The sequence below is a fragment of the Cupriavidus basilensis OR16 genome (assembly GCF_000243095.1).
Lineage (GTDB): Bacteria > Pseudomonadota > Gammaproteobacteria > Burkholderiales > Burkholderiaceae > Cupriavidus > Cupriavidus basilensis_D.
In genome coordinates this window covers 1-45,059 of sequence record NZ_AHJE01000014.1, presented here as the reverse complement: position 1 = coordinate 45,059, position 45,059 = coordinate 1, and the positions used below count along the sequence as shown (strand labels likewise).

Here is a 45,059-nt window from a genome sequence, read left to right as displayed (position 1 = left end):
TGTTTGTTAAAGAACTTACCGCGGTTCGCTTTGCTTACCGCGTCGCTGCGTTTGCTGCAGCAGAGAAACGAGATTATGAAGCGTGATCATCGTTTCGTCAACAGGTTTTTTTCCTTCAGCTCGCTGCGCCGTGCGCGCCGCCAACCACCCCTGCCAACCTCGCAACCCTTGTCCCGTCTGCTTTGCAGCGGTCTTTCGTGGTGCGAGGGGGCGAATAATAGGACGCCCCCTCGGTCCTGGCAAGCCTTTTCTGAAATGATCCTAATATTGGCATAAAAGCGCCTCAAGAGACTCATCTAGAGTAGTCCGCACCATGGCAATCGGCAGCGCTAGCCGGCAGCCACCTGGCTGCGGCAAACTATGGACGCCGAACGGACCGGGCGGCACCGGACGAAGCCCGCCGACGGGTCCTCGGCTCACTCTATATATAGGGAGAAACTTGCATGACCATTCGCATCGTGAAGCTGGGCTCGCCCCGCCTGCCCGACGAGGGAATCCGCATCGGCACCGTGCGCCGGCCGCCACGCGGCGTGCCGAAATCCGAGTTCGCCACGCGGGACTACTACGATGTGTGGTTTCCGAACCTCTCGCCCTCTACCGAACTGGTTGCGCAGGCCTTGGGGATACAGGCCGAAGGAGATGACAAGGCGTGGCGGGCATTCGAGCGGCACTTCCGCGCGGAGATGGCGCGCCCGGAAGCCAGCAGGACGCTGGATCTGCTGGCCGCGATGTCGCAGCAAACGAATTTCTCGATTGGCTGCTATTGCGAACACGAGCAGAGATGCCACCGCTCTATATTGCGCTCCCTGCTGGCGGCCCGCGGAGCCGCACTATCTTAGGCTGATGCCGTCAGACCGCCTTTTGGTCGCGCATGCAATGGCGACGGAACAAGGAACGCAGGCTCGGCCAACGAATGGGCAGGAGCGGCGTGCGATGGCGTACCACATCGCGCTCGGCATAGTGGGCCAGCAGTTGCTCGCCAACCGACTGCCGGAAATAGGCGGGCGTCGGGTAGTCCATGGTCAATCCCTATTGTGATTCATCAGGATTGACAGTATACCGATTTTTGGTGCGATGCGTCATACCGGGGCACGCAAACGCCCCACCCTGGGGCAGTGCGCATCTTGTTGAATGCCCTGGAACATCAATAGAATCAACGGCAAGCTACACAATTGCCGCGTCGGAAGCAGACTGGGTTCGGTATAGGATCACTTTCGTATATCGAATACTATCTACCAACGCTCAGGAACCCACTGCCCCGACCTCCGCCATATCTTCAGCTGCCTTGGCGGCGCTATAGACGTGCCGCGTCGCCAGCAGCGCGGCCAGATCCGCATCGCCGGCAATGACTGCCTGCAGGATCTGTGCATGCTCTTCCCAGTTCTGCCGTGCGCGCGTGACGTTGGCCGGCGCGAACAGCAAGCCCGTGCGCTCCCTGAGCGTGCGCACCATATCCTGCAGCACGCTATTGGCTGCGATATTGCCCAGCACCTCATGAAAGCGTGTATTCAGTTCGATGAAGCGCTCCGAGCGTCCGCTCGCGGCGGCCTCGGTGCCCTGGCGCAGCACTTCGTTGAGTTCTGCAATCAGGGCAGGGTCACGGCGCTGGGCGGCCAGCTTGGCGTTAAGGCCCTCCAGCGTGGCACGCACTTCCACCATTTCCTTGGCGATGTTCGGCGACAGCGTTGCCACCGATGCGCCCCGCCGGGGCTCGATGCGCACCAGGCCTTCGGCGGCTAGCGCGCGCAGCGCTTCCCGCACGGGGATGCGCGACACACCCAGTTCAGTGGAGAGCTTGTTTTCGACCAGGCGCTCGCCTTGGCTGTACTGCCCGCCGAGGATGCGCTCGCGCAACGTATCGGTCACCAGGGCAAACAATGGGGAGTGCTGGGCGCCAAGGCTGGCGCCAGCGGAATCCGAACCAGAGAGAGCGTGTTCGGTACCAGGGGCGTCGGACATAGGTTCTGGCTTGGCTCAGCAAAGGGATCAGGGATCGCGGCGCAGGCCCGCAAGGTGAACGGGCAAGGCGGCCGCGGCAGTATTGTCCACATTGTATACCGGCGCACTGCGGATTTTTGCGCGACACACCTTGCCAGTGCCAAGGCCCACGCCATGGCCCGGCCCGACGGCCCAGGCTCAACGCGGCATCCTTGGGCCGGGGGCGTGGCCCGGCAGGCTATGATGCGTAGCCTCTCCCAAACCCCGCCTCCCACTCGCCGATGGCTCTCAACCTGGTCTGGCTATCCTTCTTCCTGATCGCCTTCGTCGTCGCCTGCATTCGCGTGGCGACAGGCGATACCGCGGTGTTTCCGGCGATGCTGGCTAGCCTGTTCGACAACGCACGCACCGCGTTCGAGATTTCGCTTGGCCTGGCGGGCGTCATGAGTCTATGGCTGGGCATCATGCGCATTGGCGAACGCGCCGGCGTGGTCGACGTATTCGCACGTGTGGTCAACCCGCTATTGCGCCACTTCTTCCCTGGCGTTCCGCAGGGTCACCCGGCCCAGGGCGCGATGATGATGAATGTGTCAGCCAATATGCTGGGGTTGGATAATGCAGCAACGCCGCTTGGGCTTAACGCCATGCGGGAGCTGCAGTCGCTCAATCCTCGCGCTGACACCGCCAGCAATGCGCAAATCATGTTCATCGTGCTGAACACGGCTGGCTTGACACTGATCCCGACCTCGGTGATCGCCATGCGGCAAGCGATCGCGGTCAAGCAAGGCCTGGTCGGATTCAATGCCGCGGACATCTTCCTTCCGACCCTGCTCGCCACTTGCGTGTCCTGCGTCGCCGGCTTGCTGGCAGTGGCCTGGACGCAGCGGCTCAGCCTGCTCAAGCCAGCCGTGCTGGCCGCCTTCGGGCTGCTGGCGGCGGCTGTCGGCGGGCTCTTCCTCTGGCTGCGGCACGCGCCCCCGGAACAGGTAAGCGCCACCACCGCCCTGGCCGGCAGCGGCTTCATCCTGACGCTGGTCGTGGTCTTCCTGATTTGCGGCGCCGTGCGCGGCATCAACGTCTACGATGCCTTCATCGACGGCGCCAAGGAGGGCTTTGGGGTCGCGGTGCAGATCATTCCTTATCTGGTGGCGATCCTGGTGGCGATCGGGCTGTTTCGGGTGACCGGGTGCATGGATGTCCTGATGCACGGCCTTGCAGCCGCTTTTGCCTGGCTGGGCCTGGACACCGCCTTCGTTCCCGCACTACCGGTCGGGTTGATGAAAATCCTGTCGGGCGCGGGCGCCCGCGGCCTGATGATCGACGTCATGAGCACCTATGGGGTCGACTCCTTCCAGGGCAAGCTCGCCGCGATCATCCAGGGCTCGACTGAAACCACCTTCTATGTGCTCGCCGTGTACTTCGGCAGCGTCAATATCCGCAACACACGGCATGCGCTTGCCTGTGCCCTGTTCGCCGATCTTGTCGGCTTGTGCGCGGCGGTCGGCATCGCCTACCTGTTTTTCCGCTGAAACGGAGACGCCATGCGGCGCGAAAACCGATGAATCACCGCCAAACAGTCGACGAAAACAAGAGAAAACGAGAGGAGAACCCGTCTTCCAATGCACTAGGTCACCACCTTGTTGCTTACAAACAACATGTTTGTGAAGCCAGACACGCTTGGCCTAGATGCCGCTTGGTGCGACGCAACAAATCATATATAGTGGAGTCTGTCTCCTCCACCACCTCGGTGGATTCCAGCCCGCGCACGAAACTGCGCGGGTTTTTTTTGCCCGCTTTTTGCCGGCCACTACGGCGTGCCCTTGCTACAGCGGCGCATGGCAGGGCTCGCCGCCGATCCGGCCCGGCGCACCAAAGCCGCTCAGCCACTGCACCATGAAGAGGCCAGGCCGCACCGCTCCGGCGTAAAACGTGGATTTTCGCGTGAAATGTTGCGACGCAACATCCGATCCCGTAGAGTCGGCCTGTCCCTTGCGCCTGGCAGGGCGGATCGCCGCCTCGCAGCGCCCCACGCTTCTTGCCGACATGATTTGCGCGCTACGCCTGCCCCGCCCCGATGCCTCGATGTTGCAAAGAGGCCTGGTCTACGCCTTCTCGTTCCTGGTTCTGGCCGGCACGGGATGGCTCACCGGGGAAGCGGGCTATCTCTGGGCGGCAACCGCTTCGATCTGGACCTGCCTGGCCGACCGCCGCGGCACTGCCTCCGAACGGCTGGCGGCGCTAGGCTCCGTCGGTATCGGTGGTGCGGCCGCATGTGCCCTGGGCACCGCAGCGGCCGTGACGCCGTGGGCGGCGCTGGCCGTGGTGCTTATCGCCGGGCTGGCAGCCGGGCTGGCCGAAACCCGCGGCCCCGTACCCGCGCTTTCGGCCAAGCTGCTCTATGTGGTGCTGATTGCCTCCTGCCTGCAACCGACCGACGATGCGGAGTTGGCCGTGCGTGTACTTGCCCGCAGCCAGGAGTTCCTGATCGGCGGGATCTTCGCCTGCGTCGTGAGCCTGACCCTGATCCGGTCCGAGCGCGACACCCGGCCGCGCGCGGAGATACTGGCGGTGTTCGATGCGTTGCTACGCTTTGCTTCGGACCTGGCTGCCGACGCCCCCGTAGGCGATGCGACGGTCTTCAAGCGCGACATCCGTGAGCGGATCGAGGCCGCGCATCAGGCCATCAACATGCGGCGCAGCCTGCGGGATCCGCTTGGGCTGATGCACTATGCCTATATGGTGAGCTTGGCCGATGCCATGTTCGCCCTGCTGATCGTTGCCGCCGAACTGCGCAGCCGCGCCGACGACGCTGGCACCAGAACCGGCGACATGGACGGCGCCGAGCACCTGCCGCTTCACCATTTGCTGCGTTGCGTCACCGATGTCCGGGATCAGGTTTGCGAGGGGCTGGTGCATCATGCGCCCGATTTGCCGTCGCTATGCGCGGCGCTGGCCGGCGAACTACGCCGCCTGCACGCGCCGCTGCCGAATGCCGGGGCGCCGCCGTTGTACCAAGCTGCGCTGGGCGCACTGGCCCGGTTTCCGGCCTTCGGCGACTGGCGCCGTGCGTACCGTTGGCCGCGGCGCCCCCTGCGCCGGACGTGGCAGCGCTGGCGCGCCGTGGTTGCGGAGCACACTGCCCGCGACGCCCGCGTGACCCGCCATGCGGTGCGCCTGGCGCTGGCCGGCAGCCTGAGCCTGATGCCGGCACAGTTCTGGAAGGTCGATCATGGATACTGGGTGGCGGTCACCGTCATCATGGTGCTTAGCCCCCAACTGCAAACCACGCGGAAAATCTCGTTCCTGCGTTTCGCGGGCTCCCTGGCCGGCGCGCTGCTAGCCTGCGCCATCGGCCTGTCCCACCCACCGGCACCACTTGCGCTGGCGATCAGCGCGGCATGCCTTGCAGCCGCCTATACCTTTCGGCTCGCCGGCAGTCCTGGCGTTTTCGCCATGTGCCTGACGCCGGCAGTGATCCTGTTTTCGTGGGTTGGGGCGCCAACGGCGGACAGCAGCCACTTTGCCGCGCTACGGGGCATCGACACAGCACTTGGCTGCCTGATCGCCCTGGCCAGCTACTATGTGCTGGCCCCGCGCGCCGAGCTGTCGCGGGTGTATCGCCATAGCCTTGACGCCTTGGCAGCGAACGCCGCGTACCTGCGCGCGGCGTTCGCCGGCGCCGGCGCATTCACGACCTCGCCCACCCGCTCGCCCGCGCCAACGCAGACGCGGCTGGAAGCCTTGCGCGTGGCGGCCGGGCGCACATCGAGCCGGGCCGATCAAACCTTGCAACAGGGCGTGGCGGAGCTCGCGCCGGAGCTGGCCCGGGAGTATGCCCAACTGCACCTGACCTTGAGGCGCATGGCGGCGCTGGCTGGCTTGGTGCGCGCCGGGCTTGAGGCCGAGCCGGGCAGCAGCCGGCCGGAACCGGCCACGCTGGCAGTGCTGCAGGGTCTCGCCGCGCAGTTGTCCGAGCTGGCGGCAAACCCCGGCGCGGGCGTGACTTCGCGCGCAGGCCAGATCCTGGCCGACGCCGCCACGCCGCTGGACCAGTTCCTGGTTGAACAGGCCAGCTTCGCCTCGGCCCAGGTCAACGCCGTCCACGCAGCCGTGGCCGCAGTGCACCGGCTCGCGGGCGGTCAGGCCAAACCCGACAGCCCGCATTTGCCATACCCGGGTTGATGATGGTCAAGCCGCCGCACGCTACGCGCATCGCGCATGGAACCATCACCTAGAATGGTTCCATCCCTCAGTGACCGGTGTGAGGCACGCCATGCCCGAAATATCCTTTCCCCGCAGCGTTCCCACCTACTGTGCGGCTAGCCTGACGCTCTCCTGCCCCGCGACCGTCAACGGGCAACCCACCTTGTATTCGATCACGGCCGAGGCGCTCGAGACACATTTCGGCGCCTGCTCTCCACGCGAGGAGGACCTGGTGCGGGCATTCACCAGCCACCGGCAGCGCATCGAACGCATTGCCGAAGGCCTGTTCGAGCTCACCCAGGCACGTGAGATCCTGTTACGTAGCGGGCACATTCGCTTCGCAGGCTGAAGGCTCAGCCCTCTGCCGCCTGGCCCCGCACCAGCAGCACCGGCACGCTAGCCTGCCGGATCACGGACTCAGCCACGCTGCCCAAGACCAGCCTGCGCACGCCACGCCGGCCATGCGTTCCGATCACGATGAGGTCGGCGCCCCAATCGGCGGCAGCCTCGTTCACCGCGCCGGCAATGTCGCCCCCCACGGCTTGCTGGGTGACCAGCCGCGTTTCATGGCGCACGCCTTGCCCGCTCAGCCGTTGCGCGGCAGCCGCCAGCGCGCGTTCGCCACTCTCAGCCAGGGCTTGCTGAACGGGTGTCGGGTCGTAGTACGCGACATCGAACATAAGCTGGCCGTTGTCCACGACATATACGGCGAGGACTTGCGCGTCCCCGGTGCCCGCTATACGGATGGCTTCGGCCAGCGCCAGGTCGGAGGTTGCGCTGCCGTCCACTGCCACCACGATCTTCTTATAAGCCGCATTTGTCATTGCCATTTTCTCCAGAGGAACCACGGATAGTGACGGAAGCGTCATTGCATTCCGCCGAATTCGATACTACTCGCCACCGCGCGACGCGGGCGTTCCGCGCGCGCCTGGCGTGCCCGAGTCCACGATCACGAGATAGCGTCCTGGCCGGGCTACCGGCGCGCGTCCCGGTGCCAAGACCCAAAGCGAGTCACCGCGCTGCACGGCCGCCAGGTAGTCGGCGTCCAGCAGCCCATAGTGGTCAAGGAGGCGATTCAGGGTGGCGGGGATCCGCACGCACCCCTTGGAGGCCGGGTGGCCCAGCCGAGCTTCGAGCCGGTCCGGATCGGTGGCATGCATCTGCAAGCGCATCTGGCTCTCCCCGCCCTTGCCCCAGCCGCGTTGGGCATCGACCCAACCAAAGTCATAGATGCGCATCCCGCTGACGCCGTAGCCGCGTATGCCGTTCTCGTTGTAGGTACCCTCGGCGCGGAAATCCATGTTGTCCATGCTGTGGCTGAATACGCCGGTCGGGGTAATGAAATGATCGAAAGTGCCTGGCTTGCCTGTCGAGACGGGCGCGGCGCCCACCCACTGCCACGGTGCATCATCGGCAGGCCGCGCGAACAGCATGGCGGCTTGGACGCGCGGGTTGCGATCGACCAGCACAGCCCAGTCGCCTGCGTCAGACTCGTGCCCGTCCGCCTGTAGCGCGGACGCCAGCAAACCGGCATACCGCGTGGCGATGGGCGCCGGAAGGTTGAGGTGGCGCTGCACCTGTTGCAAGAACGCCTGCCGGACCATGCTGAGTTCGTTGGCGATTGCGAGTGATGACTGGAGCGCCACCAGCGCCACCAGCGTCGATGGCGCCAGACGTCTGACGCGTGCGAGCCAGCGCCAAAAACCCTTGACGCGGGCCCGCTCAGGGCGAGCACACGGCATGATTGCCTCCTTCAAACAGGCGTTGCGGCTATACGCCATGGTTGACGTTTACGCGGCGCGGCGCCTTGTGCAGGATCAAGTCCGACGCACGGGAGCGCGCCGTCGTCGCCGCGCCGAAATGGCGGACGGTCTATCTATATAGACCGCAAAGGCACCGACTATTTCCGTTGGGTAGGCCAGACGCCGCTTCCCGGGGACGAACGATCGCCAGCGCACCAAGCGTTGCGGCTCAGCCGCCGCGTTTCGTGCCTTAGTCAGGTCGCATCCATATACAATCACGGCCATGCAATACATCCATGTCGTCAACGGCGACGTAGCGGGCACCACGCTACGGCAAGCCCTCGCCCAGGCCGCCAGGCCCGACCCGGTCGTCGTGCTTCGCGACGACCTCGCCGTCGGGCCGCTGGCTGACGTCGACAACAGCGGGCTCATCCGCTCCGGTTTCTGGCAGCGCGTGGCGCCGCACAGCGACATCGACTTCGCCGCCGAAATGCAACAGGCGCTCGACCAGCTTCACAGCCTGCGCAAGGACGAGCTGGAAGTCGCCATCTGGCATGGCCAGAGCGCGTCCGACCAGTTGATGCTGCGCCGCGTGGTATTTCACCTGTACCAATCACCCCAGCGCATCAATGAAGTGGCCATGGACTTGCGCGAGCTGGAAGCGCCCGCGCGCGGCAACCTGGCCGCCATCGGCATGTATCCCGCGGCCCGCCTGGCACGGCGCTTCTCTACCATCGCCCCGGTCTCGGTCCTGCGCCTGGGCCGCCTGGGCTATGAGTGGCAGCAAAACGTCAAGGAAAACGCCGACGTCCGCTTGTGGAAGGGCAATACGCTGGTGCCCGCGGCTTACCGCACGGTCGATGAAGTGATCCTGGAACGCGCCCCGCTGGAATGGGCGCCAGCCGCGCAAGTGGTGGGCGGCGTGATGGGCGCCATCGAAGGCCTGCTGGCCAGCGACTGGTTCGTGTTCTGGCGCTGCCGCGAGCTGATTGGCGCCGGCCAGCTGGTGCTGCGGGGCAATGCCGAATCCCTGCAGACCTGCGAGCTGCGCCGCAACCTGTCCGCCAGCGGCGAGTAAAAAGAAAAAACGAAGGTCTCCATGGCCCGTACCAAGGCACCCGATTTCGAGGCGCAGCGCGAGCAGATCCTGGACCTGGCTGCCGCGGCCTTTGCCGCCAGCAGCTACCCCAGCACCTCGATGGCCGACCTGGCCGCCGCCTGCGGCACCTCCAAGGCCCGGCTGTACCACTACTACGAGAGCAAGGAAGCGATCCTGTTCGACCTGCTCGACCGCTACACGCGCCGGCTGATGCTGATCGTGACCGAGGTCGAGGCGGAGGCGGAACGCCAGGGACGCAGCGAGCTGGATAGCTTCTCCAACCTGATCCGAGCCTTCCTGGCGGAGTACGAGACCTCGCAGACCCGGCACGTAGCCCTGATCAATGACGTCAAGTTCCTCGCCGAGGAGCAGCGCGACCAGATCCTCAAGCGCGAGCGCGACGTGGTGGCCGCCTTCTCCCGCCAATTGCGCCGGGCCTATCCCGAGCGTGTCACGCGCGACAACCAGGCCGCGCTGACGATGACGGTGTTCGGCATGATCAACTGGACCTTCACCTGGCTCAAGCCAGGCGGCAAGCTGTCGTACGCGGAGTTCGCCGAGATGGTGATCGATCTGCTGGCGGGCGGTCTGCCGGGCACCAGCGCCGAGCCTGTGGCGCGCCTGCGCGGCGCCGAATAAATCACATTGATTACCCATGCCGGCGCCCTTGCGGCGCCGGCGGGACACCTCAGGACCAGTCCTCCTCTTCCCGCTGGCGGCGTTGATCGCGGTCCTGCCGGAACATCTCCTGCAGCTCGTCGCGCGCCTGGCGCGCCAGCGACACCAGCTTTTTCTGGTCTGTGTAATGCGGGTAGAAGCGCTCGATCGCCGCGATGTTATGCCGGCGGAACCGCAGCGCAACCGAGCGTGCCTGCACGGGATCGTAGCCTAGCCCTTCCAGCACGCGACGGCCCAGCAATAGCGAACCCTCGAACACCTCGCGCTCGAACAGATGCACGCCGCGATCCTTGAGCTGGTAGATGTGCGACACATGGCGCGCCCGTGCGTAGATCTGCAGGTGCGGGAAGCGTGCCCGCACGCTGTCGATCAGCGCGCGGATTCGAGCAGGTCCATGCGCGTGGCGTCGCCGTAGAACACCTTGAAATCGTACTGACGCAGGAACTCGATCTGGTCGGGGTCGTGATCCAGCACGGTCACGCCGATCCCTTGCGCATAGAGCAGGCGGCCGATGATCTGGCCAAAGCGGCCGAAGCCGGCGATCAGCACGGGGTTGTCCTGCGGCGCGATCACGTCGTCCGGGCGCCGCGTCAGGCGGGCCAGCCGGGGCGCCACCAGGCGGTCGAAGGCCAGCAGGAGCAACGGCGTGGCCACCATCGACAGGGCCACCACCAGCACCAGCAGCGCCTCGGTGCGCGGCGGCAGCAAGCCGGCGCCGCCCGCCACGCCGAACACCACGAAGGCAAACTCGCCGCCCTGTGAAATCAGCAGCGCGAACAGCAGCCACTGGCCGCGCGCGATGCCAAAGCGCGGCGCCAGCAGGGCCAGCACCACGGTCTTGAGCAGCACGAAGCCAATCACCAGCGCCACCACCTGCCCCGGCGCCTGCATCAGCACGCCAAAGTCGATCGACATGCCAACCGCCATGAAGAACAGGCCCAGCAGCAGGCCCTTGAAGGGCTCAAGGTCGGCCTCCAGCGCATGGCGGTACTCCGAGTCCGCCAGCAGCACGCCGGCCAGGAAGGTGCCCAGCGCCATCGACAATCCCACCGCGTCCATCATCAGCGCGATACCCACCACGAGCAATAGCGCGAAGGCGGTAAACATCTCGCGCATGTCGGTGCGCGCGATAAAGCGTAGCGCGGGGCGGACCAGATAGCGCCCGCCCACCACCACGGCGCCGATCACCCCGACCGCCTTGGCCGCCCCGAGCCAGCCCGCGGCACCGGTGGCGCCGGCATCCGCGCCGCCAGCGGCCAGCAGCGGCAACAGCGCGATCATCGGAATCGCGGCGATATCCTGGAACAGCAGGATGCCGAAGCTGGCGCCACCCGCCGGCGTGCCAAAGAGATTGCGCTCGGTCAGCGTCGCCAGCGCGATCGCGGTCGACGACAGCGCCAGCCCCAGGCCCGCCACCAGCGCGACCTGCCACGATGCCCCGACCAGCGCAGCAACGCCGCCGAGCAGGATTGCGCAGGCCGCCATCTGGGCACCACCATAGCCAAAGATCACGCGGCGCAGTTCCCACAGCTTCTTGGGCTCCAGCTCCAGGCCGATCACGAACATCATCAGCACCACGCCGAACTCGGAAAAATGCAGGATGGATTCGACGTTGGTCACCAGCCGCAGGGCCCACGGGCCGATCGCCACGCCGGCCAGCAGGTAGCCAAGCACCGCGCCCAGCCCAAAGCGGCGCGCCACCGGCACCGCCACCACCGCGGCGACCAGGAAGACCACCAGGGCCACCAGGAAATCGTGTTGTTCCATGGCGCGCTCCTCAGCTTGCGGCGGCGTTAGCGGCAACGCCACGGGCGACGTCAGCGATACCGCCCAGCACGCCGGTGACCCGGTCGATATGATCGGCCAGTGCCTGGGCGTCAGCCTGGTTGGCATCGTGCAGCACCAGCGGCGACAGCCAGTTCATGCCGCACAGCGCGGCGGTCTGCGCCAGCGGCAGCATGTATTCCTCGAGGCTGTGGCCATGCGTGCCGTCGGGCCCGTAGGAGTCGGCGTGGCCACCGGTGCTGGCCACCACCATCAAGGACTTGCCGCGCAGCGCCGTGCCCCCGGGGCCGTAAGCCCAGCCGCTCTCCAGCACTTCGTCCACCCACAGCTTGAGCAGTGCCGGCATGCTGTACCACTGCACCGGGAACTGCAGCACCAGCGTGCCGGCCCGCGCGAGCGCGCGCTGCTCCGCGACCACGTCGATGTCATAGTCGGTATAGCTGGAGTAGAGATCGTGCACGGTCACGCCGGGCAGGCTCTCCAGTGCGGCTGCCAGCGGACGATTGACACGCGACAGGTGCGGCCTGGGGTGGGCGTAGATAACGAGAATCGGGGGCTCGGCCTTGGGGTCCACGAAAAATCCTGAAAAAACGGCTTGCGCGGCTGCGGCCGCGCGGCCGAAATGGGGTGTTTAAATCACGGGATAGCGTGAATAGCCGGGGCTGCCTCGTGCCAAGGCAGGGCCAATCCAGCTCCCCAACCTGGGAAAAGCAAATATGCGGCGTTGCAGCAAACCCACACCACTGGGCGGATGGCGCCCCTCATTCATCACATAACCTATTGATTTAAATAGATTTAGTTGGGATTTACAAAATCGAACAAGGTTGGTGCAACCCTCACCTTACGTGGGGCTGACAAATCCACTACAATACTTTTTGCAATGCAGCAAGATGGTGTTTGCCCTTGTACCTTGGCCAGATGGTCGAAAGTGCATGGACGAACACCCGCCGAGTGCTATTTTCATACCTGATTACGTCGCAAGGAAAACAAAGTGAATCCGCTCGAACTGAGCAAGGCCGTCGGGGCCGTATCCGACGAAGATCTCCGCCGTGCAGCCGCAGCCGCGCAGGCCTCGCAGCGCCCCACCACCCTGGTGCGCGAGCTGGCTGCGCATCATCGCTCGCGCCTGCTCAAGCATTTTCTCGCCCTGGGCGAGGAAGATCGCCTGCTCCGTTTTGGCCAGTCGGTTGGCGACCATGTGATCGAAGCCTACGTCGACAGCATCGATTTCGACCACGACACCGTGTTCGGCGTGTACGACGAGCACCTGGAACTGATCGGCGTGGGACACTTTGCCAACCTGCGCGACAACACGCAGGGCCGCGTTGCCGAGTTCGGCGTTTCTGTGTCGCAGAGCGCGCGTGGCCGTGGTATCGGCAGCTCGCTGTTCGAGCGCGCGGCCATGCACGGCCGCAACAGCAATGTGCGCACCCTGTACATGCACTGCCTGTCGCGCAACGCCGCCATGATGCACATCGCCAAGAAAGCCGGCATGAAGGTGCAGTATGCGTACGGCGAAGCCGATGCCTACCTTGAGTTGCCGCCTGCCGATACCGTCAGCCGCCTGACCGAGGCGCTCGACGAACAGGTTGCCGACTTCGATTACATGGTGCGCCGCAACCTGCGCGATGCGCGCCGCTTCGGCCTGCGTTTCTGGCGCTCGATGGTGCCGCAAAAGCACACCGCCTAAGCGAAGCCCGCCAGCAGCCTATCCATGGCGCGCCCACCCGGCGCGCCATTTTCTTTGGTGCCGGTGATTGCGGACTGCCGCTGGACCCTCAGCTCCCCGGCACCGGCAAGGCCGTGGTGTCCTTGATGCATTCGAGCGCGAAGCTCGAGCGCACGTCGATGACCGCGGGATGGGCCAGCAAGTGGTCCTTCATGAAGCGTGCGAAATGCTCCATGTCTTCCACGTAGACCTTGAGCAGCAGGTCCATCTCGCCGGTCATGGCGTGGCAGGCGGCCACTTCCGGCCAGATCTCGATGGCAGCGCGGAACAAGTCCAGCGGCGCCTTGCCCTTGGGCGCGCCGCCGTGCTTCTCCAGCCGTACGTTGATATAGGCCAGCAGCCCCAGCCCGATCCGGCCAGGTTCCAGCAGCGCCGCGTACTGGCGAATCACGCCCACCTCCTCCAGCCGGCGGATGCGCCGCAGGCAGGGGCTGGGCGACAGGTTCACGCGCTCGGCCACTTCCAGGTTGGTCAGCCTCCCGTTGGTCTGCAGCACCTCCAGGATCTTCCTGTCGATCTTGTCCAGCTCCACCTTGCTCACGATATTGTTGCTCCGCAATATGTTTGTCGGCAATTTTTTTGCGCAAATTTAGCAAACCGTGCACAAGTACGCAATTTTTTGTGGTGCCCCGTCTCCTCGAGCGTCTTTTGAGCCTGCTCGATCGCCTTCCGGGTGCAAGATGTGCCGAAGCGCACAGCCCGTGCACAGGAACAGGGCATCCGAGACCGCCATGGCAAGCGCGCCCCGATCGCGCTCGACGTTCCGGCCCTCAGGGGCGTGGGCTATCCGGCGGGTCGAGCGTTCGGAAGGCAAGGATGGTGCCAACAGCGGCCAGCCACAGAGCAAAAAAAAGCGCGGCCGGCAACGGTCGCGCTTTTTTCATCTGCCCACGGCGTGGCGCGCCGTGGATCCTGCCTCAATCAGTCACCGCGCTCAGTCACCGCTGCTCGACGGCGCTGCCGGGTTAGGCTGGCCATTGCGGGGCATCTGGTCGAAGTGCTTGGCCAGATGCGGCATCCCGGCTTGCACCTCTGCCTTGGTCAGCGCACCGTCGCCGTTCTTGTCGGCCGCCTTGAAGCGGGCTTCGAACTCGGCCTGCATCTCGGCGCGGCGCTGCTCCATCATCGTCTTGCGATAGGCAGCCAGTTCGCTCTTGTCGAGCTTGCCGTCGTGATTGGTATCGATCTTGTTGAACAGCGCATCGGCCTCCGCCTTGGAAATCATGCCGTCGCCGTCGGTATCGATCGATTTGAGCCACATGCCGCCACCATGCCCTTCCATATGGTGGCGCATGCCTGCCTGGGGCCCCGGAGCCGGCGCGGCGGGGGCTGCGGTCTGGGCGAAAGCCGTGCCGCCCATCGCCAGGAAGACCGCCGAAGCGGCCATGAAATTCCGGATCGATCGTGCCTTGAGATTGCCTTGCATGTCTTTGCTCCTTTTTCGTCTCGGTGGACTGGTAAGGATTAGAGCGCACGCCAGGCTGGAAAGTTGGTCCACCTAATACGTTGTTACGCGGCTCACAGTTAAGCGCCGCCGGCGTAAGGCGCCGAAAGTAACGGTAAATAAGATGGCGCGGCGCTGTTACAAGTCAGTCTTTGGCGGAGATGGGCTCGTTGCCGCCCGGCTGGGACGGCTGCTGCGGCAAGGACTGTGGCGGCGGTGCGGGAATGGGTGTGGCGGGCACCGGCATCGGCGTGGAGAGCGGCGCCGCTGCTCCCGCCGGCAAAGCCGGGGGGCGCCGCCGCGGGGCCGCGCGTGACGATGGCCGGGACAGGCAGTGCAATTTCCTGGCGCACGCCATTGCGCTCGATCACGATCCCGCGATCGCGGACTTCGGTCAGCCGGATCTGCGGCGAGAGGGCGGTGCCCGCGCGCACAGCCTTGGGCAGGCCGCCATCCAGCGAGACAATGGCGGCGCCGGCACCACTGCCGATATCCGCTACCACCCCGATCAACTGCACGTCGCGCACGCCAGACTGCGCGTTGCCGCCGAACAGCGTGCCGGCCGCGCCAGTCTCGACCGCCTCGGTCTGCGCCACGCGGGCCGCCTGCGGCACGGCAATGGTCTGCATCGCGCTGAAGGTCAGCGCCCAGCGGGTCGCGAGGGCGCACAGCGCAACGAACAGCACGAGCCCGGCCAGTCGTGGCAGCCAGAGGCTGGTGGGGTTGAAGCGAAGAGCGGGCCGCAGGGAGAGTTGCACGGAAGTGGGCTGGTAGGCGTCAAAGCACCAAGCCTACCAGAGCCGCATGACAGCTGTCTGCCTCCGCCAGGCCCGCGGCGCATCGGCACGCGACAGGCGCAACGGTACGTTCCGCGCCTTCCTCGCCCTCCCCGCCGTTATGCGCGGGTGAACATGCAAGCACCCGCTCGCAAAGTCGTCATGAAGTGGCGGTTATACTGTTTGATCAACTGGACCGCCGCCACGCGGATGAAACGCGGATGAATGCGGGCGCTCCGCCAGATATTCCATAAGGCTAACCATGATGCGCAGGAACGTTGCCACCCTCCCCGACCCTAGCTCCCGCCTCGGCCACCGCCGTGCCCGCGGCTTTACCCTGATCGAAATCATGGTCGTGATCGTGATCCTCGGCGTGCTGGCCGCGCTGGTGGTCCCCAAGATCATGAGCCGCCCCGACGAGGCCCGTATCGTCGCCGCGCGCCAGGATATCTCCTCGATCATGCAGGCGCTCAAGCTGTACCGCCTGGACAACAGCCGTTACCCCACCACCGAGCAAGGCCTTGCGGCACTGGTGGCCAAGCCCACCACCGAACCCGTGCCCAACAACTGGAAGGGCGGCGGTTACCTGGAAAAGCTGCCCAAGGATCCCTGGGGCCATCCATACCAGTACTTGAACCCGGGCGTGCGCGGCGAAATCGACGTGTTCAGCTTCGGCGCCGACGGCCAGGCCGGCGGCAGCGGCAACGACGCCGATATCGGCAACTGGGAATAAAGGAAACATTGTCATGATCCGGGCCGGGCGCGCAGCCATGAGCACCTGGCCACAGGAGCGGCGCCTTCACGTCCGGCGCGGCCATCGCGGCCGTGGCTTCACCTTGCTCGAACTGCTGGTGGTGATGGTGATCGCCGGCATCGTGATCTCGCTGGTCGCCGTCAATGCCGCGCCCAATGAGCGCGGCCGCGTGCTCGACGACGGGCAGCGCATTGCGCGGCTGTTCGAGCTCGCGCAGGAAGAAGCCCAACTGCGCGCCCGGCCGATCGCCTGGGAGGCCGACACGGCCGGCTGGCGTTTCCTGCAAGCCACGCCGTCTGGCTGGGCCCCGCTCGCCGGGGACGTGTTCGCGCCAACCAAATGGCGCCTGCAGCTCGACGGCGTGGCCGTCACCGAAGGCGGGCGCGGCAACGGCGGCGCCCGCCTGGTGTTCGGGCGCGAGCTGATCGAAGGCCCTCAGCATGTGGTGCTGGTGCGTGGCGGCATCCGCATCGACGTGGCCAGCGACGGTACCGGCCGCTACTTCGCCAGCACGCCATGAAGCGCCGAGGCCCCTCCCTGCCGCAGGCACGCGAGCCCGAGCGCTCGCCGGCGCGTGGCTTCACGTTGATCGAAGTGCTGGTCGCCCTGACCATCCTGGCCGTGGCGCTCACCGCCGCCATGCGCGCGATGGGATCGATGATCGAGGCGGGCTCCGCCTTGCAGACCCGTATGCTGGCCGAATGGAGCGCCGAGAACCACCTCGCCACCTTGCGCCTGTCAAAGACCTGGCCCGAGCCCGGCACGCGCGGCTACGCTTGCCCGCAGGGCGGCGTGGAGCTGTACTGCGAGGAAACCATCTCGGGCACGCCCAACCCCTCTTTCCGCCGCGTCGAGATCGCGGTCTATCCGTCAGGCGCTGACAAATCCGTGCGCCTGGCCTGGCTCGTCACCATCGTTCCCAATGAAACGCGCAACCTGCTTTAAGTGCCTTGGCCGGTCACGCCGGGCCGTGGCCATGCGCGGCTTCACGCTGCTCGAAATGCTGGTGGCCATCACTTTGCTGGCGGTGATCGCCGTGATTGCCTGGCGCGGCCTGGACGCGATGACGCGCGGCCGGGAGCGCCTGACCGACCACGATAACCGCCTCAATACGCTCAAGCTGCTATATGGCCAGTTCCAGTCCGACTGCGAGCACCTGACCAGCCCCACCCTGCTGCAGGGCAACCCGGTCGAGCTCGGCAATGGCCAGTTGCTGATGGTGCGCGACCGCCGCGACGAGGGCCGCCCCGCCCAGTGGCAGGTCGTCGTCTACCGCCTCAACGGCAACACCGTGGTACGCGCGGCCAGCCCGCCGGCGGACAACCGCAGCGCGGTGCAGGCGGCGATGATCGCGCTGCGCCAGGCGGGTGGCGGCGGCAGCCTGGCGCGGCCGCTGGTAGGCGACGCCGATAGCCTGTCTGCGCGCGTCTGGGTCGAACCCGGCGGCTGGCAGGCCGAGAACGGCCGCATCGCCGCCGCGCTGCTCAGCGGCAATGCCAGCGCCAGCGCGGTGGCCGCCTCGGGCGTAAGCGCCAGCCTGGGCGTGGCCACCACGGCGGTGCGTGCGATCGAGCTCAACCTCACTGCGCGCATGGGCGATGGCGACACGCCGCGGCGCTTCCAGAAAATCTGCATGACCGGCCTATGAGCAAACGCCCCGCTCCCCTTGTGCTGGCCGGCCGCCGCCAGCGCGGCGCCGCTGTGGTCACGGCCCTGCTGGTGGTCACGCTGGCGGTCGTGGTGGTATCCGGCATGCTGTGGCGCCAGCAGGTGCAGATCCGCTCCATCGAGAACCAGCGCCTGCTGGCCCAGGCCAGCTGGATCGAGCGCGCGGCCGTCGACTGGGCCCGCCTGATCCTGCGCGACGACCAGCGCCGCACCAGCGTGGACCAGCTGGGCGAGCCCTGGGCGGTGCCGATCGCCGAAACCCGCCTGTCGGACTTCCTCCGCCTGTCGGACTTCCTCGGCGCCGCGCTGCGCACCGACCAGGAAGGCGAGACTTCCTTCCTGTCGGGCCGCATCCTCGACGCCCAGGCCCGCTTCAACCTCTCCAACCTTGTGCTGTGGACGGCAAGCGAATCCCAAGGCCGGGTCGCCACCATCGACGCCCCCAGCCTGGCGATCTACCGCCGCCTGCTGCAGACACTGGGCCTGAACGCGTCGCTGGCCGAGCCGACCGCGCGCTACCTGGTAAGCGCCGCCGGCGCCAGCAATGGCAGCACCGGCAACCAGCGCGGGCTGCGCGCGCCCGACGACGTCAATGACCTGCTCGCCATCCCGGGCTACACGCCGGATATCGTGGCCACGCTGACGCCCTTCGTCGACGTGCTGCCCGAACGCACGCTGGTCAATGCCAATACCGCCGAGGCCGAAGTGCTGGCCGCGGTGATCGACAAGCTGCCGCTGGACCGCGCCCGCGAAGTGGTGCGCCAGCGCGACCGCGCCTACTTCAATAACATTGGTGAGCTCCAGTCGCAATTGCGTACGCTGGCGCCGCAGGCCGACCCTAACACCGCCACCAGCACGCTCGACGTACGTACCCACTATTTCCTGATCTACGGGCTGATCCGCCACGAGCGCGCGAGCCGTATGCAGGTCTCGCTGGTCTACCGCGGCGAAGTGCTGGGCAACGCCAATACCACCCGGGTGGTCTGGGTGCGCGATATCGACCGCATGCCGGAGCAGCGCTGATCCGCCCCGCCGCCGGCCTGGCCGCGGCGGCTGGCGGATTTTGGGATCATGCTGTCGGATCGCGCGGAGAGAAACGGGTTGAAACGGGTAACTTAACGGGTGACTTTGAGGTGGCCGCGAGCGCTCGGCGCGCACGTCCCGGGCGTTTGACCAGCAGTATCAGACAGATACGTATTGACGCCAATTCGTCACACAGGCAAGGTATGCTCCGGCCCGGCGGAAGTGGTAGTCCATGGGTCTTGGCTCCCGCCTGTCCTGTGCCGCCGGCAGTATCGCAGCCGGCATCAGCCTGCATGCCACGCCGGCCCGCATGCCCCCGCTATCGTTCATTGACGCCACGATTGGCGCTGTAGCAAGGATATCTTGAGCACCACCCTGTACGTCCGCCTGCCGCATCGGCCGCACGACCAGCCGCAACCCTGGCACTTCGGTGCCCTGCCGTTTGCCCTGGTCCGCACGGCCGTCGCCGACCGTAGCCGCCGGCAAGGCCCGCAGGCGGCCGGGCAGCTGTTGCGCGAAGGCCACGCCCGCATCGCCGAACTGCCTCCCGCCGAACGCCTGGTCCTGATCATGGCGGCCAGCGATGTGCTGCTGACCGGGGCCACGGTGCCGCCACTTGCACCGGCGCGGCTCAAGCTGGCGCTGCCCAACCTGGTCGAGGACGCGCTGGCCACCGACGCCCAGCCCTGCCATATCGCCGTGGGCCCGGCCCTTGACGCCCTGCCGGGCAAGGCCGCCAGCGGCTCCCGCCGGCGCTTGCTGATGGTGACGGACCGCGCCTGGCTACGCGCCGTGCTGGACGCCTTTGCCGAGCATCGCCACCGCCGCCGCCACGTGCTGCCGGCGCAGTTGTGCCTGCCCCTGCCCCTGCCTCCTGTCGCGCTGCCTACCGAGGCCAGCGCGGATGCCGCCGGCAGCCCCCGCGCCACCACAACGGCGCCGGCCGCGCTGGCGCTCGAAGCCGCCTCGCTGACCAGCGCATCGCCTCTGTTTGAAACGCAGGGCCTGCCAGCGCCAGCCGAGCTTTCGCGCTATTGGCAACTGACCGTGCGCAGCAGTGAGTACGCCGGCTACGGCCTGCTGCTCGGCTCCGAGGCGCTCGCCGCCTGGCAAGGGCTGGCCCCTACCGGCGACTGGTACGCATCAGAAGATGCCCTGGCGCAGGTGTCGCCGCCGGCTGCGCACCCGCTCGACTGGCGGGTATGGCTCGAAGGAGCGCAGGCCAGCCTGCGCGAGCCCGCGCTCGACCTGGCCCAGTTCGAATTCGCCCAGGGCCGCGCCGACCGCTGGAACCTCAAGGCTTGGCGCCTGCCGCTGGCGCTGGCCGCCGGCCTGGTGGTGGTCCAGCTGATCGGCATGAACGTCCAATGGCTGCTGCTGCGCCAGGAAGCGCAGCGCCTCGCGGCCGGGCAGGAACAGACGCTGCGCAGCGCCTTTCCGCAAATCCCCGTGGTGATCGATCCGCCACTGCAAATGCGCCGCCAGGTCGACCAGCTGCGCCTGGCGAGCGGCCGCAGCACGCCCGACGACTTCCTGCCGCTGGCCGACCGCTTCGGCCAGGCCGCGCGCCAGCTTGCGCCGGATGCGCTGCTAGCGCTCGAATACCGCGGGCACACCTTGTTCGCCACGCTGAAGCCAGGCACCGACACCAATGCGCTGCGCAGCGCGGCGCGCCAGTCCGGCCTGGCCATGGAAGCCGACAACAGCCCGCCCGACGCCTCGCGCGCCAACGCACCGGCCGGCACGCGCTGGTCAATCAAGCCCAGCCTGTGAGCGCGGACCGCCAAGTGACCCCGATGAAAGACACCGCACCCAAGCCCGGCCCCCGCGCCACCCAGCGCGGCGCGGCTGGCCGCGTGCGCGCCGCGGACCGGCTGGCGCGCCTGCGCCCGCGCGTGCCGCAGCGCTGGCAGGAACGTTTCGACGCATTCTGGTCGGCACGCAACCCGCGTGAGCAGGCCATCCTGGCCGGCGGCAGCGCCGTGCTGGCGCTGGTGATCGGCTACACCGTCCTGTGGGAACCCGCCGCCGACGGCCGCGCCAAGCTGCAGCGCAGCCTGCCGCAGCTGCGCAGCGACGCGGCAGAGATGGAAACGCTGGCGCAGGAAGCGCGCGGCCTGGCGGCCAGCCCGGCCCGCTGCGCGGCGAGGCGCTCAACCAGGCCTTGCAGGAAAGCCTCGCCCAGCACGGCCTCAAGGCCACCCGGCTCAATGGCACCGGCGACAACAGCGTGCAGGTGCAGCTCGACAAGGTGCCGTTCGGCTCCGTGGCGAGCTGGTTGCAGGATGTACGCCAGCAGCAGCGCCTCAAGGTCATCGATACCCGCATCGTCTACGTAGGCGCCACTGCCATGGTGAACGTCACCGCCACCCTGCAAGGCCCCGCGGCAAATCCGGGCGGGCGCGGCTGATGGCGCGCCTGGAAGCCCTGAAGCTCGCCCGCCGCCGCGTTGCCAGCCCCCGTGGCTGGCAACGCGTGGGCTGGCTTGCGCTTGGGTGCGTCACCGTTGCGCTGACCGTGCTGGCGGCATTTCCCGCGGCATGGATCGCCGACACCGTGGCCAGCCAGAGCCAGCGCCGTGTGCTGCTGGCCGATGCCGATGGCTCGCTGTGGAACGGCAGCGCCACCCTGGCCCTGTCGGCCGGCGCCGGTAGCGAAACCGCCACCGTGCTGCCCGGACGGCTACATTGGTCGGTGGCGTTCTGGCCGTTGCTGACCGGCTCCCTGCGCATGGTGATCAGCCACACCGAGGCCATGAGCGGCCCGGTCGGCCTGACGGTGACGCCGTTTGGCTGGACCGCCCAGGCCGGTGCCATCCGCCTGCCGGCGGCGCTGCTCGAAGGCGTCGGTGCCCCGTTCAACACCCTGCGCCCCGACGGACTGATGCGCATCGACTGGTCCGGCCTGCAAGGCCGGTTCCTTGCCCGCACCGGCGAGCCGGGCGGCGCTGCGGGCTTGACCGGCCACCTGTCCGTGCGCATCGAGCAAGTATCGTCGGCGGTCAGCCGGGTGCGCCCGCTTGGCAGCTACCGCGCCGAGATCGACTGGTCTGGCGCCGACGGCAAGCTGCAACTGACTACCCTCGCCGGGCCGCTGCACCTGCAGGGCAACGGCACCCTGGGCCGCCAGGCGCGCTTCGAGGGTACGGCCGATGCCGACCCCGATGCCGCCGCGCAATTGGTAGGCCTGTTGAGCCTGCTGGGACGACGTGAGGACAATGTGACACGGCTGCGCTTCTGACCCCGGCGGCGGTGCGAAACCTTCGCGCCGACGCCCGCAGCCCGGAACCGAATATGAAAACCCAAGCCCTTCGACCTTCGCTCAAGACCCGCTGCGCCCGCGCCACCGCGCTGCTGTGCGGCCTCTCCCTGCTGGCACCCACGCCGCTGTGGGCCCAGCAACCGAGCCAGCCGGCGGCCCAGCCAGGCCAGCCGCCCGACCTGACCCCGCGCAACCGCGACCAGGTCGTGCTCAACTTCGTCAATGCCGACCTGGAATCGGTGGTCAAGGCGGTGGGGCAGGCCACCGGCAAGAACTTCGTCATCGACCCGCGCGTGAAGGGTTCGGTGAACCTGGTGACCGAGCAGCCCGTGTCGCGCTCGCAGGCGCTGGAAACACTAGGCTCGGTGCTGCGCATGCAGGGCTACGCGATGGTCGAGAGCAACGGCTTCACCAAGGTGGTGCCGGAAGCCGACGCCAAGCTGCAGGGCTCGCCGATCGTGGTCGGCGCCGCCAGGTCGCGCGGCGACCAGGTGGTGACCCAGGTGTTCCGCCTCAACTATGAGTCGGCCAACAACCTGGTGCCGGTGCTGCGGCCGATGATCGCGCCCAACAACACCATCACCGCCTATCCGGCCAACAATACGCTGGTCATTACCGACTACGCCGAAAACCTGCAGCGCCTGGGCCGCATCATCGCCGCCATCGACGCGCCGGCCTCGGGCGAGATCGAGCTGGTGCCGCTCAAGAACGCCATCGCCAGCGATACCGCGCTGGTGCTGCAAAAGCTGCTGGACCCGGGTTCCGCCGGCGCCGCCGGCGGGGCCGTGGCAGGCGCGGACGCCAGCCTGCGCACCTCGGTCGTGGCCGAGCCGCGCAGCAATTCGCTGATGATCCGCGCGTCCAGCCGGGCACGGCTGCAGCAGGCGCGCCAGCTGATCGAGAAGCTCGACCAGCCCTATGCGCGCCCGGGCAATATCTGGGTGGTGCCGCTGAAGAACGCCGAAGCCACCAAGCTGGCGCAGACCCTGCGCGCCATTGTCGCGGCGGACAGCTCCTTCAACAGCAGCCAGCCCGGCACACCGGGCGCGACCGGCGCGGCGGGCATCGCCAGCGGCACCGGCTTGCTCAACACCTCGACGCCCAACACTGGCCAGTACACGGGCGGCAGCACCGGCAGCTCGCGCAGCGGCTCCGGATCCAGCGGCGGCAGTTCGGCCTTCGCGAACTCGTTCGCCACCAACACGTTGCCGACCACCGGCGGCATCATCCAGGCCGACCCGGCCACCAACTCGCTGATCATCACAGCCAGCGAGCCGGTCTACCGCAACCTGCGCGCGGTGATCGAAGACCTCGACATGCGCCGGGCGCAGGTCTATATCGAGTCGATGATCGTGGAAGTGTCTTCCACCCAGACCGGCCAGCTTGGCATCCAGTGGCAGGGCCTGCTCAACTCGCGCAACAGCAATACCAATGCCTTTGCCGGCACCAACTTCGGCACGGGCGGCCAAAACATCATCAACCTGACTGGCGCAGCCGCCGCCATCAACGCGGGCGGCGCCGCGGCCATTCCCAGCGTCTCGGGCCTGGTGCCTGACCTGGCCGGCCTGAACCTGGGCATCGTCAACCGGGCGATGGGCCTGGGTGCCCTGCTGCATGCGATTGGCGCCGACGGCAGTGTCAACCTGCTGTCCACGCCAAACCTGATCACGCTGGAGAACGAGGAAGCCAAGATCCTGATCGGGCAGAACATCCCGGTCACCACCGGCTCCTATGCGCAGACCGGCAGCTCCGCGTCGGTCACGCCGTTCCAGACCTTCGACCGCAAGGACGTCGGCATCACGCTGCGGGTCAAGCCGCAGATCACCGATGGCGGCCTGGTGAAGATGCAGATCTACCAGGAGTCGTCTTCCGTGGTGCAGGGCACCGCCGCCCTCACCCAGGGCCCGACCACCAATGTGCGCTCGATCGAAACCAACGTGCTGGTGGATGATGGCCAGATCATCGTGCTGGGCGGCCTGATCGAGGACACTTACGGCGACGGCGTGCAGAAGGTGCCGGGCCTGGGCGACCTGCCGTGGATCGGCGGGCTGTTCCGCTACGAGAACAAGAACCGCGGCAAGACCAACCTGCTGGTGTTCCTGCGTCCGTACGTGATGCGCACCGCCGGCGCGACGGACCGCCTGACACAAGACCGCTACGACTATATGCGCGGCCTGGCAGCAGCAGCAGCAGCAGCAGCAAAGGCAATCCCAGGCGCCGTCGGCCAACGGCACGCCGCTGCCGCCGGGCGTCAATCTCGGCAATGCCTCGGTGGACGCCGTCCGCCCGGCGAACTGAGACACGCCATGGCCACAAGCATCGCCCCCACCGCAGGGTCCGACGAGCCGCTGGAGCCGCCGTCGACCATCGCCGCGCGCCTGGTCACATACGGCTTCGCGCGCGAGGCCCGCCTGCTGATCGCGCACCAGCGCACCGACGGCCTGGAGGTGTGGGTCAGCCGTGCCACCTCGCCCGCGGCGCTGGCCGAAGTGGCGCGCGTGCACGGCCCGCTGCGCCTGCGCGTGCTGGAACCCGATGCGCTCGAGCTCGCCATGTCCGAGGCTTACAACCGCCAGGACAGCGGCAGCGCGGCGCAGGTGGTTGGCGAGGTGGAAGGCGAGGTCGATCTGTCGCGGCTGATGCAGGACATTCCGGCCGTGGAAGACCTGCTGGAGTCCGAGGACGACGCCCCCATCATCCGCATGATCAACGCGCTGCTCACGCAGGCCGCGCGCGAAGGCGCCTCCGATATCCATATCGAACCCTTCGAGTCGTCCTCCGTGGTGCGGTTCCGCGTGGACGGCACGCTGCGCGATGTGGTGCGCCCGAAGAAAGCGCTGCACGGCGCGCTGATCTCGCGCATCAAGATCATGGCGCAGCTCGACATCGCGGAAAAGCGCCTGCCGCAGGACGGCCGTATCACGCTGCGCGTGGGCGGGCGCCCGGTGGACGTGCGCGTCTCCACGCTGCCCACCGGCCATGGCGAGCGTGCAGTGCTGCGCCTGCTCGACAAGGAAGCCGGTCGCCTGGATCTCGCCAAGCTTGGCATGGCGCCGGGCACGCTGGGCGGCTTCGATCACCTGATCCGCCAGCCGCACGGCATCGTGCTGGTGACCGGGCCGACCGGCTCGGGCAAGACCACCACGCTGTACGCTGCGCTGTCGCGGCTCGATTCGCGCACCACCAACATCATGACGGTGGAAGACCCGATCGAGTACGACCTGGACGGCATCGGCCAGACCCAGGTCAACCCGCGCATCGACATGACCTTCGGCAAGGCGCTGCGCGCCATCCTGCGCCAGGACCCGGACGTGGTGATGATTGGTGAAATCCGCGACCTGGAAACCGCGCAGATCGCGGTGCAGGCCTCGCTCACCGGCCACCTGGTGCTGGCCACGCTGCACACCAACGACTCTGCCTCGGCGGTGACGCGGCTGGTCGACATGGGCATCGAGCCCTTCCTGCTGTCGTCGTCGCTGCTTGGCGTGCTGGCGCAGCGGCTGGTACGCCGGCTGTGCCAGCACTGCAAGCGCGAGGAAGTGATCGAAGTCACGCCCGAGGAAGCCGATGTGCTGCTGGCGCAAGGCAAGCCGCTGCAGCGCGTGTGGCATGCGGTGGGCTGCGACAAATGCGGCCACTCCGGCTACCAGGGGCGCATGGGCGTGTACGAACTGCTCAGCGTGGATGACGAGATCCGCACCATGATCCACCGCCAGTCGGCCGAGTCCGAGATCAAGAAGGTGGCTTTGGAGCGCGGCATGCACACCATGCGCCGCGATGCGCAGCGCTGGATCGATTCGGGCGCGACTGCGCTGGAAGAAGTCTTGCGCGTCACGCGCGACTAAGGGCGGGCCGACAGACATGCCAGCCTATCGTTACGAGGCAGTCGACGCCGCCGGCAAGACCGATCGCGGCGTCATCGAAGCCGACAGCCCCAAGCAGGCCCGCGGCCAGTTGCGCGCGCGCGGCCTGACGCCGCTCAATGTGGATCCGCTCGCAGGCGTAGGCGGCGTGCAAAAGAGCAGCACCGCCGCCTTCGTGCGCCGGCTCTCCACGCAGGAGCAGGCGCTGTTCACGCGCCAGCTCGCCAGCCTGATCGTGGCCGGCCTGCCGCTGGATGAGGCACTGGCGGCGCTGGCCGACCAGGCCGAGCGCAGCTATGTGCATGAACTGCTGGCCGGCATCCGCGCCGACGTGGTTGGCGGCAGTTCGCTCTCGGTGGCGCTGTTGCAGCATCCGCGCGATTTCCCGGATATCTACCGCGCGCTGGTTTCAGCCGGCGAGCATTCGGGCCACCTCGGCCTGGTGCTGGAAAAGCTGGCGGACTATATCGAGACGCGCAACTCGCTCACCGCCAAGATCCGGCTAGCCTTCACTTACCCGGCCATCGTCACGGTGGTGGCGTTCGCCATCGTGATCTTCCTGCTGTCCTATGTGGTGCCGCAGGTGGTGAGCGTCTTCGCCAACACCAAGCAGAAGCTGCCGACGCTGACCATCATCATGCTGGCGCTGTCGGATTTCGTGCGCAACTGGTGGTGGGCCGCGCTGGCGTTCATCGTGGCGGTGAGCCTGGGAATACGCAGCCTGCTGCGCCAGCCCGGTGTGCGCCTGGAGTGGCACCGCTGGTTGCTGACCGCGCCGCTGGTCGGCAAGCTGATCCGCGGCTACAACACCGCGCGCTTCGCCAGCACGCTCGCCATCCTGGTATCCGCCGGCGTGCCCATCCTGCGCAGCCTGCAGGCAGCCGGGGAAACGCTGACCAACGAGGCGCTCAAGGCCAATGTGGATGACGCCACCACGCGGGTGCGCGAAGGTGCCTCGCTGGCGCGCGCGCTGGCCGCGCAGAACCAGTTCCCTTCCGTACTGGTGCATCTGATCCGCTCAGGCGAAGCCACCGGCAACCTGCCGATCATGCTGGAACGCGCGGCACAGGGCGAAGGCGCGGAACTGGAGCGCCGCACGCTGTTCCTCACCAGCCTGCTCGAGCCACTGCTGATCCTCAGCATGGGCGTGGTGGTGCTGCTGATCGTGCTGGCGGTGCTGATGCCGATCATCGAGATCAACCAGTTGGTGCGGTAGTCGCGCGGCTGGCGGCGCAAGCTGCTGAAATGCAAAACGGCGCCTTGCGGCGCCGTTTTGCATCCTGACGGGTGTGGCTTATTCAGCCGCCTTCGCCGTCTTCTTCGGTGCGCGCTTGGCCGGTGCGGCGGCGGCTGCCTTCTTGGCGGCGGGCGCAGCCTTTTTGGCGGGACCAGCGGCTTTCTTGGCCGGCGCAGCAGCCTTCTTGGCGGCTACAGCCGTCTTTTTGGCCGGTGCTTCCGCTTTCTTGGCGGGCGCGTCAGCCTTTTTGGCCGGTGCGGCAGCCTTTTTGGCGGGCGCAGCGGTCTTCTTCGCACGGGCCGGTGCCTTGGCTTTGGCCTTGACTTCGACCGCGGGCTCGACCGGCTCGGCAACTTCGACCGCCTCGGCGACTTCCACAACCGGAGCGGCCTCGACGATCTCAGCGACCTCGGCAATCTCTACCGCTGCCACGACCGGCGCCACCTCGACGATCTCGATGACCTCAACGGCTTCGACAACCGGCGCCACCACGGTGGACGACGGTGCCACGAAGATCGAGCTGTCGATCGGCCACGGGATCTCGCTCAGCGTGACCTCGGGCTTGGGCGGCTTGCGGCGGCGGCCGCCGTTCGATTCGCCGTTTTCGCCAGCATCGGTGTCGTCCTGCTCATCCTCGGGCTCGGCGCCGTTGTAGGCCTGCTCCACGCGCTCCAGCACGTCCATCGGATCGACCACGAACGACGGGGCGGTTTCGCTAACAGGTGCCGGGGCTGCGAATTCGGGCACCGGCGCGGGCTGGACCGGCAGCGCGGACTGCTGTGCAGGTGCCGGCCGCGCGCCTTGCTGCTGCGGGAAAGGCTGGCGATCGCCGCCCTGGCGACCTTCGCCACGCCGCTTGTTGCGGCGATTCTCACGCCGCTCGCGGTTGTCGCGATTCTCGCGGTTCTCGCGGTTCTCACTCTGAGGGGTTTCAGCCAGGGGAATCTCGGCCTGACGGTTCTCGCCTTGACGGTTTTCGTTCTGGCGGTTCTCGCTCTGGCGGTTCTCGCCCTGGCGGTTCTCGCCCTGGCGGTTCTCGCCCTGGCGGTTCTCGCCCTGGCGGTTCTCGCCCTGGCGGTTCTCGCCCTGACGGTTCTCGCCCTGGCGGTTCTCGCCCTGACGGTTCTCGCCCTGACGGTTCTCGCCCTGACGGTTCTCGCCTTGACGGTTCTCGCCTTGACGGTTCTCGCCTTGACGGTTCTCGCCTTGACGGTTCTCGCCCTGGCGGTCGTCGCCCTGACGAGGCTCGGCTTCGCCGGACTTCGAACGGCGCTTCAGGCGCACCCACAGCGTCTTGTTGTTGTTGCCGTTGCGGGTTTCGACTTCGAACAGGCCCGTGGCAGCCACCAGCTCGGAGAGCTTGCCGTAGCCATAGTTACGCGAATCGAACTCGGGTGCCTGCTTGGCGATATGGTTGCCCATGCCGCCGAGCGTGGCCCAGCCTTCTTCGTCCGAAACCGCTTGCGAGGCGCTTTGCAGCAGGCGCACCAGGCGCGAGTCCTGGCGCAGCTCGCCGCTGTTGCGCTTGCGCGCGGGTGCGGCGGCGCCGTCAGCGCCGTCGGCTTCCGTATCGGTGTCGGCATCGCTGTCGCTGCGCAGTACGTCGGCAAAGATGAACTTGTCGCAGGCCGTGACGAAGGGCTTGGGCGTCTTGCGCTCGCCAAAGCCGTACACGGTCAGGCCCTGCTCGCGGATCCGCGAGGCCAGACGGGTGAAATCGCTGTCGCTGGAAACGATGCAGAAGCCGTCGAAGCGGCCCGTGTACAGCAGGTCCATCGCGTCGATGATCATCGCGCTGTCGGTGGCGTTCTTGCCTACCGTGTAGCGGAACTGCTGGATCGGCTGGATGGAGTGCGACAGAAGGCGCTCCTTCCAGCCAGCCAGGTTGGGCTTGGTCCAGTCGCCGTAGATGCGCTTGACGGCGGCCACGCCGTACTTGGCGACTTCGGCCAGCAGGCCTTCGACGATGGCGGGCGCCGCATTGTCGGCGTCGATCAGCACAGCCAGGGTCGCGGTGCCCTGGCGGGAGGAAATAGTCATGTTGGGGTCCTGGAGGCCGATTGACCTCGGATGGGGCGGGTTGCACCGCGGCGGCATCCCTTGGGATATGGCGCACGGTCCGCATCTGCCCGGTCATTGTGCAAACTGTTTGCAACGCAGTGTACACGCGTCGCCGTGTCCATACGGGAAAGCACGCCTGTGGCGGGCGCATTTTTTGCTGCGTCGCAAGGTGCCGTGCCTTCGGGGGCGGTGCTACCATGCGCCAAAGAGACACGGCCGTTTTCCGCCTTCACAAGAGGCGGCGCACGGTCGCCCACAACTGAAGTGAGTCGGCGATCCCGACTGCATGCCCCATAGAGGAGCACCTATGAATGCCCCACTGACCCCTCCGGTCAGCGACGCCATCCGCCGCGCGCTCGAAAACGTTTCCCTCGAAGATAAATACACGCTCGAACGCGGCCGCATCTATATCAGCGGCACGCAGGCCCTGGTACGCCTGCCGATGTTGCAACGCGAGCGCGACCGCGCCGCCGGCCTGAACACCGCTGGCTTTATCTCCGGCTATCGCGGCTCGCCGCTGGGCGCGCTGGACCAGTCGCTGTGGAAGGCCAAGCAGCACCTGGCCGCGCACGACATCGTGTTCCAGGCGGGATTGAACGAGGATCTGGCGGCCACTTCCGTATGGGGCTCGCAGCAGGTCAATATGTACCCGGATGCCAAGTTCGAAGGCGTGTTCGGCATGTGGTACGGCAAAGGTCCGGGCGTAGACCGCACCAGCGACGTCTTCAAGCACGCCAACTCCGCCGGCTCCTCGAAGCACGGCGGCGTGCTGGTGCTGGCGGGCGACGACCACGCGGCCAAATCGTCCACGCTGGCGCACCAGTCCGAGCACATCTTCAAGGCTTGCGGCCTGCCGGTGCTCTACCCCTCGAACGTCCAGGAATACCTCGACTACGGCCTGCACGCCTGGGCCATGAGCCGCTACTCGGGCCTGTGGGTGTCGATGAAGTGCGTGACCGACGTGGTGGAGTCGTCGGCCTCGGTGGAACTGGATCCGCACCGCGTGGAAATCGTGCTGCCGGAGGATTTCATCCTGCCGCCGGGCGGCCTCAATATCCGCTGGCCCGATCCGCCGCTGGAACAGGAAGCGCGCCTGCTGGACTACAAGTGGTACGCGGGCCTTGCCTACGTGCGCGCCAACAAGATCGACCGCATCGAGATCGATTCGCCGCATGCGCGCTTCGGCATCATGACCGGCGGCAAGGCTTACCTCGACACGCGCCAGGCGCTGGCCAACCTGGGCCTGGACGATGAGACCTGCGCGCGCATCGGCATCCGCCTGTACAAGGTGGGCTGCGTGTGGCCGCTGGAAGCGCACGGCGCGCGCGCCTTTGCCGAAGGCCTGCAGGAAATCCTGGTGGTCGAGGAAAAGCGCCAGATCATGGAGTACGCGCTCAAGGAAGAGCTCTACAACTGGCGCGACGATGTGCGCCCCAAGGTCTACGGCAAGTTCGACGAAAAAGACAACGCGGGCGGCGAATGGTCGATCCCGCAAAGCAACTGGCTGCTGCCGGCGCACTATGAACTGTCGCCCGCCATCATCGCCCGCGCCATCGCCACGCGGCTAGAGAAGTTCGAGCTGCCGTCCGACGTGCGCGCGCGCATCGCCGCGCGCATCGCGGTGATCGAGGCCAAGGAAAAAGCCATGGCCGTGCCGCGCGTGGCGGCCGAGCGCAAGCCCTGGTTCTGCTCGGGATGCCCGCACAATACGTCGACCAACGTGCCCGAAGGCTCGCGCGCGCTGGCCGGTATCGGCTGCCACTACATGACGGTGTGGATGGACCGCAGCACCAGCACCTTCAGCCAGATGGGCGGCGAAGGCGTGGCATGGATCGGGCAGGCGCCCTTCGCCGGCGACAAGCACGTGTTCGCCAACCTGGGCGACGGCACCTATTTCCACTCCGGCCTGCTGGCGATCCGCGCATCCATTGCGGCGGGCGTCAACATCACCTACAAGATCCTCTACAACGATGCGGTCGCCATGACCGGCGGCCAGCCGATCGACGGCAAGCTGTCGGTGCAGGACGTGGCCTTCCAGATGGCGGCCGAAGGCGCGAAGAAGATCGTCGTCGTCACCGACGAGCCGGAAAAGTACAGTGCCGCCATCAAGCTGCCGCAAGGCGTGGAAGTGCACCACCGCGACGAGCTCGACAAGATCCAGCGCGAGCTGCGCGAGGTGCCCGGCGCCACCATCCTCATCTATGACCAGACCTGCGCCACCGAAAAGCGCCGGCGCCGCAAGCGCGGCACCTATCCCGATCCGGCCAAGCGCGCCTTCATCAACGACGCGGTCTGCGAAGGCTGCGGCGATTGCTCGGTGAAGTCGAACTGCCTGTCGGTCGAACCGCTGGAAACGGAGCTCGGCACCAAGCGCCAGATCAACCAGTCGTCGTGCAACAAGGACTTCTCCTGCGTCAACGGCTTCTGCCCGAGCTTCATCACGGCCGAAGGCGCGCAGGTCAAGAAGCCCGAGCGCCACGGCGTGTCGATGGACAACCTGCCGCCGTTGCCGCAACCGGCGCTCCCCGGGCTTGAGCATCCCTACGGCGTGCTGGTCACGGGCGTGGGCGGCACCGGCGTGGTCACCATCGGCGGCCTGCTCGGCATGGCGGCACACCTGGAAAACAAGGGCGTAACCGTGCTCGACATGGCCGGCCTGCTGCACGCCACCCGCATCGCCATGGGTGAAGCCGACCTGGTGATTGGCTGCGATGCCATCGTCAGCGCCACCGACGATGTCATCTCCAAGACCCAGGTAGGCCGCACGCGCGCCATCGTCAACACCGCGCAGACACCCACCGCGGAGTTCATCAAGAACCCCAAGTGGCAGTTCCCCGGCCTGTCGGCGGAACAGGACATACGCAATGCGGTTGGCGAAGCCTGCGACTTCATCAACGCCAGCGGCCTGGCCGTGGCGCTGATCGGCGACGCCATCTTCACCAACCCGCTGGTGCTGGGCTATGCCTGGCAAAAAGGCTGGCTGCCGCTATCGCTGGACGCGCTGGTGCGCGCCATCGAACTCAACGGCACTGCCGTGGAAAAGAACAAGGCCGCCTTCGACTGGGGCCGCCACATGGCGCACGACCCGGAGCACGTGCGCCAAGCTGATGGCCTACAAGGACGAGTACGAAGTCGCGCGGCTCTATACCGACCCGGTCTTCCTCGACAAGCTGCGCAACCAGTTCGAAGGCGAGCCCGGCCGCGACTACCAGCTCAATTTCTGGCTGGCGCCACCGCTGATGGCCAAGCGCGATGAGAAGGGCCACCTGGTGAAGCGCCGCTTCGGCCCGTCCACGATGAAGCTCTTCGGCGTGCTGGCCAAGCTCAAGGGCCTGCGCGGCGGCATGTTCGATGTGTTCGGCAAAACTGCCGAGCGCCGCACCGAACGCGCGCTGATCGGCGAGTATCGTGCGTTGCTGGACGAGCTGACGCGTGGTTTGAGCGCGGCCAACCACGCAACCGCAATCACGCTGGCCAGCCTGCCCGACGACATTCGCGGCTTCGGGCATGTCAAGGACGACAACCTGGCGAAGGCGCGCACGCGCTGGGCCGCGCTGCTGGAGCAGTTCCGGCATCCGGAGACGGCGCAGCAGGTGGCTTGAGTTTTAGGCTGAACGGAGCGCTGCCGCGAGGGGGCGCTTCGGTTGCTGTCGGACCCCACACTTTTTTGGCAATGTGGGGTCTTCCTGTTTCCGGCGTGGCTGGTGTCATCAACCTGAAGCCGGCCGTTCAGGCATTCACCTTGCGGACCGGTTCTCCGAAGAAAACCTCGATGGGCACGAAGTGCCATTGCGCGGCTTCGGGGTCGTAGAGGGCAACCTGGTTGATCTGCGCCTCTACGGGGACCACGCCAGGCATGCGCTGTATGGCCAACGCCACGGCATGATGCCGTTGCTGTTCCGTCCAGGTTTCCGGCAGGCAATGCGAATCCGCGTGCGCGAACAGCCCGGCGTGTTCGCGCAGGCGCTCGTACTTGGCAATGCCGTGCTGGTCGATCTCGAGGTCGATGGCATCGCGCCGCGCTTCCGGTATCTCTTCGGTCTGCACAATGCAGACGCTGGCGAGCGCTCCTCTGCGCCGGACCACGATCCGCCCATCGCTTGCGGCCCAGCCACAGTGCAGGTTGATATGGAGCTTTCCGCCGCTATCCCGGATCAGTTCCGCCGCTATCCCGGATCAGCGTCCGGGGATCGAAAGCCGCCGCATGCACGACGTGGTACGGCTTGCCCGGGCTAGACACGAACGCGGCGTTCAGCAGTGCATCGAAAGGCGAGATATGGACGGCCAGTGCCGAGCCGGCATCGGCATCGCCCTCCTCCACGAATTCGCACGAGGCATTGCACCAGTTCGGCTGGCCTTCCCCCGGCGCGTAGTTGACCAGCACGAACAGGGCCGGCCGGGTATGCAGAACGTGCCCGCGTGGGTGAAAGGGCGTATTGGGTAGCGCCATCTGAGTGCACCTCCTATGAGTGAAATTTGGAGTGCCTCAATCTTTAATCAATACGGAACGGGTGTTGGTTGGGAAATTTCTGATTTGGCTCGGGGAATGGGCATAGGCGGGACGACGAAGCGTCCGGCGTGCGTGAAGCCAACAAGGCTCGGCATTGCCTCGTCACCCGTCCGGCCGATTCTGACGCAACGACATCAGCGGTCCCGATGCTTCAACGCGAACAGGGTCATCCCCCAGAACGGCACCCACCAGATCAGGTCGCTGCACAGCACGAACAAGCCGCTGCGCCATTCGAACACGCCGGTCAGCGCGCCATGCAGGAAGCCCAGCGGCCCCAGCGTCTTGCCCACCAGGCCCACCACCACCAGCGGCCAGTAGCGCAGCATGTCCTGCGCCGCGATCCAGTAACCCAGCGCGTAGACGCCGACCATCATGCCGATGCAGCGGATCATGGCGTCGGGCGTGGCCGGCATGCCCAGCCAGTCGAAGATCTGCGACGGCCACAGGCTCAGTGCAATCGCATAAAGCAGGTTATAGAGCGCTGCCAGCCGTAGTACGGCGGGCATCCACGCCGGTACGAGAGGCAGGCTGACGGACGCGTTGCGCCCGATGGTTGGATTGGACTTCATTCCACGTTCTCCAGGTGAGTATCGGCTTCAGGTTCGGGTTCGCGGATGGTCAGCACCCCGTCGTAGCGCAGCAGATAGCCCAGGCGGGGCGCCCATATGCGCACGTCGCAGCGATGGCGGTCCGCATCCAGTGCGCGTTCGCTGGCCAGCACGTGCAGCCATGGCACGGTCAGGCCGAACAGGCTGACGCCGCGGCTGGCCTGCCACAGCCGGCCGTTGCCATCGACACGCGTTGCCAGCGCGATGGCCAGCGGCCCCATGCGCTCCGTCACCTGCCCGGCCCGCGCGAGCCGCATGCGGCTCGCCACGATATGGCCGCCGATGCTGCGGTGCCAGCGCTCGCCGGCGGGCTCTGGCGAGATGGTCACAAGGCACGCCGCCGCTGCCGCGGGCCGGGGCAGCGCCGACAGCCGCATCAGCGCGTGCAGCCAGCGCCGCGTGCTCCAGCGCACGCGCAGCGTGCCGCGCAGGTGCGCGCCCTCGGCACGATGCACGCGCTGCAACACCGGCGGCAGGCTGGCAAGGGCGGCGCCCAGCATGGTCCCGTACAGGCTTTGCGGGCCAGCGTCCATGCCATGCGCGGCTAGCGTGTTCATGCGCGTGCTCGCCCGTTGCCGAGCAGGTCCTCCAACGCCAGTTGCAGGGTCGGGAAGCGGAACGCATAGCCTTCTTGCTGCAGGCGCGCCGGCGCCACGCGCAGGCCATCGAGCAGCAGCGTGGCCTGCTCGCCCAAAGCCAGCCGCATCGGCCATGCGGGCGTGGGCATGAAGGCTGGCCGGCACAGCAGCGCAGCCGCCGCGCGCACGAAGCCGGCCTGGCTCGGGGTATCCGGCGCGACCAGGTTGTAGGTGGCGACTGCCGCCGGAGCGGGTGCCATGGCGTCGCCCCGGCACAGCCAGGCGATCACGCCGAGCACGTCGTCGATGTGTACCCAGCTCTGCGCTTGCCGGCCGCTCCCCATCGGGCCGCCGAAGCCGAGCCACACCGGCATCAGCATGGCAGGCAGCGCGCCTTGATGGCCATAGACCACGCCGAGGCGCAGGATGGCTAGCGGGATGCCGAGCGGCGTCACGGCGCGCGCCGCGTCTTCCCACTGCTGGCACAAGCGCGAGGCAAAGATGTCCTGCGGCGCGCTGGCCTCGGTACGCTGGCTCAGGTCGTCGTCGGCCTGGATGCCGTAGTAGCCCACCGCCGAGCCGTTGATCAGCAAGCGCGGCCGGTGCGCGGCCCCCGCCAGCCACGCGGCAAGCGCGCGCGTGGTGCCGACGCGGCTTTCCACCAGGCTACGCTTGCGCGCGGCGCTCCAGCGCGGGCCGAGGATGGGCGCGCCGGCAAGGTTGACCACCACATCGAAGCGCACGGCCGGGTCGATCTCCGCCAGCGAGCCGACACAAGCGGCGCGGCCGTCGAACAACTGTGCCGCCACGCGCGGGTTGCGCGCCCAGATCGTCACGCGATGGCCATCGGCCAGTAACGCGCGCACCAGCGCCTGGCCGATAAAGCCGGTGCCGCCGGTCAGCAGGAAGGATTGCGCGCGGCGGGCCGGATCGGCGCCGGTGAAATCGAACGACGGCGTGGTGCCAGCGCGGGCTGCCAGCGCGCGGCACGCCAGCGCATCGCGCACACCGGATGCGGCCACGCCCAGCGCGAATACGCTCAGCACCCAGCTTTGCCAGCCTTGCGGATTGAAGTGCAGGCCCGATGGCAGTTGCCACCAGGCTTGCGAATGCCAGGCCAGGAGGCCAAAGATCACGCCGCCGTTGATGGCCAGCACGGTATGCGTCACCCGCTCGCTCGGCGGCAGGCTGCGGGTCTGGTCTTCCACCACGAAGTCGCGCAGCGTCAGCAGGATCTCGATGGCGACGATGGACCATAGCGGCACCAGCCAGGCGCCGCCCCAGGCAAACCAGGCCAGGCCGGCGAACAGCACGCCGTACAGCACCGCGCGGATCGCATGCAGGCGCAGCTCCGGTGCGGCGTTGTGCTGCTGCGGCAAGGCGCAGCGCAGTTCGTGATGCCAGACGGTGTCGAAGGCACCCATCAATCCCTGCACGATCAGCAGGTTGAGGATGACGGTATGGAGCGTGCCGCTGGTAGGATCCATCTCAAGCATCCTTATTTACATTAATTTCTGTCTTAAGAGAAATATCAGGTCAAAAAAAGTGGCCACCGCGGCGGCCTGCTTTTCGTGCCTGTGCTACTTGCCGGCTTCGCGGGCACGCTGGTCGCCACGCACCAGCTTCTGGATGCGCGCACCGAGCTTCATCACCTTGACCAGGGTATCGGGCGAGAGGCGCAACATTTCGTCGCCCCAGCTGCCGAGCGTTTCCATCAGTTGCAAGGTGGCGATGATGCGCTTTTGCACCTCCTTGCTCTCCTTGGCGAACGCGGGATTGTTCACGCACTCGTGCAAGGCGTCGATGGTGGGATCGAACTCGCGCTGCTTGCGCTCACGCACCACGGTGCGGAACAGGTCCCACACCTCGGTGATGGTCTCGAAGTGATCGCGCCGGTCGCCCATCATGTGCACGGTGCGGATCAGCTTCCAGTTCTGCAGTTCCTTGAGGCTGTTGCTGACGTTGGAGCGCGCGACGTTGAGCGTGTCGGCGATCTCCTCGGCCGGCAGCGGGTGCTCGGCAAGGAATAGCAGTGCATGAATCTGCGCGACAGTGCGATTCACGCCCCACTTAGAGCCCATCTCGCCCCAGTGCAGGACGAAGCGTTGTGCGACCGGTTGAAGTTCCATGCCTGACAGTTTATCTGTTCGGTAATTTCCGTCAAGACAGAAATGCGATTTCGGGCAGGCAACGTCAGCCAGCCTCAGGCCGGCTGCGCCAGCGTGCTTTCGTTCTCCTTCACGTACATCGAGTTGCGCGGGCGCGCGAACACGCGCCGCACCATCGGCTCGAAGAAAGACAACGGCAGCGTGTCGTAGTCCTGCATGAAGGCCGCGCCGTCGTACTTGGCGCAGAACTCCGCGGTGCGTTCGAACAGCGCGGGCTGGTCGCGGAATTGCTCGCGCAGGTTGCGCTCCAGACCCAGGTGATGGAAGAAATAGTAGCCCTGGAACACGCCATGCTTCTCCACCATCCACAGGTTCTCCGGGCTGACGAAGGGCTTGAGGATGGCGGCGGCGATGTCGGGATGGTTGAAGCTGCCGAGCGTGTCGCCGATATCGTGCAACAGGGCGCACACCACGTACTCCTCGTCGCGCCCGTCGCGATGAGCGAGCGTGGCGGTCTGCAGGCAGTGGGTCAGGCGGTCGATGGGAAAACCGCCGCAGTCGCCGTCGAGCAGCCGGAGGTGATCAAGCACGCGGTCGGCCAGCGCCTGCGCGAAGGGCATGAACTCGGCGGATATCGCCGCCCAGTCCTCGCGCGTGCCTTGTTCCATGTGGCTGAAGGTGGCGCGGGCGTGCGTGGTCGTGTCGCTCATCGTGGGGTCTCCGTGCAGGATGATCCTGCTTGTTTTAAGGGGGGATGTACAACGATTGAATAACGATTCTGGCACAGGATTGGCGGCTACACTGTCAAGGACTTAACATTGCCGCCGCATGCCGCGGCGCATCAATCCGCATGCAGATCCGCCCCTACCTGGCCGCCGACGAAGCCGCCATCATCGACCTCTGGCAAGCCTGCGGCCTGACCCGGCCGTGGAACGACCCGAAGAAGGACATCGCCCGCAAGCTCACCGAGCAGCCCGAACTGTTCCTGGTGGGCGAGGTGGATGGCCGCCCGATCGCATCGGCCATGGTCGGCTTCGACGGCCATCGCGGCTGGGTCTACTATCTGGCGGTGCACCCGGATCACCAGCGCCGCGACCACGGCCGCCGCCTGATGGCGCACGCCGAGCAGTTGCTGGTCGAGCGGGGCTGCCCCAAGATCAACCTGCTGGTGCGCACCGGCAACAGCACGGTCATCGACTTTTACCGCAGCCTCGGGTACGCGCAGGACGAGGCGGTCAGCCTGGGCAAGCGGCTGATTCCGGATATCCAGGCAGGTAACGCAGGGAGCTAGCGCCATGTTCCGCCTCCTGGGCATCGATCACCTCGTCCTGCGTACCGGCAACGTGACGGGGCTCATGCGTTTCTATGTGGACGTGCTGGGCTGCAGCGTCGAACGCGTGCAGGCGGAGTTCGGCTTGATCCAGTTGCGCGCGGGCAGCGGGCTGATCGACCTGGTGGCGCTGGATGGCCCGCTGGGCCGCGCCGGCGGCGCCGGGCCGGGTAAGGAAGGCCGCAACCTCGACCACTTCTGCCTGCGCCTCGATCCTTTCGATGCCGATGCGATCGCCGCCCACCTGCGCGCGCACCGCGTGGAGCCGGGCCCGGTGGAGATGCGCTTTGGCGCCGAGGGCAAAGGCCCGTCGATCTACATCCACGACCCGGACGGCAATGTGGTGGAGCTCAAGGGGCCGCCCACGGGCATGTAATCTCGCCCAAATTATGTGATGCAAGGTGGGCATTCCGCCTGGATGCCCGCTACAATTCCCGCTCAGCCCCTCGCCGCCAATCGCGCCATCCGCTTGCTCACGGCGGCCATTGCACGGCGCTACATACCGCGTCCAGGCGCGCCATGACACGACAAGACGCCCCTCCCGGCCCACGCGCCATCTCGCCACGCCAGCTGGTCTGGACCCTCGGCATCACCGAAACGATTTCCTGGGGCACGCTGTACTTCGCCTTTACCGTGTTTATCGGGCCGATGAGCGCGACCTTGGGCTACTCCAAACCCTTCCTTGCCGGCGGCTATTCGCTTGGCCTGCTGGTCTGGGCGATGTGCTCGTTCGCGGTGGGCCGCCTGCTCGACCGCGTGCCGGCGCGGGCCGTGATGACCACGGGCTCCATGCTGGCCGGCTCGGGCCTGCTGCTATGGGCGTGGAGCCCGAACCAGGCGACCTTCCTGCTGATGTGGATACCGATCGGGCTGGCCATGGCAACCACGCTCTACGAGCCCGCCTTCGTCGTGCTGCGCCAGGCGTTTGGCGACGGCTACCAGAAGTCCATCGTCACGGTGACGCTGATGGCCGGCTTTGCCAGCACCATCTTCGTGCCGCTGGCGCAATGGCTGGTGCTGCACCTGGGCTGGCGCGAGACGCTGTTGTGCTTCGCCGCGCTCAACCTCTTCGTGTGCGCGCCCTTGCACGCCCGCCTGCGCTACGCGCCCCATGCCACATACACGGGCGCGCCCGCGCCGGCCCCGCTGGCGGATGCGGCGCAGCCCGGCATTGCCCGGCTCGCCTTGCGCCAGCCGGTGTTCTGGGCGGTGGTGCTGGCCTTCACCGCCCTGGCGGTGATCGCCTCGCTGCTGGGTGCCCACCTGATCCCGATGTTGACCGAGAAGGGCCTGCCGCTGGGCGAGCAACTGGTGGTGGCGGCGCTGATCGGCCCGGCGCAGGTGGTCGGCCGCCTGGTGATGACGCGTTTTCCCGTGCGCCACCCGCTGCGGCTGTCGCTGCCGGTGTATGGGGTGATGAGCGTGGGCCTGCTGTGCTTTGCGCTGGGCTACGGCAAATGGCTGATGCTGGCGGCGGTGCTGTACGGTTGCGCCAACGGCATCAACACCATGCTGCGCGCCATGGCCATGCCGGAGCTGATCTCGCGCCATCATTACGCCACGCTCAACGGCCTGATGATGACGCCGGTGCTGCTGATGCAAGCGGCCGCGCCCTGGCTGGGCGCGCTGCTGTGGCGCGCCGCCGGCGGCTACTGGCTGATGCTATGGGTGATGGTGGCGCTGGCGCTGATGGCGCTGGCCGCCTTCGGTTTTGCCTTGCACCGGCGCGGGCTGCTGCGCCCGGCCACCCACGCGGCGGCGGCGTAGCCGCGCCAGCGCGCCCCGGGGCCCGCACAGGCGGGCCGGCATCGCCGCCGGTCACGTGCCGGTCACTCGCCGGACGCACCGATGTGCGACCATGCAGGGCTCGATTACCCTGCAGCGCCCGCCTGGGCACGCCCCGCGCCGTCCGGCGCGGCTGGCCGTGCCCGCCGCCCTTATGCCCGATTCCGCTTCCAGCAACCTGACCCAGCCACCCTCGCCCTCCAGCGCAACGCCCGCCGCCCCGCTCAGCGCGCGGCGCGTGGAGCATGCCGCGCGCGCCACCATGGCGCTGTTTTTTGTCAATGGCGCCACTTTTGCCACTTGGGGCGTGCATATCCCGACCATCAAGGCGCGCTTCGGCCTGTCGGATGCGGTGCTGTCGCTGGCCATGCTGGCCGTGGCCGCGGGCGCCATCGCAGCCATGGGGCCGGTGGGGCGCTGGGTGGGACGCGTGGGCAGCGCGGCCGCTTGCCGGCGCAGCGGGCTGGTCTACGCGCTGGCTACCGTCACCATCCTGGCGATGCCGGAGTTTGCCTTGCTGATCCCGGCCCTGATCGCCTTCGGCATGGCCAACGCGGCCTTCGACGTCGGCATGAACGCGCAGGCCGCCACGGTGGAGGCCAGCCGCGCGCGGCCCATCATGTCGGCGCTGCACGGCATGTTCAGCCTGGGCGGGATGACGGGGGCGGCGGTTGGCGGCGTGCTGCTGGGGCTGGGCGTGCCGCCGCTGGCGCACGCCATCGGCATGGCGGCGCTGACCGCGGCGGTCACGGCCGGCGTGGCGCCCTGGCTGCTGGAGGACCACCCCGTGCAACAGCCCAGCGCCCACCACCGCGCGCATGCGGTGCGCGCGCTCTGGCTGCTGGGCCTGATGGCGTTCCTGGGCCTGGTCGGCGAAGGAGCGATGTACGACTGGTCCAGCGTCTACATGCGCGAAGTGGCGCAGGCGCCGCACGCCTGGATCAGCGCCGGCTACGCCGCCTTCTCGGGTGGCATGGCCTGTGGCCGCTTTGGCGGCGACCGGCTGCGCGCCCGCTGGTCGGATGCGCGCCTGCTCGGCGGCAGCGCCTGGATGGCGTTCGCGGGGATCCTGCTGTCGCTGTTGTGGCCGGCCCCGGCGGCGACGCTGGCCGGCTTTACGCTGATGGGCCTGGGCACGGCGAACATGGTGCCGATCTTCTTTGTCGCGGCGTCGCGCTTGCCGGGCGTGGCGCCGGCGGAGGCCATCTCGCGCGTGGCACGCTTTGCCTATATCGGCTTGCTGATGGGGCCGGTGATGATTGGCGGCGTGGCCCATGCCACCAGCCTGCAATACGGCCTGGGCGTGGTTGCCCTCACCATGGGCTGGATCGCCGTGGCGGGCGCGCGGCTGGCGCGCCCTTACCTCTCGGCCCGCAAGGCCTGACCCCCTGGCGGGCTCAGGCTGCCTCGCTCAAGGCCGGGGCGTGGTGCGTGCCTACCCCTTCGAATACGAACGTATCCATCGCCAGCACGCCGTAAGTGACGTCATCGGCCACGCGTGCCACGCCAGCCGGCGCCCGCTCGGCGGGCACGCCTTCGTGCGGACCCAGCGCCGCGCCCAGCGCCACGAAAAATGGCAGCAAATGCTCGTCGGCGGGATGGGCGCGGCGCGCGTACGGCGCCAGCGCCCGGTAGTCTGCGATGCGCGCGGTGTCGCCGGTGGCGAGCGCCTTGTCCAGCGCGTCGATCATCCAGCCGCGAAACGCCTCCACATACGGCTCGACGGGCGAGCCGTGCTGCTCGCGCCGGCCGCCGGCGCCAAAGACTTCCTGCAGGTTATGGGTGAAGCTGCCCGAGCCCAGTACCAGCACGCCCTCGTCACGCAGCGGCGCAAGCGCCCGGCCGATCTCGATCTGGGCCGCAGGAGGGAGATACGGATTCAGGGCCAGTTGCACCACCGGGACGTCGGCATCCGGGAAGAAGTGCCGCATCGGCATCCAGGCGCCATGATCCAGCGGGCGCTCGTCGTCCTGCAGCACCACCGCGGCGCCAGGGACTTGCGCGGCCTCGACCAGCGCCTTGACACGATCGGCCAGCGCTGGCGAGCCGGGGGCGTCGTAGCGCAGTTCGTAGAGCGCGCGCGGGAAGCCGCCGAAGTCGTGCCAGGCCTCCTGCCGCTCGCGGGTGCCGACCACCAGGGTGCTGTAGATCCAGTGCGCCGAGATGATCAGCACGGCGCGCGGCTTGCGCGCCCGCAGGACTTCGCCAAGGGCGTCGAAGGCGGCGCCGCTCGAGCCCGGTTCGAGGGCAAGCATGGGCGAACCGTGGGAGATGTAGATGGCGGGGAGCATGATGGCGGCCTTCAAATCCTTTTGATAGCGGTGTTCAGTTTGACGAAACTGCCCAGCCCCAGCGCCACCCATTTGCGGATACCTCCATCAAAAAACTTGAATTCATACCGCTCCACGGCACTTGCCGCCACCACATGCCCACCCCGCCCGCCGTGCGAGCGTGGGGTGCACCACACAACGCTTTAAAGATTCAGACACACGGTGGGCAATCGGCTTATGATTCCAGCACGGGGTCCGGTCCAGCTTTGCGTGGCGCAATGCGTTGTCCGCGCGGGTCCGGGAAAAATGGCCCGTATCACTGGATACGACGCGCCATGAAGCGTGTCAGGTTGGAGAACACCGTGGTCAAGCGCACAGCCCACAGGCCCTTGCTGCCCCATGCAAACTGGTGGCAGCCAGGCGTGTATGCAAGCGGACCGGCTGTGCTCCTATGGATCGCCGCCCGCCTTCCCGCCCCCCTGCTGGCCGATGCGTTCAACGCGCCAGGCGCCCCGGCGCTGCTCAACCACGTCGGCGATTCCGTCTTCGTGGCCGGCTGGGTCGGCAGCGCCCTATGGCTCTGGCTCACGCGCCAGCGGCCGGATGCGCCAGCGCCGCAACCAGAAGCGGGCCCGGGCGAGGCGCCCGACGCGCGTAGCGCGCCCCAGCATCACGCCAGCCAGCCCTAGCTTCCCGGTACCGCGCATGGTTGCTTCACGTGGAACATTGCGCGGGCCGCTGGCCGCCAGTTCAGCCCCTTCGGCCCGTGAGCTCCTGACGCCACCCGCCGCCATCCTGCTGGCCAATTAAAGAATCGCTTACTATTCTGCCTTCCAGAGCGCATGCCCGGTTTCGGGGCAGGCCTCCCGCCGATTTCTCACCGCATCAAACGCCATATGCAAGCCAACGCTGCAATACCTCAAGTCCACGAAATATCCAAAGCCCAACGACGAAAGGCCATCCTCGCCGCCACCATTGGCAACGGCCTGGAGTGGTTCGACTTCACCGTCTACAGCTTCTTCGCGCTGATCATCGCCAAGCTGTTCTTCCCCACCGGCAATGACCTCACGTCCTTCCTGCTGACCGTCGCCACCTTCGGCGTGGGCTTCTTCATGCGCCCGGTTGGCGCCATCGTGCTCGGCGTCTACGCCGACCGCGTCGGGCGCAAGGCGGCGCTGACCCTCACCATCCTGATGATGGCGCTCGGCACCGCCATCATCGGCCTGGCCCCCACTTATTCGTCGATCGGCCTGTGGGCACCGGCGCTGATCGTGGTGGCCCGGCTGATCCAGGGTTTCTCGGCCGGCGGCGAGGTTGGCGGCGCCACCGCCTTCCTGATCGAGCACGCGCCCGACGAGGAGCGTGGCGCCTACGCTAGCTGGCAGCAGGCCAGCCAGGGTATTTCCTTCATGCTGGGCGCCGCCATGGGCGCGCTGGTGATCAATGGCCTGGAGCCAGAGCAGATCGACGCCTGGGGCTGGCGCATCCCGTTCCTGTTTGGCCTCCTGATCGGCCCGGTCGGGATGTATATCCGCTCGCACCTGGAGGAGCCGCCCGCGTTCGAAGCCCGCCGCGCCGAGCGCGCTGCCAGCAAGGTAAAGTTTTCGCCGCTCACGCAGGTGCTGCGCGACCATCCACGTGAAGTGCTGGCCGGCCTGGGTGTCACCATCCTGTGGACGGTCTGCACCTATGTGCTGGTGTTCTACATGCCGTCGTACGCCAAGCAGCAGCTCGGCCTGCCGCTGGGCGCAACCTTCCAGTCGACCGCGCTGTGCGGCGCCATCATCCTGGTGCTGTGCCCGCTGATGGGCATGCTGTCCGACCGCGTGGGCCGCAAGCGCATGCTGGGCACCGTGGCGCTGATCATCGGCGTGCTGGCCTACCCGCTGTTCCACTGGCTCAACGTCTCGCCGACCACCCAGACCCTGCTGATGGTCCAGGTGATCCTGGGCATCCTGCTGGCGGCCTTCACCGGCCCGGCGCCGGCCGTGCTGGCCGAGCAGTTCCCCACCGAGGTCCGCTCCACCGGCCTGTCGCTCGCCTACAACTTCGCCGTGACCATCTTCGGCGGCTTTGCCCCGCTGATCGTGACCTGGCTGATCAGCGCCACGAGCAGCAACATGGCGCCTGCCGGGTACCTGATAGCAGCCTCCTGCATCAGCCTGACCGCGCTGGCGCTGTTCCCCAGCCACCCCGGCCGCGACTGATGCGCGGCGCAAGAACCATCCCGTTCGAACACACAACCCGCACGACCCACACCACCCACACCCTACAGCCATGACCCAGAACCCAGGCAACATCCCGCCGGCGCTGACCGAATCCGCCGGACGCTTCGCCGAACTGCGCCACCGCATCCACGCCCACCCGGAGCTTGGCGCCGACGTGCCGCGCACCGCCGAGATGGCCGCCGCGCTGCTGCGCGAATGGGGCTATAGCGTGCATACCGTGGGCGGCCACGGGCTGGTAGCGCAGTTGAAGGTGGGCAACGGCGCGCGCAGCATCGGCATCCGTGCCGACATGGACGCGCTGCCGCTGCAGGAGCGCACCGGCCTGCCCTATGCCAGCCAGCTGGCAGGCCGCATGCACGCCTGCGGCCATGACGGCCACAC

The 45,059-nt window shown here is 67.1% G+C and carries 39 protein-coding genes and 4 pseudogenes; 25 read left to right on the top strand and 18 right to left on the bottom strand.

Annotated elements, in window-relative coordinates; all coding sequences use genetic code 11:
- Positions 1 to 443: 443 nt before the first annotated feature.
- On the top strand, positions 444 to 839 hold the full coding sequence (locus OR16_RS05280; protein WP_006156924.1) for a DUF488 domain-containing protein: 396 nt from the start codon (positions 444 to 446) through the stop codon (positions 837 to 839).
- A 10-nt stretch (positions 840 to 849) separates the two neighbouring features.
- Here the strand turns inward: OR16_RS05280 and OR16_RS44445 are convergent, their stop codons facing one another.
- Complete coding sequence (locus tag OR16_RS44445) at positions 850 to 1,020, bottom strand: hypothetical protein (protein ID WP_192816403.1); 171 nt, start codon at positions 1,018 to 1,020, stop codon at positions 850 to 852.
- A 222-nt stretch (positions 1,021 to 1,242) separates the two neighbouring features.
- Entirely contained in the window at positions 1,243 to 1,959 is a 717-nt protein-coding gene (locus OR16_RS05275) for a GntR family transcriptional regulator (RefSeq protein WP_043418560.1), read from the bottom strand.
- Positions 1,960 to 2,219: 260 nt separating this feature from the next.
- Between OR16_RS05275 and OR16_RS05270 the strand changes: the two genes are divergently transcribed.
- The 3 genes from OR16_RS05270 (at position 2,220) to OR16_RS05255 (ending at position 6,490) form a co-directional block, all read left to right on the top strand.
- On the top strand, positions 2,220 to 3,467 hold the full coding sequence (locus OR16_RS05270; RefSeq protein ID WP_006156921.1) for a nucleoside recognition domain-containing protein: 1,248 nt from the start codon (positions 2,220 to 2,222) through the stop codon (positions 3,465 to 3,467).
- 514 nt (positions 3,468 to 3,981) lie between these two features.
- Positions 3,982 to 6,120: an FUSC family protein gene (locus OR16_RS05260; RefSeq protein WP_043418574.1), complete on the top strand. Its 2,139-nt coding sequence runs from the start codon at positions 3,982 to 3,984 to the stop codon at positions 6,118 to 6,120.
- A 91-nt stretch (positions 6,121 to 6,211) separates the two neighbouring features.
- A complete protein-coding gene (locus OR16_RS05255; protein ID WP_043418555.1) occupies positions 6,212 to 6,490 on the top strand; it encodes a DUF1488 domain-containing protein in 279 nt (92 codons plus the stop codon).
- Positions 6,491 to 6,494: 4 nt separating this feature from the next.
- Here OR16_RS05255 and OR16_RS05250 read toward each other — a convergent pair whose 3' ends face one another.
- Together OR16_RS05250 and OR16_RS05245 are read right to left on the bottom strand one after the other, a co-directional pair.
- Positions 6,495 to 6,965 (bottom strand): universal stress protein, encoded by a 471-nt coding sequence (locus OR16_RS05250; RefSeq protein ID WP_006156918.1) that lies wholly within the window; start codon positions 6,963 to 6,965, stop codon positions 6,495 to 6,497.
- A 66-nt stretch (positions 6,966 to 7,031) separates the two neighbouring features.
- Positions 7,032 to 7,883, bottom strand: a complete 852-nt coding sequence (locus OR16_RS05245) for a L,D-transpeptidase (RefSeq protein WP_141639845.1) — start codon at positions 7,881 to 7,883, stop codon at positions 7,032 to 7,034.
- Positions 7,884 to 8,166: 283 nt separating this feature from the next.
- Here OR16_RS05245 and OR16_RS05240 point away from each other — a divergent pair, with 283 nt between their 5' ends.
- Complete coding sequence (locus OR16_RS05240) at positions 8,167 to 8,961, top strand: DUF1835 domain-containing protein (RefSeq protein ID WP_006156916.1); 795 nt, start codon at positions 8,167 to 8,169, stop codon at positions 8,959 to 8,961.
- Positions 8,962 to 8,982: 21 nt separating this feature from the next.
- Entirely contained in the window at positions 8,983 to 9,621 is a 639-nt protein-coding gene (locus tag OR16_RS05235; RefSeq protein WP_006156915.1) for a TetR/AcrR family transcriptional regulator, read from the top strand.
- 49 nt (positions 9,622 to 9,670) lie between these two features.
- Here OR16_RS05235 and kefC read toward each other — a convergent pair.
- Both kefC and OR16_RS05225 read right to left on the bottom strand, forming a co-directional pair.
- Positions 9,671 to 11,427: pseudogene (gene kefC, locus OR16_RS05230) on the bottom strand (glutathione-regulated potassium-efflux system protein KefC).
- A 10-nt stretch (positions 11,428 to 11,437) separates the two neighbouring features.
- Positions 11,438 to 12,019: an NAD(P)H-dependent oxidoreductase gene (locus OR16_RS05225; RefSeq protein WP_006156914.1), complete on the bottom strand. Its 582-nt coding sequence runs from the start codon at positions 12,017 to 12,019 to the stop codon at positions 11,438 to 11,440.
- Between the two features lie 417 nt (positions 12,020 to 12,436).
- Between OR16_RS05225 and OR16_RS05220 the strand changes: the two genes are divergently transcribed.
- Positions 12,437 to 13,135: a GNAT family N-acetyltransferase gene (locus OR16_RS05220; RefSeq protein ID WP_006156913.1), complete on the top strand. Its 699-nt coding sequence runs from the start codon at positions 12,437 to 12,439 to the stop codon at positions 13,133 to 13,135.
- 88 nt (positions 13,136 to 13,223) lie between these two features.
- Here OR16_RS05220 and OR16_RS05215 read toward each other — a convergent pair whose 3' ends face one another.
- From OR16_RS05215 to OR16_RS05205, 3 genes are all read right to left on the bottom strand, one after another.
- On the bottom strand, positions 13,224 to 13,715 hold the full coding sequence (locus OR16_RS05215; protein ID WP_006156912.1) for an Lrp/AsnC family transcriptional regulator: 492 nt from the start codon (positions 13,713 to 13,715) through the stop codon (positions 13,224 to 13,226).
- 393 nt (positions 13,716 to 14,108) lie between these two features.
- Positions 14,109 to 14,600, bottom strand: coding sequence for an EF-hand domain-containing protein (locus OR16_RS05210; RefSeq protein WP_006156911.1), 492 nt, complete (start codon positions 14,598 to 14,600; stop codon positions 14,109 to 14,111).
- 98 nt (positions 14,601 to 14,698) lie between these two features.
- The gene (locus tag OR16_RS05205) at positions 14,699 to 15,376 is read right to left on the bottom strand and encodes a hypothetical protein (protein WP_423739633.1); all 678 of its coding nucleotides are present in this window, start codon (positions 15,374 to 15,376) and stop codon (positions 14,699 to 14,701) included.
- Positions 15,377 to 15,659: 283 nt separating this feature from the next.
- On the opposite strand from OR16_RS05205, the gene gspG reads away from it, so the two are divergent.
- The 10 genes and pseudogenes from gspG (at position 15,660) to gspF (ending at position 27,179) form a co-directional block, all read left to right on the top strand.
- Complete coding sequence (gspG, locus tag OR16_RS05200; protein ID WP_006156909.1) at positions 15,660 to 16,127, top strand: type II secretion system major pseudopilin GspG; 468 nt, start codon at positions 15,660 to 15,662, stop codon at positions 16,125 to 16,127.
- Between the two features lie 37 nt (positions 16,128 to 16,164).
- A complete protein-coding gene (locus OR16_RS05195) occupies positions 16,165 to 16,668 on the top strand; it encodes a GspH/FimT family pseudopilin (protein ID WP_043418572.1) in 504 nt (167 codons plus the stop codon).
- A complete protein-coding gene (gene gspI / locus OR16_RS05190) occupies positions 16,665 to 17,093 on the top strand; it encodes a type II secretion system minor pseudopilin GspI (protein ID WP_006156907.1) in 429 nt (142 codons plus the stop codon). The genes OR16_RS05195 and gspI overlap by 4 nt, the downstream gene beginning before the upstream one ends.
- 31 nt (positions 17,094 to 17,124) lie before the next feature.
- Positions 17,125 to 17,796, top strand: a complete 672-nt coding sequence (locus OR16_RS05185; protein ID WP_043418571.1) for a PulJ/GspJ family protein — start codon at positions 17,125 to 17,127, stop codon at positions 17,794 to 17,796.
- Positions 17,793 to 18,839, top strand: a complete 1,047-nt coding sequence (gene gspK / locus OR16_RS05180) for a type II secretion system minor pseudopilin GspK (RefSeq protein WP_050982892.1) — start codon at positions 17,793 to 17,795, stop codon at positions 18,837 to 18,839. The genes OR16_RS05185 and gspK overlap by 4 nt, the downstream gene beginning before the upstream one ends.
- Positions 18,840 to 19,202: 363 nt before the next feature.
- Positions 19,203 to 20,612, top strand: coding sequence for a type II secretion system protein GspL (gene gspL, locus OR16_RS05175; protein ID WP_006156904.1), 1,410 nt, complete (start codon positions 19,203 to 19,205; stop codon positions 20,610 to 20,612).
- Positions 20,613 to 20,635: 23 nt separating this feature from the next.
- Positions 20,636 to 21,249 (top strand): annotated as a pseudogene (locus tag OR16_RS48100) (type II secretion system protein M).
- Positions 21,249 to 22,079: a type II secretion system protein N gene (gene gspN / locus OR16_RS05165; protein WP_006156903.1), complete on the top strand. Its 831-nt coding sequence runs from the start codon at positions 21,249 to 21,251 to the stop codon at positions 22,077 to 22,079. Before OR16_RS48100 ends, gspN begins: the two are co-directional and overlap by 1 nt.
- A gap of 53 nt (positions 22,080 to 22,132) precedes the next feature.
- Complete coding sequence (gspE, locus tag OR16_RS47190) at positions 22,133 to 25,945, top strand: type II secretion system ATPase GspE (protein ID WP_272942825.1); 3,813 nt, start codon at positions 22,133 to 22,135, stop codon at positions 25,943 to 25,945.
- Between the two features lie 16 nt (positions 25,946 to 25,961).
- A complete protein-coding gene (gene gspF, locus OR16_RS05150; RefSeq protein ID WP_006156900.1) occupies positions 25,962 to 27,179 on the top strand; it encodes a type II secretion system inner membrane protein GspF in 1,218 nt (405 codons plus the stop codon).
- A 1,281-nt stretch (positions 27,180 to 28,460) separates the two neighbouring features.
- Here gspF and OR16_RS48095 read toward each other — a convergent pair.
- Positions 28,461 to 29,240, bottom strand: a pseudogene (locus OR16_RS48095) (NYN domain-containing protein); the annotation flags it as partial.
- A 328-nt stretch (positions 29,241 to 29,568) separates the two neighbouring features.
- Between OR16_RS48095 and OR16_RS05140 the strand changes: the two are divergent.
- Positions 29,569 to 32,863 (top strand): annotated as a pseudogene (locus OR16_RS05140) (indolepyruvate ferredoxin oxidoreductase family protein).
- A gap of 127 nt (positions 32,864 to 32,990) precedes the next feature.
- On the opposite strand, the gene OR16_RS45350 reads toward OR16_RS05140, so the two are convergent.
- The 7 genes from OR16_RS45350 to OR16_RS05110 form a co-directional block, all read right to left on the bottom strand.
- Positions 32,991 to 33,347 (bottom strand): hypothetical protein, encoded by a 357-nt coding sequence (locus OR16_RS45350; RefSeq protein WP_237716935.1) that lies wholly within the window; start codon positions 33,345 to 33,347, stop codon positions 32,991 to 32,993.
- Between the two features lie 58 nt (positions 33,348 to 33,405).
- Positions 33,406 to 33,711 carry a hypothetical protein gene (locus OR16_RS45345; RefSeq protein WP_006156897.1) on the bottom strand — a complete coding sequence of 102 codons (306 nt, stop codon included), beginning with the start codon at positions 33,709 to 33,711 and terminating at the stop codon, positions 33,406 to 33,408.
- Positions 33,712 to 33,905: 194 nt separating this feature from the next.
- Complete coding sequence (locus OR16_RS05130) at positions 33,906 to 34,340, bottom strand: hypothetical protein (protein ID WP_006156896.1); 435 nt, start codon at positions 34,338 to 34,340, stop codon at positions 33,906 to 33,908.
- Positions 34,337 to 34,936 carry a DUF4166 domain-containing protein gene (locus tag OR16_RS05125; RefSeq protein ID WP_006156895.1) on the bottom strand — a complete coding sequence of 200 codons (600 nt, stop codon included), beginning with the start codon at positions 34,934 to 34,936 and terminating at the stop codon, positions 34,337 to 34,339. The genes OR16_RS05130 and OR16_RS05125 overlap by 4 nt, the downstream gene beginning before the upstream one ends.
- Positions 34,933 to 36,444, bottom strand: a complete 1,512-nt coding sequence (locus OR16_RS05120; RefSeq protein ID WP_006156894.1) for a TIGR01777 family oxidoreductase — start codon at positions 36,442 to 36,444, stop codon at positions 34,933 to 34,935. Before OR16_RS05120 ends, OR16_RS05125 begins: the two co-directional genes overlap by 4 nt.
- 93 nt (positions 36,445 to 36,537) lie before the next feature.
- A complete protein-coding gene (locus OR16_RS05115) occupies positions 36,538 to 37,086 on the bottom strand; it encodes a GbsR/MarR family transcriptional regulator (protein WP_006156893.1) in 549 nt (182 codons plus the stop codon).
- 74 nt (positions 37,087 to 37,160) lie between these two features.
- On the bottom strand, positions 37,161 to 37,775 hold the full coding sequence (locus OR16_RS05110; protein WP_006156892.1) for an HD domain-containing protein: 615 nt from the start codon (positions 37,773 to 37,775) through the stop codon (positions 37,161 to 37,163).
- A 140-nt stretch (positions 37,776 to 37,915) separates the two neighbouring features.
- On the opposite strand from OR16_RS05110, the gene OR16_RS05105 reads away from it, so the two are divergent.
- The 4 genes from OR16_RS05105 to OR16_RS05090 all read left to right on the top strand — a co-directional run bounded on the left by OR16_RS05105 (position 37,916) and on the right by OR16_RS05090 (position 41,564).
- Positions 37,916 to 38,356 carry a GNAT family acetyltransferase gene (locus tag OR16_RS05105; RefSeq protein WP_006156891.1) on the top strand — a complete coding sequence of 147 codons (441 nt, stop codon included), beginning with the start codon at positions 37,916 to 37,918 and terminating at the stop codon, positions 38,354 to 38,356.
- A gap of 4 nt (positions 38,357 to 38,360) precedes the next feature.
- Positions 38,361 to 38,771: a VOC family protein gene (locus OR16_RS05100; RefSeq protein WP_006156890.1), complete on the top strand. Its 411-nt coding sequence runs from the start codon at positions 38,361 to 38,363 to the stop codon at positions 38,769 to 38,771.
- A gap of 143 nt (positions 38,772 to 38,914) precedes the next feature.
- Positions 38,915 to 40,162 (top strand): MFS transporter, encoded by a 1,248-nt coding sequence (locus tag OR16_RS05095; RefSeq protein WP_006156889.1) that lies wholly within the window; start codon positions 38,915 to 38,917, stop codon positions 40,160 to 40,162.
- Positions 40,163 to 40,442: 280 nt separating this feature from the next.
- Positions 40,443 to 41,564: an MFS transporter gene (locus OR16_RS05090; protein ID WP_043418568.1), complete on the top strand. Its 1,122-nt coding sequence runs from the start codon at positions 40,443 to 40,445 to the stop codon at positions 41,562 to 41,564.
- A 13-nt stretch (positions 41,565 to 41,577) separates the two neighbouring features.
- Here OR16_RS05090 and OR16_RS05085 read toward each other — a convergent pair whose 3' ends face one another.
- Positions 41,578 to 42,471: a DODA-type extradiol aromatic ring-opening family dioxygenase gene (locus OR16_RS05085; protein WP_043418565.1), complete on the bottom strand. Its 894-nt coding sequence runs from the start codon at positions 42,469 to 42,471 to the stop codon at positions 41,578 to 41,580.
- A gap of 314 nt (positions 42,472 to 42,785) precedes the next feature.
- Here OR16_RS05085 and OR16_RS05080 point away from each other — a divergent pair, with 314 nt between their 5' ends.
- From OR16_RS05080 to OR16_RS05070, 3 genes are all read left to right on the top strand, one after another.
- The gene (locus OR16_RS05080; protein WP_006156886.1) at positions 42,786 to 43,139 is read left to right on the top strand and encodes a hypothetical protein; all 354 of its coding nucleotides are present in this window, start codon (positions 42,786 to 42,788) and stop codon (positions 43,137 to 43,139) included.
- A gap of 207 nt (positions 43,140 to 43,346) precedes the next feature.
- Positions 43,347 to 44,657: an MFS transporter gene (locus tag OR16_RS05075; protein ID WP_006156885.1), complete on the top strand. Its 1,311-nt coding sequence runs from the start codon at positions 43,347 to 43,349 to the stop codon at positions 44,655 to 44,657.
- Positions 44,658 to 44,727: 70 nt separating this feature from the next.
- Positions 44,728 to 45,059, top strand: a 332-nt coding sequence (locus OR16_RS05070) for a M20/M25/M40 family metallo-hydrolase (protein ID WP_006156884.1), incomplete at its 3' end; no start/stop codon positions are given.

Coding starts and splice junctions, on each gene's coding strand:
- OR16_RS05185 (WP_043418571.1), top strand. CDS start 17,125: ATGCGCGGCTTCACGCTGCTCGAAATGCTGGTGGCCATCACTTTGCTG.
- OR16_RS05270 (WP_006156921.1), top strand. CDS start 2,220: ATGGCTCTCAACCTGGTCTGGCTATCCTTCTTCCTGATCGCCTTCGTC.
- OR16_RS05245 (WP_141639845.1), bottom strand. CDS start 7,883: ATGCCGTGTGCTCGCCCTGAGCGGGCCCGCGTCAAGGGTTTTTGGCGC.
- gspI (WP_006156907.1), top strand. CDS start 16,665: ATGAAGCGCCGAGGCCCCTCCCTGCCGCAGGCACGCGAGCCCGAGCGC.
- OR16_RS05240 (WP_006156916.1), top strand. CDS start 8,167: ATGCAATACATCCATGTCGTCAACGGCGACGTAGCGGGCACCACGCTA.
- OR16_RS05090 (WP_043418568.1), top strand. CDS start 40,443: ATGGCGCTGTTTTTTGTCAATGGCGCCACTTTTGCCACTTGGGGCGTG.
- OR16_RS05115 (WP_006156893.1), bottom strand. CDS start 37,086: ATGGAACTTCAACCGGTCGCACAACGCTTCGTCCTGCACTGGGGCGAG.
- OR16_RS45345 (WP_006156897.1), bottom strand. CDS start 33,711: ATGGCGCTACCCAATACGCCCTTTCACCCACGCGGGCACGTTCTGCAT.
- OR16_RS05075 (WP_006156885.1), top strand. CDS start 43,347: ATGCAAGCCAACGCTGCAATACCTCAAGTCCACGAAATATCCAAAGCC.
- OR16_RS05120 (WP_006156894.1), bottom strand. CDS start 36,444: ATGGATCCTACCAGCGGCACGCTCCATACCGTCATCCTCAACCTGCTG.
- OR16_RS05255 (WP_043418555.1), top strand. CDS start 6,212: ATGCCCGAAATATCCTTTCCCCGCAGCGTTCCCACCTACTGTGCGGCT.
- gspE (WP_272942825.1), top strand. CDS start 22,133: ATGAAAACCCAAGCCCTTCGACCTTCGCTCAAGACCCGCTGCGCCCGC.
- OR16_RS05100 (WP_006156890.1), top strand. CDS start 38,361: ATGTTCCGCCTCCTGGGCATCGATCACCTCGTCCTGCGTACCGGCAAC.
- OR16_RS05125 (WP_006156895.1), bottom strand. CDS start 34,936: ATGAACACGCTAGCCGCGCATGGCATGGACGCTGGCCCGCAAAGCCTG.
- gspK (WP_050982892.1), top strand. CDS start 17,793: ATGAGCAAACGCCCCGCTCCCCTTGTGCTGGCCGGCCGCCGCCAGCGC.
- gspG (WP_006156909.1), top strand. CDS start 15,660: ATGCGCAGGAACGTTGCCACCCTCCCCGACCCTAGCTCCCGCCTCGGC.
- OR16_RS44445 (WP_192816403.1), bottom strand. CDS start 1,020: ATGGACTACCCGACGCCCGCCTATTTCCGGCAGTCGGTTGGCGAGCAA.
- OR16_RS05095 (WP_006156889.1), top strand. CDS start 38,915: ATGACACGACAAGACGCCCCTCCCGGCCCACGCGCCATCTCGCCACGC.
- OR16_RS05195 (WP_043418572.1), top strand. CDS start 16,165: ATGAGCACCTGGCCACAGGAGCGGCGCCTTCACGTCCGGCGCGGCCAT.
- OR16_RS05130 (WP_006156896.1), bottom strand. CDS start 34,340: ATGAAGTCCAATCCAACCATCGGGCGCAACGCGTCCGTCAGCCTGCCT.
- OR16_RS05080 (WP_006156886.1), top strand. CDS start 42,786: ATGAAGCGTGTCAGGTTGGAGAACACCGTGGTCAAGCGCACAGCCCAC.
- OR16_RS05280 (WP_006156924.1), top strand. CDS start 444: ATGACCATTCGCATCGTGAAGCTGGGCTCGCCCCGCCTGCCCGACGAG.
- OR16_RS05085 (WP_043418565.1), bottom strand. CDS start 42,471: ATGCTCCCCGCCATCTACATCTCCCACGGTTCGCCCATGCTTGCCCTC.
- OR16_RS05260 (WP_043418574.1), top strand. CDS start 3,982: ATGATTTGCGCGCTACGCCTGCCCCGCCCCGATGCCTCGATGTTGCAA.
- OR16_RS05275 (WP_043418560.1), bottom strand. CDS start 1,959: ATGTCCGACGCCCCTGGTACCGAACACGCTCTCTCTGGTTCGGATTCC.
- OR16_RS05110 (WP_006156892.1), bottom strand. CDS start 37,775: ATGAGCGACACGACCACGCACGCCCGCGCCACCTTCAGCCACATGGAA.
- OR16_RS05250 (WP_006156918.1), bottom strand. CDS start 6,965: ATGACAAATGCGGCTTATAAGAAGATCGTGGTGGCAGTGGACGGCAGC.
- gspF (WP_006156900.1), top strand. CDS start 25,962: ATGCCAGCCTATCGTTACGAGGCAGTCGACGCCGCCGGCAAGACCGAT.
- OR16_RS05235 (WP_006156915.1), top strand. CDS start 8,983: ATGGCCCGTACCAAGGCACCCGATTTCGAGGCGCAGCGCGAGCAGATC.
- OR16_RS05105 (WP_006156891.1), top strand. CDS start 37,916: ATGCAGATCCGCCCCTACCTGGCCGCCGACGAAGCCGCCATCATCGAC.
- gspN (WP_006156903.1), top strand. CDS start 21,249: ATGGCGCGCCTGGAAGCCCTGAAGCTCGCCCGCCGCCGCGTTGCCAGC.
- OR16_RS05210 (WP_006156911.1), bottom strand. CDS start 14,600: ATGCAAGGCAATCTCAAGGCACGATCGATCCGGAATTTCATGGCCGCT.